This window comes from Phaeobacter inhibens DSM 16374 (assembly GCF_000473105.1).
Taxonomy (GTDB): domain Bacteria; phylum Pseudomonadota; class Alphaproteobacteria; order Rhodobacterales; family Rhodobacteraceae; genus Phaeobacter; species Phaeobacter inhibens.
Window position 1 is genome coordinate 1 of sequence record NZ_AXBB01000006.1, and the last position, 57671, is coordinate 57671.

The window sequence follows — 57671 nt, forward strand, 5'->3', positions numbered from 1 at the left end:
TCTTTGGTGGACTTGAGGCTGCCTGCCGCGTCTCGCCGTCGATCCGCGATGATCAGTTTGTGGATCGCATAGCGCTCTGGACGCGGGATCTGCACGAGAATTCCGGATCGATAGATCGCGGCTGCGTGAATCGGCTCAGCGATCAGGAAGTTGAGGTAGTTTAATCCTTGGGCGTTTACACCCAATGCGGGCAAATCACGGATGCTCTCATCTCCGAAGGCGGGCGTGAGAAACTCGACCAACTGGCCACTGCCACCCTGGGCCCATCGCCACGTTCGGCCTTGGTCAAGAGCCGGTAAGGGATCGAATTTGAGCGCCGAGAACGTCTCGACGAGACCCGGGTCAACCTGATCCTGCAATGCCACGCTTAGTTTTTCGAACTGGGCGATATCGATATCGCCGGTGTTGGCCATGCCCCCCAAGGGAAGACGGATACCAAGCTCACCTTCATACAGCCGGAAAGCGTTCGTCCCGACGATGGTGCCACCTAACCGGAAAGTCCCGGCTGCCGCCATCGCCGACAAGATGGACCCGGTCGCCCGGTCGGTTGGCGTCATACCTTCCGCCCGCAGAAGTCGAACGAGCCGCGACCGTTCCGCCTGCCGCTCCTTAGCCGTTGTACGGAGCTCCTCGATCCGGTCGATGCGCGCGCGCGTTTCGTCGCCGTCCTCGCCGATATTGGTCTTGTCACGCTTTCGTGCCGCTCCAAGTGCTCGTTTAAGCCACCTTCCGTTCGAAAGCGACCGGGCTTATCCAGCCCAGTGCTGAGTGACGGCGTCGTGGATTGTAGAACCCGTTGATGTATTCGAAGATTGCCATCTCAGCCTTCCGCCGTGTCTCCCAAGGATGCCGCCAGATCAGCTCCGCCTTGATCGTCTTAAAGAAGGTTTCGACGGCAGCATTGTCGTAACAATTACCCTTGCCGCTCATGGACACCTTAAAGCCGTGCTGGCGCAGGATCTTCTGATAATCATGAGAACAATATTGCGATCCGCGATCGGTGTGGTGGATGCAGTCCTTGGGCGGTTGCCGGAACGCGATGGCCATGTTCAACGCTCGGATTGCCAAGTCGCGTTTCATGCGGTTGCTAACGGCCCAACCGATTACCCGCCTGGAATGTAGGTCCAGGATAACAGCCAAATACAACCAGCCTTCGCGCGTCCAGACATAGCTGATGTCACCCGCCCATTTCTGGTTTTTGTTTATCAGCGTTGAAGTCACGATCCAGCAGGTTGGGTGCTATATTGAGCTTATGATCGCTGTCAGTGGTCACCTTGTGTTTGCGGGTCCGAACAACAGATATGCCGTTCTGACGCATCAATCTGCCCACACGGCGATGGCCAACATCCAAGCCGATCTCCTTCAGCTCTTCGGTCATACGCGGCCTGCCATAACTGCCTAAACTGAGACGCGACTGTTCTTTGATATGCGCCAGCGTGACCAGGTCAGATCGCTGTCTGCGGCTGGCTGGCCGACTGCGGAACGCACGCAAACCGCGCAGGCTGACATCCATAACCTGACACAGGCGCGCTGCCGGAAACGCATCCCGGTGTTCTTCGATGAACCTAAACCTCATGGCTTTTGGCTCGCGAAGAACTGCGTTGCTTTTTTTAGGATGTCCCGCTCCTCCTTGAGAATGCGGTTCTCACGCCTAAGCCGGTCATTCTCTTGAGCAAGGCTCAAATCTTCTTTCGACACCACGTCTGTATCTCTGTGCGCGGTGATCCATTTGTTCAGCGTCGACATACCGACGCCAAGATCATCCGCCACCTGCTTACGCGTTAGCCCGCTGGTTAACGCAATCCGCACCGCATCTTGGCGAAATTCGTCCGTCCGTTTTAGTCCCATAGTTCATCTCCTTTGGTGCAGTAAATGCTATCAAAGGAGCGGCATCAAACCGCGACAGGTCCAAACCCACAAGACGCTTGGCAACCGCATTGGCTAAATGAACACCTGGATTGGCAAGATCACCACAGAGCAGGTGAAACAGCGTGTGGCAAATGGACTTTTGCGGCTGATCAACCAGACAGGGAACAAAGTGCCCTAAGGGATCAAGCCAAACTTTCCCGTTACCCGGCAGGATCTGCCCGAGCTGACCGCAACCACACTTCACACGATCGATCGCCTGCTGAGCTCTTAGATCGGGCCAGCACTTAGCACCACCTCGGAACTGCTGTGGATCGGAGCCTTTGCCTGTTTTGGATTGGGTATCGTGAAGGAAGTTTGCGCTTGCGCAAGGTTTCTGGCGCAAGACCCGATAAAATAGCACTGGAACCGATACCGGTTGATTGACCGGTCAGACAAAAAGCGGCGACGCAAAACACACTCACACATGTGAACAACATTTACGGAGTATCCGCTGATGTGGATCAAAGACCGCCTCTCCGCCCGAAGGTACCGGTAACACCGTGCAGCGCCTCTATAACATAACCTTGGCCCTCTTCGTTTCTCTGTGCCTTATTTTGTACAGTTCGATTGGTATGGCGCATACGCAGGATACCGCAGGTTTCGCGATAGAAATCTGCGCCGATGGCGTTGCCAAGACCGTGGTATTGAACCCCGAAGGCAGCCCCGTTGAAACGCCCGAAGCCTGTTCAAAGTGTAACATGTGCTGTCAGGTTATCTTTGTCTTGGCCTCTTTGGGTCGCCTAGCGGGCGTGTTTGATCTGCCGGACGATATTTCGTTGGGCCGTTGGATCGTGCCGAACATTATCGTCACCAAACACAACACGTTCCCCGTGCCCCGCGGCCCCCCTGCTGCGCAAGACTCTCGGTTTATCCGGCCGAGCCTGAGCAAGGGTGACCACCCTGTTGGTCACAACATGCAAAGCGCGGGGCGATCTCTTTTCAAGGACGCCATCGCATGAAAACCCTCCTGTCCTATCTCAAATCTCTGGTTTTGCTCGCCGCGCTGCTTGGCTCTGGGCCTTCCGCCGCTGCGGACACTGTGCTGTCAAAGCTGTTGCCAAAGCTGTCCGCCGCAGAACTGGTCGAGGGAGCGGATTCCTTTGGCGCGCTGCATCCAGACATTCCGGCCATTGAGGTTTTGACAAATGGTCAGCACATTGGCTGGGCCTTTGTGACCTCGGACTACGTGTCCACCACAGGCTATTCTGGCAAACCCATTCATACGATGGTGGCCGTGGATGATGCCGCGCAGGTGATTGGCGTGGATTTGGTCAAGCACTACGAACCCATTGTTTTGATAGGTATTCCAGATGCCAAGGTAAGGGGGCTGGTGGCCAACTACCGCGGCCTTGACTTGGTGGCCGAGGCTGAAAAGGGCGGCACAGCGCACCAACTCGATATCATCTCCGGTGCAACGGTGACGATCATGGTGATCGACGATTCCATCGTGCGCGCCGGTCTGAAGGTCGCGCGCCAGTTAGGCCTTGGCGGGCTTATGGTTCAGGATGCAGGCGCTGGTTCGCAGTTTGAAATTAACCCCGAAGCGCAGGCCGCTTCCGATTGGATGACCCTAGAGGGCGATGGGACGCTGCGCCGTCTGTCGCTGGACGTGGGGCAGGTCAATGCCGCCTTCAAAGCCATGAAGGACACGCGCGCGGGTAAACGTGCGCTGACCGAGGGGCCAGAGACCACCTTTATAGACATGCAGGCGGCGCTTGTCTCGCACCCGGCGATTGGGCGCGCCATTCTGGGCGAGGCCGCAGCCGACAACCTGCAGGCCTGGCTGGAGGAAGGCGATCACGCGATCGCTATTTTTGGCCGTGGGCTGTATTCCTTCAAGGGGTCAGGCTATGTGCGGGGCGGCATTTTTGACCGGATCGTATTGATTCAAAACGATACATCGGTGCGTTTCCGCGACCGTATGCACAAGCGGATCAACGGCATCGTCGCCGAAAACGCCCCCGTCTTCGCCGAGGCAGATCTGTTCAAGATACCGGCAGACAGCGGCTTTGACCCCACGCTACCTTTTCGCATTCAGCTGTTGGTACAGCGCGAAGTGGGCGCAATCGAAAAAGTCTTCACCACCTTCGAAATGGGCTATCAGTTACCGTCCAGTTACATCCGCACCATTGTGCCCGCGCCTGCGGTGCCTGCCAGCGTTCCGACCATTTCCGAGCCATCCGAGCTGGATGCGCAGCAGGCCCTGTGGACACGGATCTGGAAGGGCAAGCAGGTTGAGATCGCGGTGCTGGGCGTCATGTTGTCGGTGCTGACGGGGGTGTTCTTTTTCCAGAACTTTGCCGTACGCAATGCACGCGCCTTTTACTGGTTCCGCATCGGGTTTTTGACGATCACGCTGACTTACCTAGGCTGGATATCCAACGCGCAGCTGTCTGTGGTCAACTTGATGGCGCTCTTCGGGTCGCTGGTCTCGGGCTTTAGCTGGCAGGCCTTCTTGCTGGACCCGCTGACCTTTATCTTGTGGTTCTCGGTGGCGGCTGCGCTGTTGTTCTGGGGGCGGGGCGCCTATTGCGGCTGGCTGTGCCCGTTCGGCGCCCTGCAAGAGTTGCTGAATCAAGTGGCCCGCAAGCTGCATATCCCGCAATGGACCCTGCCATGGGGCTTAAACGAGCGGCTGTGGCCTCTGAAGTATATGATCTTTCTGGGCCTTTTCGGGGTATCCCTCAGCAGTATTGAGCAGGCCGAGCGGCTGGCCGAGGTGGAACCCTTCAAAACCGCCATAGTCCTGAACTTTGTGCGTGCATGGCCCTTTGTAGCCTACGTCGCGGCGCTGCTGATCGCCGGGCTGTTTGTCGAACGGTTCTTCTGCCGATACCTGTGCCCACTGGGCGCGGCTCTGGCCATCCCGGCGCGCCTGCGCATGTTCGACTGGCTCAAGCGCTACAAAGAGTGCGGCAGCCCTTGCCAGACCTGCGCCCATCAATGCCCTGTTCAGGCGATCCACCCCACCGGCGAGATCAACCCGAACGAATGCATCAACTGCCTGCATTGTCAGGTGCTCTACCAATCCGAAACGGTCTGCCCCGTGGTCATCAAACAGAAGAAGCGGCGCAACCGAGTTGGCGCGGCCCCCGATTTGGGCCGGACCAACCTAGGCCACCCCAATGAAATCAAATCTGCGAACTGAAAGGAACCAGTCATGTCAGAAGGTAATAAACTACCGATCACCCGGCGCGGATTGCTCGGCGCCACTGCAGGCGGCGCCGCCCTTGCGAGCGCGCTTGGCCCACGGGCTATGCTGGGCGGGTCTGCCGTTGTTGGCGCCACGGTTGCCAGCACCACCAGTGCTCGCGCCGCAGCCGGGGCCGAGGTTGGTCCGGGCCAGCTGGACGAGTACTACGGCTTCTGGTCCTCAGGCCAGTGCGGAGAAATGCGTATCCTTGGCGTCCCCTCGATGCGTGAATTGATGCGTGTCCCGGTGTTCAACATCTGCTCCGCCACCGGCTGGGGCATCACCAACGAATCCAAGAAGATCCTGACCGAGGGGCTGACCCAAAAGACCAAGGATCATCTGGCTGCCAATGGTCTGGAATTTCCGCCTAACGGCGACCTGCACCACCCGCATATGTCCTTTACCAAGGGCACCTATGACGGTCGCTATCTGTTCATGAACGACAAGGCTAACACCCGCGTAGCCCGCGTGCGCTGTGACGTGATGAAATGCGACAAGATCATCGAAATCCCTAACGCCAAGGCGATCCACGGTCTGCGTCCGCAAAAATGGCCTCGCACCGATTATGTCTTTGCCAATGGTGAAGACGAAGTGCCGATGATCAACGACGGCCAAATTCTGGACGAGCCTGAGAAATACGTAAACTTCTACACCGCAATCAATGCCGACGAGATGACAATCGCGTGGCAGGTCATGGTGACAGGCAACCTTGACAACACCGATTGCGACTATGACGGCAAATATGCCTTCTCGACCTCGTATAACTCGGAAATGGGCATGACCCTGCCCGACATGACCGAGGCCGACATGGACCACGTGGTCGTGTTCAACATCAAAGAGATTGAGGCGGGCATCGCTGCCGGGGACTACACCGAACTGAATGGCGTCAAGGTTCTAGACGGACGCAAAGGGGCGAACAAGAAGTACACCGCCTATGTGCCAATCCCCAACAACCCTCACGGCTGTAACATGGCGCCCGACAAGATCCACTTGTGCATCGCCGGGAAACTGTCGCCCACGGTTTCGGTGATTGACGTGCGCAAGTTGGATGATGTCTTTGCCGGCACAATCGAGCCGCGCGCGGCCGTTGTCGCAGAACCGCAGCTAGGTCTTGGCCCGCTTCATACCGCCTTTGACGGCAAGGGCAACGGCTATACCACGCTGTTCCTCGACAGTCAGGTGGTCAAGTGGAACATCAAAGATGCGATCAAGCTGTATAATGGCGAGGATATCGACCCGATTATCGTCAAGAAGGACGTGCACTACCAGCCGGGCCACAACTCGACCGTGATGGGTGAAACCCTTGAGGCAAATGATAAATATTACCTGACGATGAACAAGTTCTCAAAGGATCGGTTCCTAAATGTGGGCCCCCTAAAACCCGAGAACGAACAACTGTTCGCCATAGATGGCGACGAGATGACCTTGATCCATGACGGCCCGACCTTTGCCGAACCGCATGACAGCATCATCGTTGATCCTGCTAAGGTGAATCCAAAGTCTGTTTGGGACCGCAACGACCCAATGTGGGCTGACACCCGCATGCAGGCCGAGGCCGACGGGATTGATCTGGACGACTGGCAAGACTCCGTCATTCGGGATGGCAACAAGGTGCGCGTCTATATGTCGAGCCAGGCGCCGAACTTTTCCCTCGAGAGCTTTACCGTCCAGCAGGGCGATGAGGTGACGGTGATCGTGACCAACCTTGATGACATCGACGATCTGACCCACGGCTTTACAATGGGCAACCACGGCGTCGCGATGGAGGTCGGCCCGCAGGCCACGTCTTCAGTGACCTTTGTGGCGGCAACGCCTGGCGTGTTCTGGTACTACTGCCAGTGGTTCTGCCACGCGCTGCACATGGAAATGCGCGGGCGTATGTTCGTTGAACCAAAAGCGAGCTAAGCCATGATACGTGCCTTGTCCTTTTTGGTGTCATTGGTGATTGCGCTGCCCCTTTGGGCGGGCGAAATTGCTGTGCTGCCGGGGCGGGGCACCCTTGCCACAGCAATCGCCGAGGCCAACCCCGGCGATGTGCTAACCCTTGCGCCCGGGCGCTATCTGGGCGTGGTTTATATTGACCGCCCTCTAACGCTGACCGGCACACATCGTGCGGTAATCGACGGGCAGAGACAGGGGACAGTTGTCACCATTGACGCTCCCGATGTGACCCTGCGCAACCTGACGATCATGGGATCAGGTCTGGACAGTCGAGCCATCGACGCCGGCATCAAGATACTCAAAAAAGCCGACCGTGCCCTAATCTCGCGCAACCGGGTCCTGGGCAATCTGCACGGGATCGACGTGCATGGTGGGCTGGATGCGCAGGTGCTGGACAATATCATCGAAGGCACCCGCGACCGGCGTATGAACGACCGGGGCAATGGTATCTACGTGTGGAATTCGCCCGGCACAATTGTCGAGGGCAACACCGTGCGATGGGGCCGGGATGGGATTTTCTCTAACACCTCGCGCAAAGGAGTTTACCGCAACAACCTGTTCCGCGATCTGCGGTTTGCAGTGCATTACATGTACACCAATGATTCTGAGGTGTCGGGCAACGTCTCAATCGGCAACCACCTTGGCTTTGCGATCATGTTTTCCAACAATGTGGTGCTGCGCGATAATCTTAGTCTGAGGGATCGCAGCCATGGCGTCATGCTGAACTTTGCCAACAACTCCGATGTGTCGGGTAATCTGGTGCGTGGCGGGGCCGATCGCTGCACCTTTATTTACAACGCCCACAAGAATTTGATTTACGGGAACCGGTTTGAGGGCTGCATGATCGGCGTCCATTTCACTGCCGGATCAGAGCGCAATGTGCTGACGGGTAACGCTTTTTTGGGTAACCGCACGCAGGTCAAATATGTTGGTACGCGCGATATCGAATGGAGCTTTGACGGCCGTGGCAATTACTGGTCCGATCACGCCAGCTTTGATCTGGACGGGGATGGGATCGCGGACAGCCCTTTTCGCCCCAACGATCTGATGGATCATATTCTGTGGTCGCAGCCCGCTGCCGCCCTGCTGACCGGATCGCCGGTTGTTCAACTGATCCGTTGGGGTCAATCAAGCTTTCCTGCGACATTACCCGGCGGCGTGGTAGACAGCGCCCCGCTGATGCGCGCGCCAACCATAGACATAACCTCTGAATATCTTGCGATGGAGGCCGAGGTTGCCGCCCGCCGGAAAGAAAGCGACTACGATGACTTCGACGTTAACGATCTCGCATCTCACTAAGACCTTTGGCGGGGTCGATGCCCTATCAGATGTGTCCTTGCATGTGGCCCGTGGCGAGCGGGTCGCTCTGCTGGGACACAACGGTGCGGGCAAATCCACCCTCATGAAGGTAATTTTGGGGCTGATCACAGCGGACAGCGGTCAGATTTCTGTCTGTGGCGCCGCGCCCGGTGACGCGGGAGCACGGTCACAGGTGGCCTATTTGCCCGAAAACGCCACCTTTCATTCGGCTTTGACCGGACTGGAGCAGATCACCTATTACATGCGCCTGCGCGGCGAGGCCCCATCCGGGGCCATGGCGCTGCTGGACAAAGTGGGCCTTGCTCACGCGGCCAAGCAACGGATCGGCACCTATTCCAAAGGGATGAGGCAGCGAGTCGGGTTGGCTCAGGCCCTGATCGGGCACCCCAACCTCTTGGTGCTGGATGAGCCGACCAGTGGATTAGACCCTGTGTCGCGCCGCGATTTCTACGAACTGTTGGATGGTCTCGCGGCCGAGGGGGCGGGGATCTTGCTGTCCAGCCACGCCCTGACCGAGGTTGAGGCGCGCACCGACCGGCTGTTGATCCTGTCGGGCGGACGCATGGTGGCCACAGGCTCTTTGCCTGAGTTGCGCCGGGATGCAGCTTTGCCCGTCACAATGCAGATCACGACCCTGAATGGCTATGCCGGGGACATTCTGACGGCACTACCCAATGCTATCCGCGTCGGGGACCACCTGCATCTGAGCTGCGCGCAAGCGGACAAACTGGTCACGTTGGCCCAAGTTGCAGCGCTCAAGGACAAGGTGGTCGATATCGAGGTCATGCCCCCAAGTCTCGAGGATATTTACAGCCATTTCAGCCGGAGGGACGGCCAATGATCACCCGTATTCTCGCAATCGCAGTATCAGAGGCGCATATCGCCCGGCGCAACCGCTGGGTTCTGATCTCGGTTGGCCTGATGGTGATTTTTTCGCTGGTTCTGTCAGCTGTCGGCGCCTCGCCCAGTGGCGGGCTGGGAGCAGACCGGCTGTCGGTGACTGTGGCCTCGCTGACCTCTTTGTCTGTTTATCTCGTGCCGCTCGTGGCCCTGCTGATGTCCTTTGACGCGGTGGCAGGCGAGATTGAGCGGGGCACATTGCCCCTGCTACTGACCTATCCGATTGCGCGCTGGGAAATCTTGGCGGGCAAGCTGATAGCCCATTGCGCCATCCTGATTGTTGCCCTGATTGCGGGCTACGGCACGGCGGCAGCTGTAGCCTTGGTGAATGACCCTAACGCAGCTTCTGGCCTCGGGGCCCTATGGCGGCTCACATGGACCTCAGCGTTGTTTGGCGCGACCTTTCTGGGGGTCGGCTATGGGCTGTCCGCACTGGCGCGCCGCGCCTCTGGGGCGGCGGGCATGGCGATTGGTCTGTGGCTGGGGCTAGTTGTGCTCTACGATCTGGCGCTGTTGGCCGCGGTTGTTGCCGATGACGGCGGGACCTTTACCACGCAGGTCTTCCCTGTGGCCTTGCTGGCCAATCCGGCTGATGCATTTCGTCTGTTCAATCTGGCCGCCTCTGAAGCCACCGCTGCAGCCTCTGGCATTGGCGGCGCGGCGGCTTCAATCTCGCTGGTGCAAGCGCTGGTGTCGGTGCTGATCTGGCCAGTCATTGCCTTTGGGCTTGCCATACAGGCCTTTCGAAAGGTCGTGCCGTGATCCGCCTATTGCCTGTTATGGCCTTGCTCGCACTGGTCGCCTGCAAAGAGGACCTCCTGCAAGACACCTCGGCCATGCCCCTGGCCGTCGAAGCGGTGGGCCATTTTTGCCAAATGAACCTGTTTGAACACGACGGCCCCAAGGCGCAGGCCCATTTGGACGGGTTACCCCAGATGCCGCTGTTTTTCAGTCAGGTTCGTGACGTGGTGGCCTATCAACGGCTACCCGAGCAAAGCCATGAAATTCTGGCGATTTGGGTCAATGACATGGGCGCCGAGGGGGCAAGTTGGTCCTCCCCCGGCACCACCAATTGGATCCCCGCCGAAACCGCGATCTACGTCGTGGACAGCCGTGTTGTCGGCGGCATGGGCGCGCCCGAGATCGTGCCATTCTCGCAGATGGCCAAGGCCGAGGCCTTTGTCGCTACGAATGGCGGGCAGGTGATGAGGCTGGACGAGATCCCCGATTCCGCTGTCCTCGCTCCGGTCGTTTTGGACGGCAACAACAATGATGCTGAGTTTCAACAACGCCTACGCGCCCTGTCGCGTATTTCAGGAGAGTAAGCCATGACAAATCGCCGCCATTTCCTCACGATCAGCGCTGCTGCTGCCGCATTCTCCAGTCTTGGCACCGCTGCGCAGCCTGTCCACGTGTGGCAAGGTATCGCCCTTGGCGCGCGCACGACGCTGCGCCTGTCGCATCCAGACGCCGAAGCGATCAGCGCGCGGGTCGCCACCGAGATTTCGCGGCTCGAGGATATCTTTAGCCTGTACCGGCCGGACAGCGCCTTGATGCAGTTGAACCGTACCGGCGCAGTGCAGGCGCCGCCCTTCGAACTGCTGGAATGCCTATCGTTGGCGGCAGCCGTGCACCGCGCCAGTGGCGGGGCGTTTGACCCCACGGTTCAGCCGCTTTGGGCGGCCTACGCCGAGGCCTCAGCGCTAGGCGATGCGCCAACGGCACAGGCACTGCAACATGCTCGGGCACGCATGGGTTGGCAGAGAGTCGAAATTGCCGAAGGTCGTATTGCGTTGGGACAGGGCATGGCGCTGACCCTAAACGGTATTGCGCAGGGTTATATCGCGGACCGCGTGGCACGCTTTCTTGGGTCGGAAGGTCTCAGCAACGTTCTGATCGACACAGGAGAATTCCGCGCGCTCGGCAGTCACCCGGATGGGCATGCCTGGCCTGTGAGGTTGACCTCTGGCGGGCAAGTGCCCTTGGCATCACGTGCTTTGGCCACCTCTGCCCCGCTCGGCACGACCTTTGACGAAAAGGCGTCGCGCGGGCATATCCTTGACCCGCGCAGCGGCACCCCGGCGCGTAATATCTGGCGCGAGGTCTCGATTTCTGCTGATTCTGCCGCGCTGGCCGATGCGCTGTCTACTGCGGCTTGCCTGTTGGACAGCCGTGCGGAGATTGACGCCTGCGTGGCCGGTTTCAAAGATGCAAAGGTCGAGGCTGCCCTAGCCGCGGGATAGGCGCTTAAGGTCATTAATGTCTGCGTGCGAGCACGGTTCGCGGTGCAGACATGCCTTTTGAGGTTTGTGGATGACGCAATATAGTTGGATTTTGAGCGTCGAGCATCGCTTGTGGCGCATGTGGATCGGAGGCGAACGAGCCATCGCGCGCAGCATTGGCAAGGCAGCTACTTGCATGGGATTGCCCCTTAAGAGCCGAACCTAGCCAAGACCTGTCCGAGGGACCCGGAAGATCCTCATCCGTCAGTCGGAAATCCGAAGGACGCTTTCACTTTCTGATGCATTGCCGACGCGGAACAACAGCAGAGGGGGCCGAAATATCCACACGTACTCTGGCTAAAAACTTGACCACAGAGAGACTGCGCATGTATCATGCGCATGAAATAGGTGGATCCATGCAGTCACAGTCCGCACCAAAAAAACCGACGAATCTGACCTTGGATCAGGGGCTTTTGTCCGAGGCGCGCGCTTTTGGGATCAATCTGTCCCAGGCGGCTGAAGCGGGTTTGCGGCAGGCCGTACAGCAAGCCAAGACCGAAGAGTGGAAGCGCGAAAACGCGGCTGCCCTGCAATCGTCAAACCGGTGGGTCGAGGAAAATGGCCTGCCTCTCGATCGCTATCGCCCCTTCTGATGGCCCGGTTCGACGTCTACACCAGCCCCGACAGCGCCGGGTACCTTTTGGATGTTCAGGCTGATCTTCTTGAGAGCCTGAACACGCGGATCGTTGTGCCGCTGATGCCGCTTGATGCTGCACCGGCCCCGGCAAAGCGGCTGAACCCGATATTTGACATTCGCTCAGGACGCTATGTGATGGTGACGCAATTCCTCTCAGCCGTTCCCGCGTCGCTGCTGAAAACGCCTGTTCTGAACCTCGCATCCTGTGACAGCGATATCATGCAGGCGCTTGACCTGGCGCTGACGGGGATCTGAGAGGCACCCTCTGTCCGACCACCAATTGTGGTGAAAATTGTCAGCTGACAATTTTAGAGCCCCCTCCCCTGCCCCCATCAACATTACAGATCAGTCTGGTAGCGTCTGGCGCAGCTCGGCTGCCAAATGATGAAAGGGTGCTGCGGATTGTTGCGCATAGGCAATGATCCACGCTCCCTGCAGTCGCATGTGCAGCGACAGCGCCGCCTGCTGAGCGTCGGCAACCCCGAAGCGTTTCGCCTGCCCGACCAGACCCGCCGTCCATGTATCGTAGATTTCTTCAGCGGTTTTGCGCAGCGCTGGTTCGGATGGCGCCGCCTGAAGGATGCTGACCACAGGACAGGCGGGAACGCTGTCATTATGCTCAGCAGCTGCGGCAAGCGCTTCGCAAGCCTTCACACCGCCCTCTTCAAAACTTGTGGCGACGTCGAAACACTGGCCGAGCATCCGCGCCACCCAGTCGCCCGCCCAACGCGTCGCCGCATCGGCCAGTTCGACTTTGCCGCCCGGAAAATGATAGTACAGCGACCCCTTGGGCAGTTCTGCCGCCACAAGGATCTCTTTTAGCCCAACCCCATCATAGCCTTTGCTGCGAAACAGCCGGGAAGCGATGCGGATCAGTTTATCGCGGTTCTCACTTGATGACATGGCGTCACCTCTATCGCACCTAGACCGGACGGTCTACGGCTGCTATAGACCAAGTGGTCTAGGCAATGGAATACGAGAAAATATGATGGAACAGGCCGCTGAGAAAGTCGCGATCCCCTGCGCAGGATCAACGATAATAGGCACCTTCTATCGTGCCAGTGGATCCCCCCGCGCTTCTTTGGTCCTGAACGGTGCCACCGGTGTTCCACAGCGATTTTATCGCCATTTCGCACAGTGGGCGGTGCAACAGGGTCTGAACGTGCTGACCTATGATTATCGTGACTTTGGCGAAAGTCTGAACCGACACCAGAAAGACAGCCCGCTGACAATGGCGGACTGGATGCTAGACGATCAAAGCGCGGCCTTGTCGGCCCTTATGAATTTGGCTCCTCATGGGCCTATCTGGGTTTTGGGACATTCGCTGGGCGGGCTTGGCGTAGCCTTCCATGACTACGATCCCCGCGTGACCCGGATTACCACCATCGGCAGCGGTTTTGCCTATCATTGGGACCATCCGTGGAGCTATCGCCCCTTGGTTTTGACCTTTTGGTTTCTGCTCGGTCCACTGGCAACGGCGCTGATGGGTTACCTGCCTGGAAAATCGCTGGGGTTTGGTTCCGATCTGCCTGCCGGGGTTTATTGGCAGTGGCGCCGCTGGTGCACCCGTCGTGATTTCTTTGCTAGTGATATCGGTAGCGCCCTGCCCCGACCAGATTACAAACGCCCCCTGCCCCAGCTTCGAATTTGCGTAGCCAAGGACGACGTGGTTGTGCCCGCAAGTGGAGTTCAGCGCTATGCGGAGCTTCTGCGCGATTGTGGCGGGTGTTTTGTCATGTTTGATCCCGCGGACTATGATCACAGGTTCCTTGGCCATATCGAGCTACTTGGGGCGGGCAACGAAGCAGTCTGGAGTGATTTGCTGGTACTTTCCGAGACCGCGATTAATGATATTGACGTAGTGAACGCGTGATCTTTCTGCTCTTTCTCTTGAAATTGTCAGCTGACAATTTTTCGATATGTGTAGTCTCAGCTCATCATAATCGGTCGATCTGTACGCTACTGAGACCTAGGGAGTGACGTGCATAAGTGAGGCGGTACTACATCACGCAACACTGGATCAGACCGGGACAGCTTCAAAATTGTCAGCTGACAATTTCTGTCGTTTTCTTATTGATGCGATGATTGTTTTGATTGAAAACTGCCCCACTTGCGCTTTTTGCGATAGACGGCGGAGATAGGCACCGGGGCTGCGGATCTCTCCAAGTCTCTCAAGCATACACAGGATCAGCGTAGAGGCTGTCTGACTGCCCATAATGTGCTGCGCTTCGTAAAAGACGGGTTGTTCAATCCCCATCATCGGGACCAGCTGGTTGGCTGTACGTGTGAGATCATGCCAAGACCTAATGCCATCGGGAAAGAACTGCCTGTATTCTTGACAGGACGACAGAACATCTTGCAGTGGCTCTTCCATGCTGTGCGCTGTTGCATCCTCAGTCTCTGTGGTTCCAGGTTGATACGATCCTTCAGAGTCAGAAATAGATTTATTTATATACTGTATGTGCCGCTCATTCTGGCTGTCGCTGCCGCTCATTCCTTCTGATTCAGCGCGTGTTTCCAGTTGGCTGTCTTGTGTCTGCACGGCAGGGAGGGTTGCGGCGATATCAGTCAGGTCATCGATCAGCGTACACAAATCTGCTTCATCTGCGCGGCGGCGCAGGGACAGGCGGGCGCGTTCCAGTGTTTCTTGAGACAGGGGGGGCAGCTGCTGATGGGATGCCAGGATTTTTTGCCGTAACAGGGCGAGCCGATCCCGTAGCAGGGCAATACGCTCGGCCTTCAGGGTAGCTTCTGCTGCGGTGGCCTGTACCTGCGCAGCGTGGACAGCGAGCGGGGAGAGGTCAAACCCGTAGGCCACCGCACGGTTCGTGCCGATGTTGCGGGCAAAGCGTTTGCGATTAGGGCTATCTTGACGGCAGACAATTCCAGTCTCAACCAGCTTGGCGAGATGACGCCGCAATGTGCTTTCGGGCATTCCGTTCAAACGCTCGCTGAGTTTCCGGTTCGATGGAAAGACCACTGCGCCACCGCGTTTTGCCGCAATCATCTGATCTGGCATAAACGTCATCAGAGCTTTCAGAACGCTGAGCGTTCGATGAGACACACCAAATTCGGGCGCTGCCTTGGTCAACGCCGAGAGGACGTCCCATTTGTCTACGGAGGGCAGGGCACAGGGCTCCGCCATCCCAAACGCAACTTGGGAAGCATGTTTCATAGATTTTTTCACGAAAAGGCAAAAATCATCCGCCCCTGTGCTGCGCACAGAGTTGACAACAATGATTCGAAGGGGGTATTCCAAGGATGCTAAGTTTGAAATGAGCCTTCTGGGATGTATGTCCTGGGGGGCTTTTTTCTTGCCGGGGTTCGTGCCTCCTTTCCTATCTCTTGCCTGTTGTTTGTTACTCTTCCGAGGTTTCTGTCGTGAAACGCTCGTGAAGTTCGTTCAGCAGGATCTCGGCATTTGCTTCAAACCATGCGTCAAACTCTGCGTTGTCTTTGGCCGCGATCGTCACCGAAACGCCTTTGCTACTGCGGCGCAGGTCAGCCAGAGGGCGGCCATTCGGCCCGTCAAGCACTCGGGCAGGTGGGGCAGGGGCCTTGGCGGATTTGGGTTTTGGTTTTGCGCTGCTGGACTGTTTTGCAAGGGCCAATGCCGCCTCAAACCGGGCATCGGACGGCGCGGCCGGAAAGTTGGGCGTGCGCATTCGGTCCAGCACACGGGCGCGCGCTCCCGGCTCCTGCATCGCCTTGGCCAGCGCCATCCAGCGTTCGCGGCCAATGCCAGGCGCAGAGCCGATCTGACGGAGGAAATCCAAGTCAAAGGCTGTGCCCACCTTCAACATGCGCGACACCATCGGCATATCAATTGACAGTGCTGCGGCGATTGTCTGCCGGTCATAGCCACTGTCCTGCAATTGCGCGGCAAATGATGCCTTTTCAATAAACGACAGATCCTGACGTGCCGTATTTTCCTGACCCTGCGCCATCACGAGGGCATGGTCATCCAGCTGGCGGATCATTGCCCTGACCGGCACCCCCAGCTCACGCAGCGCTTTCAGCCGTCGGCGACCATAGACGATCTCAAATCGTCCCTGAACCTTGGTATTGGGGCGCAGCAGAACGGGCACCTGCTGGCCATAGGTGCGCAGGCTTTCGACCAGTTGACGGTGCGCGGCATCATCCAGACCCAAACGGTCCTCAAGCCCCGCATCATCGATCAGCGCGGCGTCGATGTCCTGTACCGCGTTTTCCTGCAGCCGCGTCAGCGAGGATTGCAGGGCCCCGACCGCGCCCCGTGGCATCATTCGGGCCTTTGGCTCGGGCCGCGAGGCGGTGGTCGGAGTGGTGTCAGAGCTGAGAATTCCTTTGCGTGCCATTAGCGACCCCATGCATGTTGAATGAGCGTTTCGATCTCTTCATTGACTTGGTTGAGAGAGTCTATTGCACGATCGTAAGTATTTCGATGGAACTGCGTACGCTCTACTTCATAGACAGTTTGCTGAGTGAGGCCCGCGTCAGAAACTGCAGTAGATTTAAGCATATGCGCGGTCATGACTTCTTTGCCAAAGAGTTGCCTGAGGAAGGCAACCACCTGTTGTTGCGGCCCGTCGTTGGGCTCATACCGGTTGATCAGGAAGCGCAGGAAATCGAACTCCATTTGCGCGCCGGCGTTGCCAACCACGTCCAGAAGATCTGCGCTCATCTGCAGGAACTGCGACATTGAAGCGACATCAAGCATGTTGGGGACAACCGTGATCAGAACCCCGGTCGAGGCACAAAGCGCCGACATTGTCAGATAGCCAAGCTGGGGCGGGCAGTCGAAGAGGATTACGTCATAATCCGCCTCAACCTCCTGCAGCACCGCCGCCATGCGGGCAAAGAAGGGCGGCTGAACATTGTTGATCAGGGCTTGCGGTGTTTCATGTTCAAATTCCTGCAGCATCAACCCGGCTGGGGCCAGATCAATGCCGGTGAAATAGGTCTTCTGGATGATCTGTTGCAGCGGCACCGGATCATCATAGCGGATCGCATCGTAGATCGTGCCGGAGTCCAGGAAATCATACTCGGGTCGATAGCCAAACAGCGTTGTCAGCGAGGCTTGCGGGTCGATATCCACCGCAAGCACGCGATAGCCCTTGAGCGCGAGCCGCTGTGCGGTGTGGATCGAGCTAGTGGTCTTGCCAGATCCGCCTTTGAAGTTCAGGAAAGAGAGCACCTGAACCTTGTCGCCCTCGCGGCGACCGGGCAGATAGGTGCCAGGCGTTTTGGCCGTGCTTTCAAGTGTATGGCGGATTGCCACTAGGTTTTCGGCGGAATAGTGACGCCGCCCACCGGGGGTGGTATGAACATCGAGAATACGGCCGTCAAAATGCAGCTTGCGCAGAAAGCTTGCCGAAATTCCCAAGAGATCAGCAGCTTCACCTGCGCTGAACAGGCGCAGTTCCTTACGCGCATCGGGCGCAAAGCTCTTGAGCATGTGGCTCTCCAGCGCCGCCGCGAGCCGTTCGGCATTGTCGCGGATGCGGTGGTTTATTGTCGTGGACCCTGTCACTGCTGCCTCGTCCTATATGGTAACGCTCTTTTTCGCCAGAGCTGTATTTACCGTTATTTATGACGAGATAGCTCGACTTGGCAACAGATTCTTACCACAAGCAGGCAGAATGGCCCCAAAGGGTCGATTTTCAGCGGAAACACTGCACCAAGCAGTATCTGCGCCACAGGTGATAAGCTGTAAAGAGCCTGAATCAGGCCCTAATTTTGCAATTTGATCTGAACTTGCAGGGTATGCCTCAGGTGAGTGTTGTGTCGCCGGTCTACCCGTTGCAAATGTAGATCTGGTTCGAGATCAGTAGGGCAGGGGGGGCTTTCGGACGTCATTGCCCGGTCGTCCCTCGGGTATACCGCGCATTGTGCCAAGCGTAGACAGACGACACTCCTATATATGTTAATAAGTCTATACAGTGAACATCGGTTTGATCAATGAAGGCAGACCATCGACACGGCATTGATCGCATCACTCGGGGACGAAAGAGACAAGACCACCATCTCACCAATTGTCAGCCAGAAGGGTTAAGGCACATTCATCGCGCGTCTCGGTGCCTTGAAACATGCTAATAAGCCGAAATCAGGAGATCTTAGCGTCAAAGATCTCAAATTGATTTCACCATTTCGGTCGCGCTGGAAAACCCGAAGAGAAGATTGAGGGGGCCAAGCGATGTGATTGATTGTTCGATGAAACCTTCCCGCTCATAGAGCGCACGGGCGCGGGGGTTGCTGTCGATCACATCCAAGCGCACTCTTAGAAGCTGCATCGATCTGGCGCGCTTTTCGACCTCGTGCAGCAATATCTTGCCAATGCCTTGCCCGCGCGCGTCAGGCTCGACGAAAATACCGTCCATCAGCAATGTGCCCGGTGTGCAGTCACGCTCCAAAACTCCTATCAACAGTCCACGCAGCCCAGCGGAGACCCATCCATGAGTTGCAAGAAGATCTCCATAATCTCCTGCTACAAATGCGCTATCTGGCGTCTTGAAGCCCGCGACACCAAGAAAAGCACCGTCTTGCGAAACCGCGCTAATGGCGTGGGACGGATTCATGACACGCTCAAGAAAATCGATCGCTTTTGCCTGTGGCCCGAGCGGATAGCGTAATTTGCGAGAAAAAGCGCGCCAATATCCATGCGCTACAGACCTGCGATGCTCCGGTCGGAAACCGGGTTCAACCTGAAAGGATGGTGATGGCCGGATTGTATTCATCAGGGCGTCTCCTTATCTATCTGTCAGATGGCAACTTTCAGGGCGATTTCAATTGATACGGCAGTGGATCGTAGCGTGCGCCCTGGGGGTCACAGTCTTAGTAGCCCTGGTTGTTTGGCGCCTTAGCGATCATGATCTCGATTGGCGCCAAAGTGAGAGATTCAATTTCACTTCCGGGGGGGCGTCAATTTCGGGAACGCTTTGGCTTCCAGAGGGGGCCGCTTATGCAGCCGTCGTTTTAGTTCATGGCGATGGTCCACAAGACCGCGTTGCCGGTGGAGGCTACGCTCCACTCATCAACGTCTTTCTGGATCAAGGTATCGCCGTCGCGTCTTGGGATAAACCTGGTGTCGGCGCATCTGGTGGCAACTGGCTGCATCAATCTATGGCGGACCGTGCCTCTGAAACCAGCGCTGCTCTGAGTCTGTTAAATCAACGCTTTGACGATATGGCGTTGGGAGCAGTGGGGTTCTCTCAAGCCGGATGGGTTTTACCGCAGCTCACACGCCGGGACGCCGACTTTTTGGTTCTGGTCGGCCCTGCGGTATCTTGGCAAGATCAGGGAGACTATTACACGCACGTGCGGCTGGCCCAGGATGGCCTGGATCCCCAGATGATTCAGGATATTATCGTGGCTCAGACTATCGCCGACGACCATGTGTTTGGTTCGGAATCGCAGCTTGAGAACGCGCCGACCGGCATGTCGGTGGATCGATGGCATTTTATTCGTGAAAATCGAGATGCCGACGCACGATTGGATTTGGCACAGCTCGACCTTCCTTTGCTGGCCATATGGGGGGCGGACGACTTGAATGTTGATGCTGAAAATGACGCTGCACTCTATAGAAAGTCATTGGAAGCGGGAGGCGTTCACAACAAAATCATTCTCTGGCCGGCTGCAACGCACGGTCTGCTTAAGTCCGCCGCCTACAACTGGCAGCTAACCGAAGACTGGTCGTCATTTGCGATCGCGCGATTCCTCGCTGAGGGGCGGTTTGCCTTCGCGCCCGGTACTCTGGATGAGATCACTGGTTGGATCAAGGAGCGGAACCAAATTTAGTATTTAGGGATCCCGTTATGATGGTTGCGACCCTCCGCCCCAACCTTGTGCATTTAGCATCTGCTGGTTGGTCGAATACTAATGTTGGCACGACCATGTTGGTCAGGTCTTCTTTGACCGGTATTGCGAAGGGGTCAGCCCCAGTTCACGTTTGAATGCCGCGTAGAACGACGAGCGCGAATTGAACCCGACATCGTAGGCAATTGCCAAGATAGTCGCGTCGCTACTGCGCAGTCTGTTTTTTGCATCCTGGATACGCCAATGATTTATGTAGTCAAAAAACCGTTGGCCGATTTTTTCGTTGAGTGCCTGGGACGTATAATGTGTGGTGACGCCAATCCTGTCTGACAGATCCCAAAGGGAAAGATCGGGTTGCAGGTAAAGCTGCTCATCTCTCATCAGGGCCTCAATCTTCGTGGCAATCCGGTCAAGGCGGGCGTCACTCAGCCCGGACCTGCCATATTTTCGCAACGGAAGTTCCGTCACAGAACCAACCGATATCTTCTTATTGGGTGGCACAATTCCCGGTCGCTGACGCATCCCCCAAAGGGCGATACTCCACGTCAGTGTGTATCTGACAATAATTGCCGCTAGAAGTGAATCAAAAAGAGAAGCCCCGAGAAAGCTCAGGTTGAACTCCGACACCACAATCGCAATGACATTAAATGCCCAGAACGCAACGACAGAGATCGCTAACCATCGGGCCCAGCCCAACTCTCGGTTTTCGGTGCTGGCAAAGAGATCTTTCAAGCGCGTTTTATACCGGCTAAGCCGCTGCAAGATCATCACAGAGTAGATTGGCACCAAGACATAGAACAAGATCGTCGCGCTATAAAGGCCGAACATAGCAATGCTCTGCCATATCACCAGGTCTTTTGCCCCCGGTTGCAAACTTGCCTGTAAGGGCGCTGGTAAAAGCAAAATATACAGATAGAGCACACATGCGAACCCGATAGGCAGACTGTGCCATACCGAGCGTGGAACAGCGAACATTCCAGTCGGGTCACTCGTCAGACGCAGAACATAGAGCCAGAGCAGAAAAGGCTGGCTCATGGTCATCGGGATTTCTATCAGTTCAAACGCAAGGTTCATAAATCCTGGTTCGCCACCCGGCAGAAGATATGAGGCGGGTAAGGCCAGCAGCTCAACGGACTGGGCGACAAAAAACAGCGCCAATGGAAACCGGACGTGTCGATGCCGGTCGGGAAGTAACAACAGATGTGCGCAGAACGCTGATAGCACCAGTAGTCCGACGGCGGCAGCCAAGCGGAACGTTTCTTGATCAAAATTTAGCGCTGCGGGGTCCATGTGGTGACTAGATCCAGATATTAGCAGGGCCCGCACAGTGGATACCGATGCTGCCCTGCATGCCTCTTTGCTAGGTTCAGAAGATAAAACTATCTTCCGTCAACGGCTCAAGCGAAGTTGCAAAAATCGAGACTTCGACATCGGCATAGCTGATCTGTGTATGGTTGCCGAATGTGCGGATCTCCAAATCCTCATAAATCAACCCGGTCTGTGAGAAATCCAACTGGTCCTTTTCAGCATTGAAATCAAAAATGAGGTCTCGACCGGAATCTAGTTGAAATACGAATGTATCCGCACCTTTGCCCCCCCAAAGGTAATCTCGTCCGGCGCCGCCTTCCAATGTATCATGCCCCGCGCCGCCGCGCAGTATGTCAGTCCCGCCGTCTCCCGATAGTATATCATCGCCTTTTCCGCCGCGCAGATGGTCGCGCCCGGCGCCACCGCTCAGGCTATCGTCACCTCGATTACCTACGAGAAAGTCGCTGCCACGTCCGCCTTCCAGTGTATCGTTTCCTGCACGCCCTCTCAGATGATCATGCCCGCTGCCACCATCAATTTTGTCACTGCCATACCCGCCGCGCAAATGATCATTTCCTTGTAGCCCGATAAGCTGGCTATCGCCCTGCGCGGAGTTTGGCGCGTGCCGCAATATGTCAAAGTGATCGGTGGTTTGCGTGCTGATCCACAGTGTTGAGCCATCCTGAAAACTGAAACGCCCAGTATCAAGCTCCGCGACCCCTTGGTCAAAGGTCAGGCTCGCGTCTCCCAGTGCAAAAACTGTCTGGGGCCCACCGGGCGCATCGCTATCTTCGGTGAGTGTAATCTCGGCGGCAGTGCCGGCAATGGTAAAGCTATCGGCAGCCGGGTCGAAATTGACCCATGCATCATCATTGTACACGGCTGCAAATGCGTCGACCAATAGGTTAGTCGGTTCTGCGTTCGAATGGGACGCAGCGATGGAAAATATCGTGCCAGATTCAACATGAAGGAACGTTGCGGTATTTGTGCCTAACGTCCCGCCTTGGAAACCGATAAACTGCTGCCCGAAGATCTCTCCAGATGAAAGGCCAAGGCTTTCGCCTTCCACGCCAGGCGTTCCATCCGGTGCCCTGAAGTCCAGCATCTCCTCCATTTGCTCAGCGGACAACAGGCTGCGCGACACCAGTAAAGCGTCAAAGAAGCGGATCATGTCGGATGTGGTTGAGACGACACCACCAGCCGCGCCGAAATCCATCATTACGTCGGTCACATCCAGGATCTGCCCCGGGGAGAGTTCCGCATAGGAGTGCAACAGGTTCTCTGCGCGCCCGTCTGACCTCAACGCGCTGTCCTGCATACCCGCCGCTGAGAAAATGCGGTCTTCGAGAACCTGGCCGAAGCTGTCTCCGGTGACCTGTTCAATCAGCTTCTGCAATAGCAAAAAGTTGGTGTTTGAGTATTCATATGCTTCCCCCGGGGCAAAGGAAGCAGGCTCCCCCGTAGCGATCGCTAGAAGTTCGTCGACACCAACGGGACGGTCAGGATCCAGCAGAAGCAATTCAATGAATGCCGGGTTACCGGATTGGCCCGGCACGGTATCAAAGTCAGGGATTCCGGAGCGGTTGGACAGCAGCTCCCGCACCGTGACTTCGTTGATATTAGAAATGCCTTCTAAACCTGTCAGGTCCATTTGGCCTGCTAGCGGCGCATCAAAATCGATCCCCCCTTCAACAACCAACTGCTGCACAATGACCGAAGTCATCATCTTGGTCTGCGATCCGATTTCAAACTGATTGGAGGTACTGGCGGCTTGGTCTCCGCCCCGTTCAACCGTGCCGGAGGCATTGTGTACCGACAGTCCGCCGCGGGCAATTTCAATCAAGACAGCAGGTGCCGGGCTGTTCTCCGCGAAATCCAGCAATGCATGGATTGGTGCCTCTTTCAGTGCAGCTGGGTCGAAATGGGACATGTCAGTATCCTTGTGTTGATGCGAGAAAACCGAACCAATTGGTCCGCTTTACCCACCTGTCACAGGGAGTTTATGCTGGCGTCCGGATCGGTCGGGACGGACAAATTCATCTGTACCCATGTTACATCACCGTGAGAAACTCCCTGAGATAAGGAACCGATCTTTCCTAACTACGTGTATTGCCGGTTCCAGAGGTTTTCCCGCAGGTTGTTTTCCGCTCCGCAAGCCTTTGCATGGGAAAGGTTTTGAAACCAGACTCGCCATTTTGGGGGTTTATCAATGCGCCTAATATCATTGGATAAGAATTAGGACTGCCTGCTGCGGGCCGGGCCGCTGCCATTTCTTGGGCAATCATGCCATCCATGGAATGGCTCATCAGGATGAAGTCTGAAACATCCAGACCGTTGAGTAGGCCGAGCGCGGCCTCTGCCATTGCGGCGATGGTGCTGCAACCGGGCAGGCCGGTGGCGGCGCCAAACCCCGGAAGGTTGGGTGCGATCACATACTCGCTGCTGAAGGCGTCGATCTCGCTCTGCCACTGAGTGGCGCCGCCCAGATATCCATGCACCAGTACTGAACCGGGCCGGATCCAGCATGCAGATAGGGGAGAGTCGACATCAGCGTATCTACTCCAGCAGCCACAGCGCTACGTCGGGCGCCAGAATGAGAATGGAGATGAGCAGTATCATGGCGGCGAAGAAGGGCAGGCAGCCCATGATCACTCACCTGTTCGCGGCTTAGCCTGCGGTGGCCTATTCCGGTGCCACCGCGCGCCAATCAGTGTTGTTTCTTGGACTTCGTCCCCAATGCGTTGGAAAATGGGCAGAGGTTGTGTGTGTAGTGAATTGGAGGTGACTGTACCCGAAGGCGCTGGATGCTGTCGTAGGTCGGTTTTTGTCCGGCTACCTCAGCGGCTGCCTAGGCTTAACGCTTGCGCGGTGGCCAAGGTGTCTTGGGCAGGTTAGTCAGCGGTTCACCCAAAAGCGGCGAGGTCAACGCATAGACGCCGTTCACGGCAAAGGCCCAGATAATATTCCGGTCATATTCCACAAATACAGCAAAAACAGCATTGTCGAATGTCCAGTCTGGCACTTCATCCGAGGTGGGAAAGGCGGGTACGTAGTAGCCGGAGATCTCCGGTTTTGCGGGATCCTCGACGTCAAAGATCTGGATGCCCGCGTTGTAGAAGGCGTAGATCACAACTCCGTCGCGCCCGCCTCCGGGCTGGTCGATGCCGCCGGAGCGTTTCGGCCCGAAACTGCCACCGCGCTGGCAATAGTCGGTGAAATCGGCCTCTGGGGGCGGCGTTGGGCGCGGGAATGTGGCTGCAATAGCTGGGTTGGCCGGGTCAGAAACGTCGATTGAGAAGATGTCTTTGTAGGGCTCATAGCAATTCGAATTCATCGGGTAGCCGTTTGAGAACACATGCCCGGTGCGGGCGTACTGGCTGACATCAACATTGTCGAACTCAGTACCGGCAAAGCTGGGAGCGACTTGCAGGTCACCCTGCGGCGTCGGGTTGGCCGGGTCGCTGACATCGAAGGTCCAGAACCCGAGCCCGCCCATGCCGCCAAAGCCGACGGTACCGCCGTCCTCGATCGGGACAGGCAGGGCCAGCGGATTGCGCGAGCCCATCCAAGATGTGCGGTTGCCCGCGCGTGGGTTCTCCAGATAGGCCGCGAGGTCTTCAGGGGAGTCGATGTCCTGTCCGGGCACCGACAGCTGGCTGACGAATTCAGGGTTGGTAGGGTCGCTCATGTCCCAAATCTGGTAGCCGGGCGAATGAACGTAGTCGGGATATTCGGTCAGCGCAAAGCTGTCTTTGGGGGCTGCGGACAGCACCATGTAGCGACCGCCAGTCCAGGCCGGCGCATCCAGAGATCCGGACCCCTGTTGTTCACCGATTGGGGCGTCGGGGTTGACGCGGTCGGTGGTGCGTTCGGCGATCATGGTCCAGTCCTCCGGGGTCGGGCCGTTCATCTCAAAAACCCGGAAACCTTTCAGCGAGGTATAGTTGCGCACCAGAGCAACGCCCTCGGCGTCTTCGGATTTGCGGCCCATGACGCCAAAGCGGCCGATCTCATAGGACGCAACCGCAACATGCTTTTGCAGCCCCTCGTGCCAGGCAATGGTCAGGCCGCCGAAGTAATCGGTGACATTCTTACTGTCGAATTCCTCACTGGAACCTTTCGGCCCCCAGACGCCGCCATCGCTGTAGACCTCAACGGCATTGGCAGGGTCAGTGATGTCCAGCACGCGCATGTAATCGCGGTCATGTGTGTAGAGATAGCGCTTGCCATCCATGTCGACGGCATTGGCCCATGCATGCCAGGGCGAGGTCACTGCCGGGTAAAAGGCCAGTACATCGACGTTCTTAGCATAGAAGTTCTGGTCCCAACCTTCCAGCTGGCCGGGGAAGTTCGGTGCAAAGGACGACAGCGGTGAGGCTTTCGGCGCAACAAAGGCACCAGCTTCGCCGATCATGCCATAGTCGCGTCCTGGCTCAGGTGGGGCAGGTGGGTTGTGCGGCGTAGCCTCGAACCAGCGCTGCACGATTGGGTCGCGGATATCGATGACACCGGGCTCTCCGCCGCCACCTGCAGCATGGGCCATGGGTGTAAGCAGGCTCACAGCCAGCGTAAAAGATAAGGGCAGATGGTAAAACTCAGGCATAGAGATCCCCTGTTATTGGCGCTGACATACGGCTGCTCAGGTGTTGCTGCGGTTACGTCGGCCTGTTCTCGTTGCCCGAAAGCCTACGTCACGCCGGGTCTTGCTCAGTTAATATTCCGGGAAATTGGGTAGCAAAAAATCGAATACCTAGAGCTGAGGCGCCGCGTCCAAGCCGCAACTAGGGGCGGTCTATCAGGGGGATTTTCAAGCGTGAGCAAGGCGAGGTCAGTTCAGGAGTAGCAACGCGCTGCCGAACCCGACGAGCAGTGTCGCCATCACTCCGTGCGGCGTCGGTCGGAGCCGCTGGCGCAACAGTAGCGCGGCAAACAGGGCGCTGAACAGCACGTCGAGTGCTCCTATCAGGGCGACGCTGGTGACAGAGGTGTGTAGTAAGGCTGCGAGCTGCAGCGTCTGCCCGGCTGAAAGCAACAGCCCTGTGCCAAGAAACCCGGGGCCGCGGTCTATAAGCAGGTCGTGCAGCCTTGTACCCTTGTCTTTGCTGCCGCTTAATAAAGCCCAGCCGATATAGCACAGGCAACCTGCCATGGCGCCGACACATGTTGCCAGCAGCGGGTCGGGCAGCTGCAGCAGCCCCAATTTACGCAGGCTGTAGGAGAGCGCGTAGCTGGCCGCCGATAGCAACCCCAGCAACACCCCCGCCAGCGTTCCCAGCGGCGCCGCGCCGCCCGCGAAGGCAAACACCCCGGCCACCACCAGCACCCCGCCGATCAACTCGGCAGGGCCAGGCCAATCACCGATCATCAGGATGGCCAGCGGGATAGCAAAGAACGGGATCAGGCGGCGCAACATTGCGGCCCCGACCGGACCCAGGATTTCGGTGGAGCGGTACATAAATAGCCGCCCGAGCACGGTGGCAAAAACACCCGCCAGGGCGAACAGGGCGAGCGCTTGTTTATTGGGGGCGCCGGGCTGCAGGGCGGGTTCGGGGCCGGCCAGCAGCCACAGGGCCCCGGTTAGAAAGGCGGTCATCAGCACCGACAGGAACACCCCGCCGTCGCCCCGTCGCTGGCTGTGGCTGCGGGCGATGGTGACGCCGGCCATTCCGTAGCAGGCGGCAGATAACAAGGCGAACAGCTCTCCCACGGGGACCTCAGATGGTTGGTAATTACGGGCAGGGGCGAAAGAAACGGCCGCGCGGCTTCTGTCCGCGCGGCCTGGAGATAACAGAGCCTTTCAGATCCGGATTGAGCGATCGCTGCCCGCCGGGTACGTCCATTCAGAGTTTCAGCCCGCAGCCCTCGAACGCCTCGCGGATGGTGGCTTTTTCTGTCTCGGTCAGGTTCAGCATCGGATGGCGCACCGGGCCGCCGACCTGACCCAGCAGCTCCTGCCAGTATTTGCCGAAGGCCTGCGGTTTATCCGCCGGGCGGCTGCGGGCGATTGCCTCGCGCATGGGGTTCAGGCTGTCGCGCAGCTTGCGGGCCTCGGCGAATTTGCCTTGGAAAGCGAGCTGGGTGTAATCGTGCATCCGCCGGTCATTGCGGGTTTGCAGCTGATACGGCGGCGAGGAACAGAGGTAGAGCTTCCAGTCCAGCTCTTCGATATTGTCCAGCCATTCGTCCTCTGAGGCGGTGGAGACGTGGATCTTGTCTCCTACCATATGAGACAGACGCACATACATTTCGCGTGGGACTGAGTATTTGATAGCGACGATATTGGGCAGCTCGGCGATGCGGGCGCATTCTTCGGGCTGCATCAAGTAGCCGCTGTCAGGGTGGCTCCACATGGCGATGCCGATGTTCAGCTGATCGCAAAGCGCCTTGTAATACTGGTAGAGAACTTCGCCCTTGTCCTGCACGAAGCTTAGCACCGGGGCATGCACCACGACGTAATCCGCGCCGCAGTTTTCGGCATGTTTGGCCAGCTCTAGCACGGTGTTGAAGTTCTGGTCGGACACCGACATGATGGTGCCCGCCTTGCCGCCGCATTCGTCGACGGCTATTTCAAAGTTGCGCTTACGCTCTTCCAGGCTCATTGAGAAGAACTCGCCCTGTTTGCCAGCGATGAACAGGCCTTGAATGTCCAAGTCGTCGATCCAATGGCGGATGTTGGAACGTAGCCCGGTCTCGTTCAGAGTCAGATCTGTGTTGAACGGATTAAGGGCTGCAGCCCAGATACCCTGCATGTGCTCGCGGGCGTAATCCTTCGCTTCGTGTCTTGAGTAGTTCATGCGCCGATCCTTGTTCGCTGAATGGCCGGGAGCGCGCCGCGCGGGGCCGCCATAATGGTCAGCGCCCAGCATTTCGATCAGCCTGGCAGAAAACAAATCCAAAGAAGTGATCCTGATATAACCAAAATTGCCATCAGGCTGTCCTGAAAAGCGGATATTAGAGGGGCAAACGAACGGGGATTACTTAATGAAAATCGCTCTCATCGGATTTGGTGCCATGGCGCGATATGTCGTGGATCAGTTGTCCAGCAGCCGGATCGAAATCGCTGCTATCATCGTGCCCGAGTATCAGATCGCGCCGCTATGCGACGAGCTTGGTAGGCGGTTCAACTTCGTTACTGGAGCCGCAGAGGCAGGGAACGACATTGACCTGTTTGTTGATTGCGCGGGTCATGGTGCGCTGCTGCAGCATGGAGTCCAGATTCTTCGCGCGGGACATGACCTGCTGACGGTGTCAATTGGGGCGCTCGCTGATGCAGCACTGTTGGAGGAGCTTGACCGCGCCGCTGCGGTCGGCGGCGGTAGCATTCGCTTGGTTTCCGGCGCGATTGGCGCTTTGGATTCGCTGCGCGCGGGCCGGATCGGAACGCTGCAGGCGGTGCGCTATATCGGACGCAAACCGCCGCAGGGCTGGGCCGGCTCTCAGGCGGAGCAGGTCTTGGACCTTGGCGCGCTGACCGGTGCGGCGCAGGTACATTTCCGCGGCACCGCCCGCGAGGCCGCGCTGCAGTACCCGAAAAACGCCAATGTCGCCGCCGCGGTGGCTCTGGCGGGCATCGGCTTTGACAATACGCAGGTGGAGTTGCTGGCGGATCCTAGTGTCAGCCGTAATATTCACGAGATTGAGGCTGAGGGCGATTTTGGGTCATTCCGCTTCTCCATCGAGGGCAATCCGCTTCCGTCAAACCCGCGCACCTCTTCGCTTGCGGCGATGAGCGTGATAGCTAGCATCAATCAATATGCCGAGCGCATTAAATTCTGACACGCCAGGAAGATAACACATGGTCAGCCGCCACACCCGGATCGTTGAAAAGGTGCAAACCCGGCTGAAGTTCCGGCAGCTACGTCTGTTGGTGGCGGTAGGGCAGCACCAGAACATTCAGGGTGCGGCGCGCGAACTGAATGTCTCGCAGCCGGCGGCCACCAAGATGATCAAGGATCTAGAGCTGGATTTTGAGGTCCAGCTGTTTGACCGCACCAACCGTGGGGTCATCCCCACGGCCTATGGTGAGGCGCTGATCAGGCAGGGGCAACTGATCCTGGCGCAGGTGTCAAACGCCGCGCAGGAGCTGGATGACCTCAACGATGGCAGTAGCGGCCGGGTGGTGATCGGCTCGCTTCTTGCAGCCTCGTCAGGGCTTTTGCCGCAGGCGATCGATCAGCTGATGCAAGAGCGGCCGCATGTGGCGGTGAAGGTGGTTGAGGGCACTAATGACGCGCTTATGCCCGCACTGCGCCGCGGCGCGATTGACATGGTGGTCGGGCGACTGCCAACCCACCGTCACCGCGATGAGATTGCTCAGAGTAAACTGTTCGATGAAACCATCGTTGCGGTGACCGGCCCGGACCATCCGCTTGTGGGGCAGACAGGGCTGAGTTTCGAGGATCTGAAGCCCTTCGGCTGGATCCTTCCACCGCCGGAAACCAGCCTGCGGCGGCAGGTCGACATGTTTTTCGGCGGCCAGGGCATGTATGCACCGGCGTCGCATGTGGACTCGGTGTCCTTTCTGACGAACCGCAGTCTGCTGCAGCGGCGCTCCCTGATCTGCCTTATGCCGCGTCATGTGCCGGAGCAAGATATCGCCTGGGGCAGCCTGTCCAGGCTGGACTGGCAGGTGCCCTTTGGTGCCGGGCCAGTTGGGATTTCGCTGAACGCCAAGGCGCGGCTGTCACCGGCTGCTAAGGCGCTGATCGGTTATCTGGAGCAGGCCACAGCCGAACAGTCATAGCAGCGCGGTGGACAGCAGAGGCCAGTAGCTAAGCGCCACCAGAACCAAGGCTACCGCCAACAGGAATGGCCACAGCGCGGATAGGATTTCAGCCACCCGGATGCCGGTCATTGATGAGGTGATGAACAGTCCAACGCCGACCGGTGGCGTTAGCAGCCCCAGCACCAGATTCAGGCACAGCACCACGCCGAACTGGAACGGGTCTATGTCATAGGAGCCGGTGGCAATCGGCAGCAGGATCGGGGTGACCAGGATCACTGCCGCGATGCCGTCGATCAACATGCCCACAAACAGCAGCATCGCGTTAACAATCAACAGAAAGAGAAATGGATCGCTGGTGATGGCGGTGATGGATGCAGCCAGCTTCTGTGGCAGCGCCTCGTAAACAACCACCCAGCCGAACACATTGGCCGCTGCGATCATGAACACCACCATGCCGGAGTTGACGGCGGTGCGGCGGAATAAGTTGAAGAGCCGTGGCAGTGTCAGCCGTTGGCCAGAGAACCAGGCCATGGCAAACGCCACAAGCGAGGCGACGGCGGCGGATTCGGTAGGCGTCGCCACGCCGAACAGGATGCCGCCGATAATGGTCACGGGTATCAGGCTGGCGGGCAGGCAGCCCAGTAACGCCTGTGCTGCGTCTGACCGTGACATCCATTGCCCCTGCGGGAATCCTTGTGCGATTCCAATGAGAGTGACGACAATGACAAAGGCTCCAAATAGCAACAGTCCCGGGAGAATACCTGCGATGAACATGTCGCCGATCGGCAGTTGCGCCAGGACGCCGTAGATAACGAACATCATCGATGGCGGCACCACTGGCGCCAGAAGGCCGCCCGCAGCCGTCGTCGCGGCGGCAAAGCCGGGGCGGTAGCCTTCTTGCTTCATCGCGGGCACCATGGCGCGGCTCATCACTGCGATTTGACTGGCGGCAGAGCCGATGATTGCTGCCATGAACATGTTGGCAAGAAGATTGATATAGGCAAGGCCGCCGCGAAAACCGCCGACAAAAACCCGTGCGGCCTGCACGAGCCGTCGGGTCATGCCACCCTCGTTCATCAACTCCCCGGTCATCATGAACAGCGGGATCGCCAGCAGGCCGTAGTTTTCAAGACCAGAAAACAGCTGCTGGGCGAAACTGTCGAATAGCACCGCGTTCCCGCTGGCTTGCACATAGGCGATTGCAGTCAGGATAAGCACAAAGGCCACCGGCACCGCGCAGAACATGCAAAGAATGAAAACGGCGACTGTCGTCATGATTGTTCCTTGCGGTCGACCGCGGTGGTGAGGTTATTGAAGCTGTGCAAGATCAGGCCGAAAGCAAAGATCCACATAATGGACCAGACCCAGACTTTGCGTACCCCCAGCGTGCTGGTGGCCTCGGAATAGATGAAATTAAAGGTGGCGCCCTGGAAGGCTTCAACGTCAAAGCCAGCGCGCGCGAACTCCAATGGTAGGAACCAGCGCCAACAGAACCAAGTGGTCAATAGCGCCAGCGCAAAGATCACCGCATCGACGAGGCGCAATAGCATCCGCGCGATAGCTTGCGGTAGCGCGTCGGTGACAATGGTGACGGCGACCGCGTCCTTGTGGTGGACCGCAGCTGAGGCTGCCAATAGCGTCATCCAGATCATGGCATAGATCGCCAGTTCATCCACCCAGAACAGCGCAAGGCCGAGGTTGCGGGTCAGTACGTTTAGTAAGATCAGTGCGGTGACCGCGGCGGCGAGAGTGGCGGCGCAGGCCAATTCCGCCCGTGCCCATTGCCGGGAGAAAGTCTGAAGCATTGGGAAAAGCCATGAGTTGGGTCTTGAATATCAGGGCAGGGGCGGGGCTTGTCGAGGCCGCTCTTGCTATAGTGGCGGGGGAGTGCGCGGCTAGCGGGTTGCCTCGGCTGCGGCACGGATGGCGGGCAATGACGGCGCCTCTGCAGCCCATTTTCTATCCCATTCATCAATGACACCTGCGAAGAATTCCGGCCCGACCTTGGTCATGGTCAGGTCCAGTGCCTTCAGATTGTCCAACCACTCCGGCTCCTTGGCGGTGTAGGTGTCGATGGTGCTGTCCAAGTGCTTCGCCATCAGCTCCGCGATCATCTCGCGATCTTTTGCGTCGAGATCTTTCCATACGCGCGCCGAGACCAGCCCAACCACGGGGAACATCATATGATCGCTTTGCACGATGGTCTTGGCGTGCTCGTGGTACTTTAGCACCCAAATCAGCTCTGCATCCATGTCAATGGCGTCAACTTGGCCGTTGGCCAGTGCATCATAGACACTGGGCAGTGGCATCGGGGTCGGCGCCGCGTTCAGTCCCTCATAAAAGTCGAAGATGGGTGCAAATGGCGTGATCCGCAGTTTCAGGCCGCTGAGGTCCTCGGCGCTGTTCACTTCCTCGCGCGATACGATTTGGCGCAGGCCAGCCATGCCGAGTCCCAGCCCGACAACACCAGCCTTGGCCGGTAGCGGCTCCAGCATCTGCCGCGCGATATCAGAGCGCAATATGCGCCCGGCGTGGTCGATGTCGGCGGCAAGATAGGGCGCGTAGAAGGCGCCCAGATCCGGCACCCGGTTGGAGACTTCGGCCACGGTAAGAAACGCCATGTCGAGCGCGCCGGTCTGCAGTTGTTGCAGCATCTGCGCCTCGTTGCCCAGTTGGCGCGCCGGGAAGACCTGCACGCTGTGCGCTCCGTCTGAGGCTGTGTTGAGTTCGTCGGCAAAGGCCTCTGCCGCTTTGGTCCAGATGTGCGGCGGCGGCGTCAGGAGGCCCAGTCGGAACTCTGCCGCCTGTGCGCCCAGAGTGAAGCAGCAGGCCGCCGCTGCAGCTACTGCGGTTTTGAGTGACTTCAGATATACCATGTGTGATCTCCCCTTTGCGAGCTTGGGCCCAGCATGGGGAACGGTCTGATAGTTCAGCAACTTGTAACACGGTAATCTGGTATAAATTAATGATATACCTGACGGGGTGCCGAGCGGGCGCCCGACACCTCGTCAGGGGGTGTTCTCCGCGGTTAGACGGGCAGGGCGCGGCGGTTCTGTTTACGCATGTAAAGCGCAATGAAGGCCAGATTCACCACCAACAGCGCCAACGCCACAGGGTAGTTCGTCAGTTCCTGTAGAGATCCGCCGGTGAGGCTGTAGGCCTGCGACAAGGTGGTTTCAAAGCGGCTGCCCAGAAAGAAGGCGATGATGAACACGATCACTGAAAAGCCCAACGCCGAAAGAACCAGTCCCAGCAGCGTGCAGGCCAGCATGGTGTAGAGGCCGAACATGCCGCCCGCGCCTAGGTAAACGCCTGTAATGCACAGTAGCAGCGCTAGGGTAAAGATCACCAGCTCCGGCGCCCTGACCACCGCTGACCAAAGCCGCATGCCTGCCTGGCCGACCCAGAAGTTCATGAAATTGGCAGCGATCATCGCCCCAAACAATCCGTAGATCAGCTCTGCCTGTTGGTCGAACAACAGCGGCCCCGGCTGGATGCCATGTATCTTGAAGGCACCGATCAGTAGGGCTGCACCGACGCTGCCGGGGATGCCCAGTGTCAACAGTGGGATCAGGTTAGCCCCAACCACCGCAGAGTTGGCCGATTCCGCCGCCGCGATGCCTTGGATATTGCCTTTGCCGAAACTGCTCGGATCCTTGGCGCTCTCGCGGGTGGCGGCATACGCAATGAAGGCTGCTGCGGTGGACCCGATACCGGGTAGTGCTCCCAGAACCGTGCCAATCGAGGCCCCGCGCAGCATTGCAAACCGGCAAGACCAGTACTCGCGCCAGCTGATGCTGCGGTCGGCGGCGGGCTGGCCGGCCGGGATCTCAACTGCGGGACGCGACAGACCGCTACCTTGAGCTAAGCGGCGCAGCACCTCGGGCAGCACGAGAATGCCTAAGGCAATAGCTTCCAGTGGAATGCCATCATAAAGCTCAGTCTGGCCGAAGATCAGTCGTGGTGTGGCGTATTCTGGGTCCAACCCGACGGTTGCAAGCAGCAGACCCAGCAACAGTGCGACACCGCCCCGGGCGATGGTGCCTCCAACCAGGCACACGATCACTGTAAAGGCAAGCAACAGCAGGAATAGAATCTCCACGGGTCCCAATTTCAGCGCCACGATGGCCAGCGGCGCAGAGACGGTGATCAGGATAATATCGCTGGCGGTATCACCGGTGACCGAAGAATAAAGCGCCATCCGCATTGCCTTCAACGGCTTACCCTGCCGCGCCAGCGGAAAGCCGTCGAGCGCGGTGGCAGCGGCATCGGGTGTGCCTGGGGTATTGATCAGCACCGCTGGAACCGCGCCGCCTACCAACCCGCCTTTGCCGATGCCGACAAGGAAGGAAATCCCGACTAGGGGCTCCATGACAAAGGTAAACGGAATTGCAATGGCGATCGCCATCACTGGACCAATGCCGGGAACCGCCCCAACAAATTGGCCGAGTACCACCCCGGCCAGCACATACAGCAGAACCACCGGGGTAAATGTCCCCGCCAGCCCTGCTAGAATTACATCAAACGGTACCATCGCTCCCCCTCCTCAGGGCAAAAGACGTCCCAGCAGGACTTCGAAAACGGTCCAGATCAGCAAAGGTCCTGCAAAACCACCTATGGCCAACCACAGCGGTCGGCGCTCCCCCACCAGCCACAGCAGTCCAAGCGCCAGCGCCGGGGCGGCCAAGAGAAACCCGAAGTGTTTCATCGCCAGGACACCGGCTAGTGCGATCAGGTAAACCCCGGTAGTTTTTGCTGCCTGCCGCAGATCAAGCGTGTGTGCTTCCCCGCGCTGACACGCCAGCGTGCCGCCGAACAGACCGATCATTGCGGCATAGACGCTGGGCAGAACCTCGGGCGGGATTGAGCCGTCGGGGTAGACGGGTTCTGTCTGTGCCGGGATCACTCCCCAGATCATCGTCCCAGCGAAAATGACAAAAAAAACACCGGATATGCGTTGCAATGTCATGGTTTTCTCCTGTCGCAAAGCCCCGCGGCGCAAGTTGCAGCCACGGGGTTAGGGATGGGGCGTTACTGGGCAAACAGAGCGCCGATGGGGCCCAGCGAATCCTGCATCATCTGCCGGGTACCCTCGGGGCCGAGGTTAACCGCAGGAGCGCTGACCGCGTTCTGCACCACTGTTTGCACCGCCTCATCGGCCACGGCTTTGTCCATGGCATCAGCAAGCGCGGTTTTTGCGTCGGTGGGTAGACTGCCGGGGGCTGTAATGTAGAAATAGGGAGCGATGAAGAAATCATGGCCGGACTCGATCAACGTCGGCACATCGGGCGCAGAGCTGAGCCGCTTGTCCGACAGGCTGGCGATGGTCTTCATCTGACCCTCTTCAATGAACGGCAGATGGGCGCCAGTGCCGAAGGCGGCATCGACCTGGCCTCCCAGTAGCAGTTTATTCATCTCGGCGCCGCTTTCGGCTTTGACCATTCGGAAACTAACGCCTTCCTGCTGGCCGATCTTTTGCAGGATTGCCTTTGCGTCTGGCGCGTCCCAGGCGATCTTGGCAGAGCCTTCCCTGCGGGCAAATTCCACCAGTTCCCCAATCGACGAGAACATTGCGTCGCCGCCCGCGATCAGTGCGGTTTCTGCCACGGTGACGGTGCCGATGTAGTCAAAGCTGTCCAGTGTAAAGGGCACCGAGTCGGGACGCTGACTAAGCGCCATGAGCGGCGGGATGTTCACCGCCATGCCCAGTACCAGCCCGTCGGGTGCTTCGTTGACAAGAGCGCTGAGCATGGCGACACCGCCGCCGCCAGGACGGTTTTCCACAACCACATCCCAGCCTGTCTGGCGTTCGATGGTGGCCGCGAGCACCCGGCCCATGGTATCGGTTTCGCCTCCAGCCCCAAAGCCAATGCGCAACACAATGGGTTCTTCCGGCGTCCAGGCAGCTGCCGCTTGCGGCAGACTGAGGGCCGTTGCAGCTGCAAATGCAGCCGTCTTGAGCAGGTTATTGAGTTTCATGTGGTCCTCCCGTTGGTTTTTGAAATCTTTGGCTCTGCGTACTGGTGGTGGCCACGGGGCATCATCCTGCACCCGATGGGATGCAGAGTTTCAGGCGCAGGGCAGGAAGCGTCACGGGATGTGCCGCCAGGGCGGTCCCGTGACGTCAGTGGTTTAGGGGCAGATGCCGCACACGGAGCGCGGCGGCCGGTCAGGTCACGGTGTTGACGACGTTAAAGCGGTCTTCTTTCCACTCTTCGGTTCTCATCACCTCATGAAGATGGTTGGCGGCGTCCCAGACATCGGCAAAGCGCAGGTACAGCGGCGTGAAGCCGAAGCGCATCACGTTGGGTTGGCGAAAGTCGCCGATCACGCCACGTGCAATCAGCGCCTGCACAATGGCATAGCCGCCTTCGGCGTGGGTTAGTGAGACCTGACCGTTGCGTAGCGTGCCGTCTTTCGGGCTGTAAAAGCCGATACCAAAGTCATCAGCGAAGCTCTCAACCAGCTGGACGAACAGATCCGACAATGCCCGGCCTTTGGAATAGAGATCGGTGATTTCGACATCATCAAAGACCGCTAGTCCCGATTGCAGCGCGCGCATAGACAGGGTGTGCTGGGTGCCGCACAACAGCGCACGGGCGCCTTCACCCTGGCGGTAGCTCTGCTCGAATTTGAAGGGTGCGGCATGGCCATGCCAGCCGGAGAGCGGCTGGGTGAACTTGCCGTGGTGGCGCTTGGCTGCATAGGCATAGGCGGGTGAACCTGGCCCGCCGTTGAGGTATTTGTAGGTACAGCCGACCGCGAAATCGACATTCAGATCGTGCAGATCGACCGGGATCACTCCGGCAGAATGGCACATGTCCACCATCACCAATGCGCCGCGTTCATGCGCCAGCTTGGTCAACGCCTTTACGTCGCGGATCACGCCAGAGCGGTAATCCACGTGGTTCAGCATCACCACCGCTGTGTCGGCGTCGATCATATCCTCGATCCGGTCGCCGTCGCGGCCTTCTAATGCCAATGTGGCGCCGTCCAAAGTGGATCGGACGCCCTCGGCCATGTAGAGATTTGTTGGAAAGGAGGTGCCCTCTGCCACGATTTTGCGACGGCCAGGCTTCATCGAAAGCGCTGCGTGCAGAGTCTTGTAGATATTGAGGGAGGTGGTGTCACAGACCACAATCTCGCCCTCGCCGGCGCCCAGCAGCTGGGCAAGGCGGTCCCCCAGCGTGTCGGTCAGCATAAACCAGCCGGCGGTGTTGTGGCTGCGGATCAGCCCCTTAGCCCACTCTTCGCGCATGGTTCGGTCGATACTGTCGAACACAGCTTTCGGAGCCGGACCCAGAGAATTGCCATCCAGGTAGATGGTGCCTTCTTCAATGAAGAACTCGTCGCGCTTGTGCGCCAGCGGATCTTGGCTGTCCAGAGCCTCGGCGGCGCTGCGGGTGGGGGTGAGGGCCATTGGCTTTCCTTCTCGGGCTGGGTGTGCGACTGATAAAATCAAAGTGAACACCTAGAATCGTATATGATTTAATTTATCGTATACGATTATTTCTCTGGAGGTCAATCTATGGATTTGCCCACGTCGTCAAAATCGGAAATGGCCTATCAATTCCTGCTCAAACAATTGATTGAGGCGAAAATTCCGCCCAAGGCGCCACTGCGGATCCCGGCGTTGGGAAAGGACAGCGGCTTGGGTGTGACACCGATGCGCGAGGCATTGCGGCGACTGGAGAGTGAGCGATTCGTGGTGATGGAGAACAATCGCGGCTTCCGCGCTGCGGCTGTGACCCAAGCAGAGCTGATGGACCTCGAAGGCTGTCGGCTCGTGATCGAAACCGCCCTGCTGCGCGAGGCGATTGCGCATGGTGATGATGTCTGGGAGGCAGAGATCCTATCCAGCCACCATCTGTTGGCCAAAGCGGTCGAGCCGGCGGAGACCAGCAATCTTGATGACTTGCGGTTGTGGTCGGACCGGCACCGCGGTTTCCATAGGGCGTTGTTGGTGGCGTCGCGCTCGCAATGGCTGAATTTGTTCTACGACCAGATTTCCAACCATCTGGATCGGCATTTCTTCAGCATGTTCACAGGCGACAACCGCGGTAAGTTCCTTGGTAGCACCGAATTGATCGCTCACAGTCGGGCCGCCCTTGGCATTGCGCACCACACCAAGCTGATGGAGGCGGTATTGGCGCGCGACGAGGATCGGGCCGTGCGCCTGCTGGAAGAGCACGCGGGCTTCACCCGTCGCTTCTTTGACCGAGTGGAAGATCAGAGCGAGAGCAGCCCATAGGTAGGTGAGCAGATTGGCTATCAGGAAACAGCATATCTGCTTTCCCGGATATCAGTTGAACGCTTGTGCCAGGCCTGCGCCTAATCGGGTCGTTCAACTCCAGGAGGCGCAGGCACATGTATCCCGATCTCAACCTCTTTATCGATGGCCAGTGGCGGAAGGCGGAGCGCAGTATCGCGGTCGTGAACCCGGCCAGCGAAGAAGAATTGGGGCAACTGCCCTGCGCCGGTCGCGTGGATCTGGAGGAGGCGCTGGCGGCGGCGGAGCGAGGGCTGGCGGTCTGGAGTCGCACCGCGCCGCGTGAACGTGCCGATATCATACTGCGCGCCGCCGCGCTGATGCGCGAGCGGCAGGAAGAGATCGCACAGACCATCACAGCCGAGCACGGTAAGCCGCTTGCGCAGGCCCGGCTGGAGGTTATCCGTGGCGCTGAGTTCTTTGAATGGGATGCAGGTGAGGCGATGCGAGCCTATGGGCGTGTCATTCCGGCGGCGGCGGGCTCAAAACTGTCAGTCCATCATCATCCTATCGGAGTGGTTGCTGCGTTCTCACCGTGGAACTTCCCGATGAGCCAGCCTGCTCGCAAGGTTGCGGGGGCGCTGGCATCGGGCTGTTCGATTATTCTGAAGGCGGCCGAGGAAACGCCCGGCGGCGCGGTGCATATCGTGCGTGCGTTCCAGGATGCTGGCCTTCCGGCCGGTGTGCTGAACCTGGTGTTCGGGGTGCCTTCAGAGATCTCTGAATATCTGATCCCACAGCCAGCGGTAAAGCTCGTGGCTCTGACCGGGTCCACTGCCGTAGGGCGCCAGCTGACAAGTCTTGCTGCCAGGCACGACACCCGCGCGCTGATGGAGCTGGGCGGCCATGCGCCCGTCATTGTCTGCGAAGATGCGGATGTGGAAAAGGCTGCGGTCAGTGGCGCCATCCGCAAGATGCGCAATACCGGTCAGGTCTGCACCTCGCCGACCCGTTTTTTTGTTCATCAGAGCATTTTTGAGGAGTTCAAGGCCCGGTTCACCGAACGTGCGGCCGCAACCGTCGTTGGCAACGGCGTGGAGCCGGGCGTCGAGATGGGGCCAACCGCCAACGAGCGCCGCCTCCCGGTGCTGACGGCGCTGGTCGAGGATGCGGTTGCCAAGGGGGCGGAGCTTCTGACCGGCGGCGCGCGGCTAGGCGAGCGGGGCTATTTTTTCCAGCCTACAGTGCTGGCCGATGTTCCGCCTGAGGCACGGATCATGCAGGAGGAGCCTTTTGGGCCGATTGCAGTACTGAACCCGGTGGCAGATTTGGATGCAGCTATCGCCGCCGCAAATGCGGTGCCCTACGGGCTGGCGGGCTATGGCATGACAAATCGCGCCGATTACATCGACCGGATGATCGACGAAGTCGAGGTTGGCAACCTTTCGATCAACACGTTGGAGGCCTCTCTACCGGAAACCCCCTTTGGCGGGGTCAAGGCCAGCGGCCATGGCCGCGAAGGCGGCGCCGAGGGCTTGGACAGCTATCTGACTGTCAAGAACGTTTGGCATTCCCGCAGCATCGCCTGAACCGCCGCGCGCAAGGCAACAGTTACAGTCCAAAGGAGATCAAACATGTCCAATCATCCCACTCTGAAGCCCTTCAACTTTCAAAAATGGCTGGCGGAGAATGCGGACAAGCTGAAGCCGCCGGTCGGCAATCAGCTGCTGCACAAGGACGGCGACGGCATGATTGTTATGGTGGTCGGCGGCCCCAACACCCGCTGCGATTTCCATGATGATCCGGTGGAGGAGTGGTTCTTTCAGCAGAAGGGCGACATGATGATCAAAATCGCGGATGGCGGTAAGATCTATGATGTGCCGGTGCGAGAGGGTGAGGTATTCATGTTGCCGCCGCATGTGCGCCATGCGCCGCAACGCCCGCAGGAGGGCTCAATCGGCATCGTCGTCGAGGCGCCGCGCCAGCCCGGTATGAAAGAGGGCTTTGAGTGGTTTTGCTTCAACTGCGAGGCGTTGGTTCACCGTGAAGAGGTCACACTGGATGGTACAGACGGCATCGTCTCGGCATTGCCCAAGATTTACGAGGCATTCCACTCCAATATCGAGGCGCGCACTTGCAAAACTTGTGGTGAGATCCACCCAGGTAAGGGCAAGCCGCCGCAGGGATGGGTGCAACTTTGAACTGACCCCCAGTGCAGGGGCCGTCGGAAGTTCTAACTGCGCGGCGCTCACCACGGCGAGCGCGCAGTTGGCGGCTTTGGTTTCGATATGCCAAGGCAACAGGGGGGGAAGCTGGGAATATCCATGCAAGCTTATCTCCTCGGACCATCTTGCCAAGGCTACATCAAAGCCTTGGCTCAAAATGGACTAGGTCGGCGATCGCCTCGCCATCACGCGCCCAGATCGGTTCGGGTGCTCTCTCAAATAACTCATGTAAATCGTCGCGAACCTGAAGACGCGAGAACTCGGAGTGATCAGCCTCGAAAAACAGCTCGATGTCATGTGCATTGGCGGTGGGGAGCAGCGCAGGCTATCAACTGCGCCGCTGGTTAGCTGTGGTCAGTTGTTGTCAACCAGGTCCTTCAGTTCATCCGCAATCTGCGTATCGGCATCGGCTTTGTCTACCTGGTCAGCCAGATCCCCCTTAAGCGCACCCTCTGTGTCTGCATGGGTGGGATCACCATTTTCACCCGCACGATTTTTCAAAGGGATATGCTGTTCAGATCCATTCAGATCATACAGCTGCTCTTTCGGTTCGAACTTTGTCATGGGACTTGCTCCTGTTCAGCTTAGATCAGCCGACGATCGCCGACTTAGCTTCGTTTGATTGATATATAATAAGAACAGTCGACGCGGCAGAAGGTTCCTGCTGCCCGCCAATCCAAGCCGTTTTAGCATCTTATCTGACAGCTCCTGGTCAAATCCCTGATGTCAGGAACCAGTTCTCCTCTGCAGGTAGGGGCAGCTGACTGCGTAGATGGCAATCTTCAACCATATATGGTTTTCGAGCCTCGCCCCGACGACACTCTGCCTTAGGCGGGGAAAAACCCAGTCACTTTCGAAAAGGATGCTGCTGAAACGAGCGGCTGGGTCGCCATCGGAACGCGACAGATACATTCTGGGTTGCTCTTATGATTGTAACTTTTACATGTTGAGGGATGAAGCGTTAGGCTTCTGCTCGCTTTTAGAATTTAGTTAGATTTGCCGTCAGAACCGACAGCTGAAGAGTGCAAAATATCGGGTATCATGGGCGTAAAAATATCAAATATATAGGTAGCTTAGGCTTCATGACCGATACCGTAAAGCATCCCGATGGCGGAAACCAACTTCAGATTGGAGAGCATTTCTATGATCCGGTATCCAATGAACTCTTAGACCCGTCTGGAAACACGGTTCGGTTGCGGCCTCAGTCTGGCCAGGTCTTAGCCGTATTGGCCAGACACTCAGGTACAGTGATTACCAAGTCTGAACTGTTTGCTGCCGTCTGGCCGAATACGAGTGTGACGGATGACAGCCTTACACAATGCATCTCGGAAATTCGCAAATCGTTGGGGGATAGCGATCGCAAGTTGCTTCGCACCATTCCAAAACAAGGATACCTGTTGGATAGTCGATCCGTTGTTCTCTCCAGCACCACACAGAAAACTCTGCCTCACCATATCAGCGCCGACCTGATAGAATGGGAGGCGACACGCCAGCGTACTGTGATGATCATATGTCGACCTGCAGGAGGGCCAGACGAAACCTCGCTGTATGACGCGGTACAATCGGTGGTACGGCTGCACCGACCCACCGGGGCGAAAGCAATTGATGGAAACAGTGCAACTCTGACCTTTGCAACCCCAATCGAAGCACTTCGATGCAGCCGGGCCTTGAACAGGAGTGCAGGTGCGTTGGGAATTGGCGTTCTTCGCACTGCCTTCGATACTCTTGAAAGAAGCCGGATCGCAGCCTTGTCAAAATTGCTGCGAGTGTCGAACGATGGGCGGGAATACGCCACCGTAGAGGTAAGGGATCAGCTGCACTTCAGTTTGGAATGCGAATTCGAGGATCTCGGAGATCAGCATCAACTGGCTGAGGTCGATGGTATCCGCTTGTATCGTGTGCACCGATATGGATCGACATACTATCCTGCTGCGCGCACCAATCTGGACGATGTATTACCAACAGTGGCAGTCCTACCGTTTACTATACGTAATCGCAGCGCTCATGATCCTGTTCTGGCCAATGTCTTGGTTGATGACATCATATCGGCATTATCCCAATCAACTGACCTCAACGTAATTTCACGTCTCTCAACGTTCGGAATCCGGACAGAAAACATGACATTGGAGCTTTGCAAAAAGACGTTCAACGCAGAATTTCTGATGTCCGGGGTCTGCGACGAAGATGGCGCACGGGTGATCGTCACTCTTGAATTGACCGATGTTTCTTCCGGCAAGATTTTATGGTCAGAGCGGATCTTGAAGCCGTTAGAAAGCTGGATCAACAATCTCAGTGTTATTGATGAGATTGTGATGAGCGTTCGCAAAGCGATCAGCCTCAATGAAGTGCGAAAATCACGATTGCAGCCAATCACATCGTTGAAAAATTCAACGCTTTTGCTGGGTGCGGTTGCTCTCATGCATCGGCTATCCAAATCCGATTTCCAAGCGGCGCGGGTCATGTTGGATGAGTTGATGGATCGAACTCCCGATCACCCATTGGTTTTGTCCTGGGTGGCCCGGTGGTATGTTCTTCAGGTCCAACAAGGTTGGACAGAAACGCCAGAAAATGATGGTCAGAGTGCGCTACAGTACACATCGCGTGCGCTCGAAATTGATCCAGAATGTGCATTGGGTCTTATTAGCGAAGGTGCTGTTTTAGTTAATCTCTTTAGGGATTTGGAGCTTGCACAAGATCGCTATAATACAGCGCTGGAAGTGAACCCGAACGATGCAAACGGACGCCTGCTGCGGGGTACGCTTTATGCGTTTCAAGGACAGGGGGATCTGGCGGTCAGCGACACCGAACTTGCCATGCATCTTGCCCCGCTCGACCCGCATCGCTTCATGTTCCTGGCGCTTTCTGCTGGAGCGAGCCTCGCCGCTGATAATTTGCCCCGTACCGTTGAACTGGCGGAGGCTTCGCTTCGGCTGAACCGGTCACATGCCTCTACCTTGCGGATAAAAGCTGTCGCACAATTGCGCTTGGGACGTGAGAGCGACGCGCGTAAAACGACTAGAGAGCTGCTGAGAGTGCAGCCTAATCTGACTGTCGACGGATGGCTGAAACGGTCTCCCAGTTCCTCTTATCAAGTCGGTTTACGTTTTGCGGAAACGCTGAAGGATCTCGGAATTCCTGAAACCTAAGCGGAATCTCAAGTGGAACCGTTGTTTTGGCGGCATCATAGCACGATGATAAGAGGTGCAACTTTATTTTGTTTCATTTATTTTAAAACGCCCTAAGGTAGTAATCGCTGCGCCTTGGTGCATTGGGGATGCATCGTTCCCCAGTGTTGGTTTCTGGTAGGTTTTGGCGCCGCAAGGGGGTGTAAAGGTCGGTCAGTGTGAGAGCGGCATGGTAGGCGGCGCCAGTAGAATGGCGTCGTTAGAGCATAATTTTTCATACGAGCGTTGCCCCGAACAATTTAAGGCCGTGACATGCCATCTGATCTCTTCCTGATCGGGTGACTATCGCGAGTACCCTATGATTTATCAAAGGAAAGTTGAATTGCCCTTCAATGCCAAAGGTTCGCCCGAGAATAGTTTTAACAGCTTCAATAGCTTCAACAGCTTTAATAGCTTTGGAACTGCTGGGAGTACGGTCGCAGCTGAGGCTTTGCTAACGACGCGCGATGGTATTGTCGGTGCGCCCTTAGATCTGAATCCCCACATTACTACGGGTAGCCCCCACGATCCGCGCAATCTGGCGCGGTTATCAGCAGATGTCCGGGCCAGTCTATACTTGTCTGAATTAGGCTCGCGGGTGGCATTTTCGGATGCCACGGATGAGACGGCAATCGCCAGCCTTTGGCGGCGGGATACTCGGCCAGCGGGTCGTTCGCCTCAATCAGATAGCATCCTAGTTCAAATCACAGCCCCGACGATTGATCAGTTCAAGGAACAGATGGCCTATCTCACCGCCTATGCTGACCTGCGTGGCGATCGGGCGGCAGAGATCCTTTCGCAGACCAGCGCAATTACGCCTTTTTTGGCGTCGATTTCTTATATGGATCCTGCAAGAACCCCCTTCACGCTGGAATTGATGTCTGCAGCACTCGGGTTCACCAACTATTGTGGCATGCGTTTGAAATACAGTATTTCGGCCAAACGCCCGATAGAGTTTTCGCCGCAGGTTCAACCCATAATCCCAACGCCCACTCACGGTTCTTTGCCGAGTGGCCATGCCACGGAAGCCTTCGTTACGGCGCGCCTCCTATGGAAGCTGCTGCGGACCTCCAACTCGGAGCAATATCATCAAGACGGCGTCTGGGGCGAAATGTTCATGCGTTTGGCATCCCGGATTGCCACAAACCGGACTGTCGCAGGCGTTCACTTTCCAGTTGATAGTGCAGCCGGGGCTATGCTTGGGCTCACATTAGCGGACTATCTGCACGCGGTATGTGACCCGGAGGCGAATGAGCTGACAAGTGCCTGCTTCAATGGCCCCGCGTTCAATGCTGCGGAGGATTTTGATTGGCACGCGTTGTATGTTGCACGCGACGATCGCCAGACGAAAAAGGCGGGCAAGAAACGTAACCCCTGGGCCACCAGTGAGTGTCACCCGACGACACCGGATATGGCTTCTCCGGTTCTGACTTGGCTTTGGAAGAAGGCACAGGCCGAGTGGCAGGATTTCTCCATATAATTCCATTGCTTTGTCGAAATAGGAGTAAAAACCATGCCATTGCATTGGGAAACATTTCAGTCGCAGGATCTGCTGTCTGACATTGCTGACTATCGATTGTCGCGTCCGCTTGTGCACACTACATCAGCAGTGTCTCAACCTTGGTGGTCCGCCCTTGTTGAGTTGCAAGATATCAGTATCCGCGAGTTTGAAGAGCGCGCGCAAAGCCGGTTCCCGGATTACTTGGTCATCCCGGTTGATTATGATGCCGATGACCGTGATCGGGTCGAGGAAACGCAGTTCGTTTCCATTTTTGCCCGCCAACCGCTGTTAGATGCCTTCAACCGTCACGCTGCCGATTATTCAGTGATAGGGTTGACGTTGGGCGCAACTGTTGCGGCGGCTGATCTGCATGACGTTGATACAAATGATGATGACAGCAATCATCGTAAGATCATTGAGGTGCCCGAAGGAACGGTCATCACAGCTGTCATCGACGATGCGATTGCCTTCGCTCATAACCTGTTTCGAGATGGCCTTGTGTCGTCACGGGTGGAATTTGCAACTATCCTGTCGGCGTCTCCTGAACACCTCTCTCAGGGGAGGGCGTCGGGACGCAGCTATAGTAAAGCCCAAATCGACGCTCTTTTGCAGGAATATACGACCAACGGTTTGTTAGATGAGCCTGCATTTTATGCAGCGGTTGGTTTGGTAAATGCGCGAAGCAAAACACTCTCCGCGGTCGCCCTGCGTCGTTCGCATGGCACGCATGTAATGGCGCTCGCCGCTGGATATTCGATGAGCAACGCCCCGAGTAACCGGCCCATTATCTGCGCGTTGTTGCCCTCACGGGTTACTGAGGATTCTACCGGACAGAATACGCTGCCCAGCTTTAAGCTAGCACTCAAGCGCTTGTGCAATCAGGCGGCGCGGTTCCGACTGCCCGACAAAAGTAAACCGCCTGTCATATTCAATTTCAGCTATGGGAACTTTGCTGGGCCGCATGATGGCACCAGCAGTATTGACCGCGTGATTGACCGGTATTTCGGGCTGCAAGCAAAGAAGCCCGATCCAGATCAAACACGCCAGATTGTGTTACCAGCGGGCAATGGTAACCTTAGTCGCATTCATGCGGGCCTGAACCTTCAGAATGCGAAAAGCAAATCCGAGAGCCCATCGTGGAAACTGGATTTTGTTGCTCAGCCGGATGACCGGACATCAAGCCATCTCCAGATGTGGATGCCGTACCACTCAACCAATCCGCCACCCCGGTTTGTCGGGGCCCGTGTTACGGTTCCATCTGGCCCCACGAGCAAGACAGTTTATGTATCGGGCAATACCGGGCAGCGGCTGGTCGATGAGCAAGGCCAAGAGGTCGCACGCCTGACGTATCGGTTCGACGGGGGGCAAACACGTCGCGGGGTGATGACCTTCAGCATCAATCCTACTGCGCATCAATCCGCTATCGACCTAGCGCGAGCCGGTCGTTGGCAGCTCGATATTACATCCTGCGATATGGGTAGCACTGATGACGTTCAAATCTGGATAGAGCGTGACGAAACCTTGCCCGGTTTTCTGCCCGGTGGTCGGCAAGGGTATTTTAACAACGCTGACTATGTTTATTTCAACGCGCTTGGCGCGCCCCTTCCGGTGGATCCGGCGGGAACAACCAGCCCAATCCACCGCGCCGGCACGTTGAGCGGTTATGCCTGCGGGAAAACACCTATGGTGGTTGCCGCCTTCACCCAAAGTAACCGCTTGCTGTCAGACTACTCCGCCGCAGGGCCGATTACGCCTTCTCGTGGGAAGAAAAAAGCCAATCGACTAGGACCCGATGCGGCGGCACTTGCGGATGACAGTCCGGTCTTGACCGGCGTATTGAGCGCGGGATCCAGCAGTGGCAGCTTGACCCGCATGGGCGGCACCAGTGTCGCTGCACCCAGGGTTGCGCGTCTGGCGGTTCAGATGACTTCAGGAGGGGTGGAGACTGACCGCAATTGGCTGCGCTCTTTGGCCGAGGCCGAAGATCCTGACAACAAGGTCCCCATAACCCGTACAGGCGGTGGCCAGGTGGATATTTCAGTGGATTTTGGTTGGCCTGAAAGAGGTTGAGCGATATTGCCCCGGGAGGGGCAATGTTCACGAGCTTCAGGTCAGTTTGCGATCATAGTTTTTAGCTTGATCATCAGGGCCTTCGCGCTTTCCTTGTCAATACCCACAAGGGTCGAAAACTCGTCCGTTTCTGTCTGTGAAACCATATGATTCAGACAATTGGCCAAAGCCATACACTCTGTTGCCGTCAACGTGTTTGGAGATTTTTCAGGCATTGCGCTTTCCTCATTAAATCTGCCGCCCTCCGCAAAATCGGAGAGACGGCATGGATTTAGGGCTGAACTCAACTCAGGTTGTCGTAGTAGGTCTTGCCGGTCAATGGACGAAACGCGGTGCCGCAGTCGTTGGCATTATCATTCGTGATGATGACCGTGCCGGTGGGCGTGTGCCAGTACGCATAGCGATTGTTGGCCAAGGGCTTGGACTCCGTCGGAGCATTCATAATCCCCAAAAGAAATGTTGCGAATTCATCCGCATTGGCAATCGTCGGATCGGGGAATGCCAAGCCATCGATTACTTTTCCATGTACGAACTCGGCTGAGTGCTTGGTGTAAGCATGGCCATGGGCAATAGCCGCGGAATATTCGGTATTGTTAGTTGCTGTGCACGCAGCATGCGCAAGGGCAGGCAGTGTAACCAACAGCAGGAGAGTGGCAGCAAGTCTTTTAAGAAGTGTCATATCTAAATTCCTTATTCGCCAGATATTTGAGGGAGATCGCCATGCGGCGACGTGTTTCCCGGGGCCCAAAAAGGCCCCGCAACAAGTGATTATTGGCGGTGGACTGTGAATGTGCCGTCTGGCTGATAGTCCACGTTGCAGGTGGAATAGCCCTGAGTAAAATCGCAGAGTGCAGCCCCTGTTGCCGAAAACGAAATGGGTGATCCGACAGGATGATTGCCTGTCTTCACGTAGAATTTCGGTTTTGGCGCGCAGAATATGTGACTGACTGGCGCGGGGGTGACGTAGCTGGACAAGACGACCTGCGTGTTTTTCACCTTGATCCCATTGCCGCAGTGGAGCTTCAAACCACCAGTGGGAGTGTAGCTTGGTATCTGGATACCAAAGTTCCCTTCAGGGATGCCTGATGCGTAGACCGGCATGGATAAACCGAGCGATCCGACCGCCAACTGAGTGTCATTAGGCACCTGCTTGGTCTGGTCTCTTGGCGTCAGAGCAATCGGCCAATTGGCAACAACTGAAGCTTGCGCCGCGCTTTCAAACGGTTGTGGTTTCACAAGCATGGCGAATTTAGCTTGATTGCTAAATGCGGCGACATGAGGTTGTCGTTCAAATTGAAACTGAAGCGTGGACCCAGATGATTTGTAGGGGAGGACTGCACCCGCAGCTAAGCTGGCCGATGACGACTGAAGTACACTTCCTGAACTCTGGTAATCTGCAGGATGCTGAAACGCATAGAACTGCATTTTAGATTGAGACAGGTTCCTGATTACTATGGTCAGCGTATGCGGCATGAGTGCAGTCCATTCTAAGGCGCAGCCTAAACTGCTCCGAAGTTCCACCAAGGACGGAGAGAGGTTGACCTAGGTCCGGCTGGTGATATTCCAATCACCATTAGCTGCCAGCTCCACGTCGATGACAGTGTAGCCCCCGGTGAAATCACACAGCGCCGAGGTCTTTGACGCAGCGGTGAAATCCATCACGGTGCCAGGCGTGTAGGTACCTGTCGCAACGTAGTATTTCAGGATCGGCTCGCAATCGACGTGAGACTGTGGATTTGCCTGAACAAAGTTCGACAAGACGATCCCGCCGTTTGCAGATACTGCGGAGCCGACGTTGTAGAAGGGCGGTGAAGAGAAGCTGGGCGTATTGATCCGGAACGCGCCAGACTGTACGCCGGCCTCGTTTGTCGGTGTGGATAGGCCAAGTGCTGGGCTGACTGTGGCGGTTGTGGAGTCATTGGCGCTGCCGCCCCCAGCAGGCGCAAGATCGATCGGACGGCTGGCCGACGAATAGCCTGATGACTGGCCAACAGCCGGCGCCGAATGGGCCTCTTGAATGCCCGCATAATACTGAAGATCAACCTGAAAGGTAAGGATCGAGCCAGACGAACCGTAATTGGCAAGGTTCTCAGCAAAAAGGCTGTTGGAATAGACCGTCGCACCGCCGGTATAGGTCGCAGGTTCTTGGAAAAAGAAGAAGCCCTGGGTTGCTGGCTCCATGTTTTTTACGTTAATTGTCAAAAGGGTAGACATAGTGAATTCCTCGCTTTGATGATTGGCAGCAGGCCCTGTCTTTGTGAACCTTGCCCAGTCATCATCAGGTCGCTGAGGTCAGATGTCCTGAAACTGGTGCTGAAATTTTCTGAAATTTTCTGAAGGTCATCTCTCGGTTTTGAATGTGTAACGGCAGCCCCATGTCAACGATACGCAGTTGGACACGCGCATCACCGGGGTTACACCCCTCATATGTTATGCAGGCGGAACACTCGATTTTCCGGCGCAGTTGATCCCCTGAAGGCACTTGGTGCCCGCATCAGTTTGCAATGCCTGTTAATTCAGAGGAGGATCTGTCGTAGTATCTGTCAAATGCAGGGTGGCTCGGTTGCACAGATCATCTGATGGGCGTGGTGCCCCTCCCCCGGACAGACTTATCGCACAGCCTCTGTGATGGGGCTGCCATGCTCCCGGGTGTGCCATACGCCTTCGCCCTTGATGCCGGTGCTATCGATCAGCGGGTGTATTGGTTCTTTCCTTAGAACATGATCCCTGCGGCCGGGAAAACAAGTCAGCTAGCAGGCATGTCTCCGTCAGCCGTTGCAGAGACTGTCTATGGAACTGCAGCCATTTCGGGCGGTGTGCTGCCGGGGACAGCCGACTGCCCGGCAGCAAACCGCCCGGCAGGTTGTCCCAGCTTGACCGCGGCCCTTGGAGTGAATCCAGAACGGAAGACTTCCACCCAGACCTGCGAAGGCCTCAATGCGATTGGGCCAAGGGCCAGACTGTTTTCGATAGCATAGATCTCTACTAGGCTTCCAAGGGTATCCTCATTTGGGGATGCGGCGGCCCATTGAAGTACCGGGCCGAACCCTTGCGTTCGCAGCATCCAATGGCGCTGGATGGTCTCGGATCTGCGAATTTCTTCAAACGCCTCCGGCAGGCTGCAGTCGCAAAGGCCGAAGAGCGAAGTGTCAAATACGCGCCATTCGTGAAGCTCACGAAGGTAGTGAAAAAAGAGATGCCGCACGTGTGCCCCGACGTTTTTGTGAGTTTTTTCAAGGTGAACGCAAGAATTCCGGGATTGTTCCCGCCCGTGCTCGAATATCGCGGAATTCCCTCGCCCGGGGCTGGCAGGCGCGCACGGACACGTGCGCTGCAGGTGTCATCCTGCGGGTTCAATGCCGCCGACCATATGCCCCACGCGTATCTCGTGCATGGTGCATACCCCCCTCCGGCGCCAGAGGACATTACGCGGATGGTTACGAACGAAACAGTCCAGCGCCTAGGCGGCTGCGCTCCGCTAGCGCCGCAGCATCAAATGAGGCAGGTTGGCTCTGCCAAGGGTCCGCTTCTGGGAGGCTAGCTATCGAATTTTGCACCAGCAGAATCCTTGGTGCGGAAACGCTGCGTCCCTGCTAACGCAGAGACTTCAATCTTATTGTGACCAAACTCGACCGGATTGCGCGAACAGTTAAAGAAACTGAAATGGAACGCCTGCGCCCCCCAACACACTTCCCCAAAGGCAGAACGAGTCTCGGATGACGGGAGCTGGCATACCGCGCAAGGACAATCTCGGGTGTCACACTTAGTCCTGCACGGACAAGCGCCAGAAGCGATGTGATTTGCTGCGCTTCATGCCTGATATCGGGGTCAAGTCCACCCCGAGCAAACCATGCCCGTACGAGAGGTTCAGAGCCGCCCTTTATCATGATCAACGGCAATGACAAAAGGCCCTGCGGGGAGAGCTGCACGGGCCATTCTCCGTCATGGGAGAGCAGGGCAATCAAATGGTCATCAGCAAGCGGAAGTTGTTCCAGAGACGGGTCATCCAGCGCGATTGTTATGGCGACTTCGACCATACCGGTCTTCAGGGCTTCCACCATTGCAGCCTCGGGTATTTCGCGCACTGCGAGACGGATTTCGGGAAATCGGCTTTGATAGCGGCCCAGTAATCGCGGTAAGAGGCGGGTTGACGCGGAGGAACCAATAGAGCCGATACGCAAGGCCCCGGTCATTTTCCGCCTAAGCGCGGGCTCCGATGTAGTCGCTGACCTGCCCTGCGGTCACGAACAGGTTCAGCGGGCGTCCTTAGCTGTCACAAATAGCATGAAGTTATGTATTTATGCCGCCATTGGTTTGGCCGATCAGGCGTCCAAGCCCCCCCTTTTTGACACGCAAACTAGTCGCGGTGAGGCATGCCTCGAGGTACGTGGCGTTGATCATCACAGTCTTCTCTTCGCCATGTTCAGCAGCCAGACCCGTCATCATCTGGGCGAAGATGCCTTCATCGCTACACCGCTTCCAGCGGTTGTATAGTGTCCTGTGCGGGCAATAGGCCGAAGGGCATCGCGCCACCTCAACTCATTGCGTTTAACGAAGATGCTGCTGCTCAAGACGGGGCATCTGCCCATCCGGCAGCCAGAAGCGATCAAACATATTCACCGCTCGTTTTCGAACCGTGAATCACGCTGACAAGCGGAAATCAATGCACCTTGACCCTAGCGCCCGCCGGGCGGACAAGTCAGCAATTTGATATCTTCGTACACGCCTGAAACTTAAGATTGGGAAGTCGTCACTTTCTGGAATAAATATAACATAAACTTCATTATGCGTCGTTATACTTAATGTTGCGATAGTATATTATCGTATGTATGCTGAGCTCCTGTCACAGAGGTTCCGCAGCATGCACTATCTGATCAAGAAGCTCCTCCCCTCGGTCGCTGTCGCTTTGACCGTGACAGGTTTTTCGCTGCCGGTACCCGCCCGCGCGCAGACATACCCGATCGATTGCGCGATCCTCCTGTGTCTGTCTGGCGGCTGGCCGGCATCCGTCCCGTGCGCCATAGCTCGCGCCGAATTCATCAGGCGGATAACGCCCTGGCCGGTGGAACCGCCGCTGCAAATCTGGCGCTGTCCCATGGGCGCCTCCTATGAGAGCGATCGGCCATCAAACAACGCTGGGCGCATCTTTGAAGTTTTGTACCGGCCCGACAACCGTCGGCCGCTCCAATCCTCGCCAGTTTACGATCTCGTTCCAGCCGACTGGGCCCTCCAGCTCGTTCAAGATCGCGCGGACATCGATATCAGCGGACCTGATTTCAACTTCGTACGTTCAATCCGAGTCTTCGATGTCCGATATGCGCGACAGCACGAATCCGGACGTGACGGCGACTGCAACCGTAGCGCCACTGTGGTCCTCGGCACATATGGGACGCAAGGTGACTTCGCCTGGCAGAGATCTTCCATAGCCACCCTACCAGCGGACCATGTCGGTCTCGAACGATGGGGCCAGAATTGCCCGGGTATCTATCACCGTTCTGTCTTCGTCGATTGGCGTGACTATGAGGGCAATTACGGGTTTGAGCAGGTGAATTACTAGCGCTGAGCATAACAGCGGTGCCATCAGACTGCGGAAATTTGAGCATGCTGAGTTACTCAAGTAGCGGCCGTTCGCTGCTGTCGCTGGCAAGGACCGAAGAGCGGGACCTTGCGGCCCTTCGCTACGGCTGCGCGCATGGCTGCTTAGGGAAATCGAGAGTGCCAAAATCGGTCGATTTTGGTGAAATAATTCAGATGTTGATCGCAGGTCAGTCTGAGTTCGCCGACAAAAACAGGATCAGCGGTTTTGCGTACTCATCCTCGGTTAGGTAGATCAAATCCCCAACTTCCTCGAAGCAGATGCCCATAGAGGTTTCAGTTACGTCTACAGGATAGATGCTCTCACAGAGCTCCGCGCGCGCTTGTTCGCCGCAGGACAAACCGAGTGCGTGGATGGTGGCCATGTAGCTCTCTGCTAGCTTTGGATTGGTATCAGCGTCTTCGAACCAACCTCTGCAGGCGTAATAGTTGGATCGTGCGACTTCGAGAAATGCCGATTTGATTGCGGGTTTGGGTTCAATCACGGTGCCGATGAAGGTTGTTTGGCGGCATGCGTGTCCGGCGGCTTGATGTTGGAATGCCATCCAGGTCCTTGTGATAGGCAGCACCGGCACAAGGTTCGTGAACGCCAGCATCGCGACGATGCCGTGATCCACCCGGTCGGACAACTCTTCGAAGTAGTCCCACGTGAATACGGTTTTGAGAGTGCCATCCCGCATCAAGTTTGGCCGCCTCGCTGATTCATGCAGTTCGGCCAGAAGTTTCGGATAGTCCGCGTACTTATACGGACCACCGCGTTCTGGCTTCAATCGGCAGAGACCGTCTTCTCCTCTGAATGCAGCCAGCATTTTTTCTTCGATTAACATAAGGGTTGAATATCGCGGTTTTCCGGCGACGTCGAATGCAAAGGAGCGGACACTCGTTCACAGTGCAGCATCCGTCAAACTGGGCTCAGAGTCCGCATTCGCCGCGTGCGGCCCCAATGTCCGGTGTGCCACCGCGCCCTTTCCAACGATACCCGCTGGCGACTACCTGAGAAGCCTATCCGCTGTCGCTTCTCCCGATCCGCGTGAGCGCATCGAAGTCGATTTCTTGCTTCTGCTCGTCACTTATGTCCGGCCGGGTTTCCGATACCGGCCGGGGCCCTTGGACGTCCCACATCACCGCATGTGATCCTGTCCTCCAGCGATAAACCCAACCAACAATGCTGCACCCATCGGTCCCGATCAGATTTGCGATCGCGACGCCCTCACCTTTATCATCGTTCACTGTTTACGGACTTCCTGCACTATGGCGCTGATATTGCAGCGTGACGAACTGCGATGCTCGCCAGCACCGCATGCCGCGCTTGGGCGATGTTGGCTAACTGCTCTTTCTTGAGGAGCTCACTTCACATGGGGACGCACGAAGCGGCGCGTCCCAAAATTTCTTTGCTTTCAAATCTTGTGGTCGGGCTCCGTGGCGGCTTCGACAATCGACAGGACTTCATTTTTGTCAAAGCCAATGACCCTCGCCAGAACTGTAAACTCCACGACGTCGATACGACGCTCGCCGCTTTCGAGACGCGCCACAAATGACTGGTGGCGTTTGAGCTTCGCCGCCAATTGCTGCTTGCTGAGACCCGCATTCTGACGTGCTTCAACCAACGCACGGACGAGCGCCAACTGGCCATTTGTTCTGATTGTTTTCGCCACGCGTCACATACCTTTTGTGACGTCGCTAGCGGATGAAATCTGTTATCTAAAAAGTAGATATATGAGGGTGTTATCGGCGTCTGGTTTCCAAGGGCTGCAAGTCTGGTGCACGCCCAATGGTCCATCAATCCCCCACCAGCTCCAGAAACCGACCGTAATCCTGACTGACTTCGCGGGCTTCCTCAAAAGCACGCGCACGCTCCTGCTCGAGGCAGCGAAAGTAGTCCTGAATGTCCGCGATGTAGACCTCAAAGTCCCGTCGGATGATGTCGGCATAATCTCGGGCGGCCTGCGAATCGCTTGGAACGAAAGGTCGGATCGGGGCGAGACAGGACCCGGCCTGGCTTGCGACCGGAACGAGCATCAGGAAGGCCACAGCCTGCATCTTCACCCATCGGCTCAACCGCAGGTTTCTGAAACCCCTATTTTCCTTGATAGACGCCAATGGCCGTGCCTAGAGTTTGAGTAACCGAGATACAGCCGTATCTGCCGCATTATATCTTGCGGTTAATAATATACTATCGTAACTCTGGGCTTCAAGTGGGAATGCCTGGGCGTTGCGCGTTTGAAGAAAGCGTGAGCCGGGCAATGAACTGGGACATCGAAGCACCAAATGTGGTTACGGAAGCACGTTTCCGCGAACTCGTGGAAAGCGGCTATAGCGCTGAAATCCTGTGCCAGGAGTCGGCACACAAGAAGGGCCCCAGCTACTATGGGGTCTGGATCATGCGCGTCGTCTCTGACGAAGGCGTGGAGAAGCTGCTGGTCACGGCCCGTACCCGCACGACCTATAACGACATCAAAATCCGCGAGTTCAAGACCATCACGGGCGTGGTGTCTTTCCTCGTCGGGATCGGCTTCTCCCATGCCGATGTCCCGCTCGAAGACGGCCAGCGGACAACGCACAAGCTGGCTGCGACCGACAAAGGCGGCAGCAAGTAGCCTTCTTCTTTCCTGGTTCCTGACGGGTCCCGCAACTGCCCAGATGGTACTGGTCATGGAGAGCGATGGCTCTCTGACCCCGTCCCGCTCCCAAGAGAGCTTTGCGCGCAACTACAATGACGGCATCGGACAGGGGTCCGCTGCTGATGAGTTGGCGATCCTCGGTGAGACTGACCTTGGGCCAGACGAAATCCAGATGGCTGCCCTATCGCGGCCTGCTCCCCTACCCCGCGCCGATGTCCTCGCTTCCATCGAGGCCACCGCGCTTCGTTACGCCGGGCATCCCGGGCTGCGCCGCACAGAACTGTCGGTTCGCGATTGGCTGACCCTCTTTCGCGCCAATATCGAGGTCGAAAGCGCCTACCAGCAGGATGCGGTCTCGAGTGCAGGCGCCATTGGCCTTGGGCAACTTATGCCTGCCACTGCCCGTGATCTTGGCGTTGATCCGCGTGACCCGCTGCAGAACCTCGACGGGTCCGCCCGCTACCTCGCGATGATGTTGGACACGTTCGGCGATCCGCGTCTTGCGCTCGCAGCCTACAACGCCGGACCCGATGCGGTCCGCCAGTACGGCGGCATTCCCCCCTACCGCGAAACCCAAAACCACGTGACCCGTGTCATGGCCGTCGTGGCCCGATTGGAAGGATCAAATTCATGATGTCCCAACCTTTTTGGAAGTCATTCCTCAAAATACTTATCGGCAATGTCACGAGAGCGCGCAGCGCGGCAGTGCATTGGCGATCCCGTTTCTTCCAAACAAGTTGGATTTCAAACCTCTTTGTCGCCTCACTGGCGCTATTCCTGCTCATTGCCGAGCCCGCCCTTGCCCAAAGCATCGATCTCTCCCCGATCCAAAGCTTATTGCAGGGCATTGTCGATGCTCTGACCGGCCCGCTTGGTGTTGTCATCGCGACGCTTGCCGTTCTCGGGGTCTTTCTCAGTTGGTTCTTCAACATCATCGATCTGCGCCAGGCGCTCTGGGTCCTCGTGGGCATCGCTGGTGTTGCCGCCGCCCCCACCATCGTTGCCGCGGTTTTCGCCGGTGGCTGAGCGCTCGCCTCTCTTTCTCGGCCTCGTGCGCCCGCCGAAGCTTCTGGGCCTGCCCATCATGTATGCGATGGTCTGGCTCTTTGGCTCGGTGCTCTTGTTCGTCTGGGTCCAGCACATCGCGGTGCTGGGTGTGGCCACCCTGCTCTATCCGGTGCTTTGGAAGGCCGCAGATTGGGATCCTCGTTTCATCGACGTGATGATGACGGCCCTGCAGGAGACACCGCCCACGCGCAACAGGTCCATTCATGGCGGGGACAGCTATGCCCCGTGATGAACCTCGCACCGAGCCGCTCGACCTCCGCACGATGACGCCAGACTGGTATGAGCGCGAGACCCGCCTCGCGCATATGCTGCCCTATGTGAGCCTCGTTGACGACCAGACCGTGCGGACACGGGTGAACGAACTCTTCCGCTGCATCCGGCTCGAGGGGATCAACAGTTACACGACGGATGATGCCTATCTCGACAAGGTGACGGCGCTCTTTGCCCGCATCGTCGCGCAGCTCGGGCCGGAATTCAGCTATTACGTCCACAAGGTCTCCAAGGCCATCAAACCTGATCTCGACCCGATTCGTGAGGACAGCTTCGCAGGCGAGGTTGACCGGCGCTGGCGCGTGAAACTCGAGACCAGCGGGCTGCGCGACAAGACGCTGACGCTCACCGTCATTCACCGCCCACCCCCCAAAAGCGTCCTGCCCTTTCTGAACCGCAGCGCGCCGGCTCGTCTCAAGGAGGCGACGCAGAAGCGCCTGCGTCGCCTTGGCGAGGCCGTGAGCGTGTTCGTGTCAGGCCTGACCGAGTTGAACCCGCGCGTGCTGACTTCCGAAAGCGGTGAGTTGATCGGCTTCCTGGGTGCCCTCAACACCGGCCAGGAATTGCCGCTCTATCCTGCCAATAACTACGGCTTCCTGTCCTTCAACGTGGCCAACACCCGCGTGACGTTTCACGGCGATCACTTCGAGCTTTCCGAAGGCGTCGTGGGCCATCGCTTTGGGAAGAGTTTCACCATAGGGGAATATTCCGAGGCCACCTCCTGCACCATGTTCGACATGCTGAACCTGCCCGTCGACATGATCGTCACGCATTCCTTCACACCGATTAATTCGAACCTCATGGCCGGTCGCATCAAGCGGCAAAAGCGCCAGATGCAGGCTTCGCAGGACGCGGCCCTGTCGCTCATGGAAGCGCTCGACATTGCTGCCGATGATCTCGAGGCCAAGCGCCAAAGCTTCGGCGAGCACCATATGGTCGT

At 57.3% G+C, this 57671-nt stretch carries 53 protein-coding genes and 2 pseudogenes (1 of these 55 running past the window's edge); 26 read left to right on the plus strand and 29 right to left on the minus strand.

Features of this window, described 5'->3' with window-relative positions; all coding sequences use genetic code 11:
* A partial coding sequence (locus INHI_RS0102550; protein ID WP_367834104.1) for a GSU2403 family nucleotidyltransferase fold protein occupies positions 1-557 on the minus strand: 557 nt, incomplete at its 3' end.
* A 160-nt stretch (positions 558-717) separates the two neighbouring features.
* A pseudogene (locus INHI_RS20195) lies at positions 718-1848 on the minus strand (IS3 family transposase).
* Positions 1849-2408: 560 nt separating this feature from the next.
* Here INHI_RS20195 and INHI_RS0102570 point away from each other — a divergent pair.
* The 10 genes from INHI_RS0102570 (at position 2409) to INHI_RS0102615 (ending at position 12436) form a co-directional block, all read left to right on the plus strand.
* The gene (locus INHI_RS0102570) at positions 2409-2867 is read left to right on the plus strand and encodes a hypothetical protein (protein WP_027246601.1); all 459 of its coding nucleotides are present in this window, start codon (positions 2409-2411) and stop codon (positions 2865-2867) included.
* The gene (locus INHI_RS20200; RefSeq protein ID WP_036766810.1) at positions 2864-5056 is read left to right on the plus strand and encodes a NosR/NirI family protein; all 2193 of its coding nucleotides are present in this window, start codon (positions 2864-2866) and stop codon (positions 5054-5056) included. Before INHI_RS0102570 ends, INHI_RS20200 begins: the two co-directional genes overlap by 4 nt.
* Positions 5057-5068: 12 nt before the next feature.
* A complete protein-coding gene (gene nosZ / locus INHI_RS0102580) occupies positions 5069-7006 on the plus strand; it encodes a TAT-dependent nitrous-oxide reductase (RefSeq protein ID WP_027246602.1) in 1938 nt (645 codons plus the stop codon).
* 3 nt (positions 7007-7009) lie between these two features.
* Positions 7010-8341 carry a nitrous oxide reductase family maturation protein NosD gene (locus tag INHI_RS0102585; protein ID WP_027246603.1) on the plus strand — a complete coding sequence of 444 codons (1332 nt, stop codon included), beginning with the start codon at positions 7010-7012 and terminating at the stop codon, positions 8339-8341.
* Positions 8307-9203, plus strand: a complete 897-nt coding sequence (locus tag INHI_RS0102590) for an ABC transporter ATP-binding protein (RefSeq protein ID WP_027246604.1) — start codon at positions 8307-8309, stop codon at positions 9201-9203. Before INHI_RS0102585 ends, INHI_RS0102590 begins: the two co-directional genes overlap by 35 nt.
* Positions 9200-10024: an ABC transporter permease gene (locus INHI_RS0102595; protein WP_036766812.1), complete on the plus strand. Its 825-nt coding sequence runs from the start codon at positions 9200-9202 to the stop codon at positions 10022-10024. Before INHI_RS0102590 ends, INHI_RS0102595 begins: the two co-directional genes overlap by 4 nt.
* Complete coding sequence (locus INHI_RS0102600; protein ID WP_254656825.1) at positions 10024-10587, plus strand: nitrous oxide reductase accessory protein NosL; 564 nt, start codon at positions 10024-10026, stop codon at positions 10585-10587. The genes INHI_RS0102595 and INHI_RS0102600 overlap by 1 nt, the downstream gene beginning before the upstream one ends.
* A gap of 3 nt (positions 10588-10590) precedes the next feature.
* Positions 10591-11505 (plus strand): FAD:protein FMN transferase, encoded by a 915-nt coding sequence (locus INHI_RS0102605; RefSeq protein WP_027246607.1) that lies wholly within the window; start codon positions 10591-10593, stop codon positions 11503-11505.
* A gap of 395 nt (positions 11506-11900) precedes the next feature.
* Positions 11901-12137 (plus strand): type II toxin-antitoxin system CcdA family antitoxin, encoded by a 237-nt coding sequence (locus tag INHI_RS0102610; RefSeq protein WP_027246608.1) that lies wholly within the window; start codon positions 11901-11903, stop codon positions 12135-12137.
* On the plus strand, positions 12137-12436 hold the full coding sequence (locus tag INHI_RS0102615; RefSeq protein WP_027246609.1) for a CcdB family protein: 300 nt from the start codon (positions 12137-12139) through the stop codon (positions 12434-12436). The genes INHI_RS0102610 and INHI_RS0102615 overlap by 1 nt, the downstream gene beginning before the upstream one ends.
* 90 nt (positions 12437-12526) lie before the next feature.
* Here INHI_RS0102615 and INHI_RS0102620 read toward each other — a convergent pair whose 3' ends face one another.
* Positions 12527-13084: a TetR/AcrR family transcriptional regulator gene (locus tag INHI_RS0102620; protein ID WP_027246610.1), complete on the minus strand. Its 558-nt coding sequence runs from the start codon at positions 13082-13084 to the stop codon at positions 12527-12529.
* An 82-nt stretch (positions 13085-13166) separates the two neighbouring features.
* On the opposite strand from INHI_RS0102620, the gene INHI_RS20205 reads away from it, so the two are divergent.
* Positions 13167-14054 (plus strand): alpha/beta hydrolase family protein, encoded by an 888-nt coding sequence (locus INHI_RS20205; RefSeq protein WP_254656824.1) that lies wholly within the window; start codon positions 13167-13169, stop codon positions 14052-14054.
* 147 nt (positions 14055-14201) lie between these two features.
* Here the strand turns inward: INHI_RS20205 and repC are convergent, their stop codons facing one another.
* From repC to INHI_RS0102645, 4 genes are all read right to left on the minus strand, one after another.
* Positions 14202-15356: a plasmid replication protein RepC gene (repC, locus tag INHI_RS20210; RefSeq protein ID WP_051338927.1), complete on the minus strand. Its 1155-nt coding sequence runs from the start codon at positions 15354-15356 to the stop codon at positions 14202-14204.
* A 184-nt stretch (positions 15357-15540) separates the two neighbouring features.
* Complete coding sequence (repB, locus tag INHI_RS0102635) at positions 15541-16518, minus strand: plasmid partitioning protein RepB (protein ID WP_027246611.1); 978 nt, start codon at positions 16516-16518, stop codon at positions 15541-15543.
* Complete coding sequence (gene repA / locus INHI_RS0102640; RefSeq protein WP_027246612.1) at positions 16518-17693, minus strand: plasmid partitioning protein RepA; 1176 nt, start codon at positions 17691-17693, stop codon at positions 16518-16520. The genes repB and repA overlap by 1 nt, the downstream gene beginning before the upstream one ends.
* Positions 17694-18291: 598 nt before the next feature.
* Positions 18292-18897, minus strand: a complete 606-nt coding sequence (locus INHI_RS0102645) for a GNAT family N-acetyltransferase (protein WP_027246613.1) — start codon at positions 18895-18897, stop codon at positions 18292-18294.
* 52 nt (positions 18898-18949) lie between these two features.
* On the opposite strand from INHI_RS0102645, the gene INHI_RS0102650 reads away from it, so the two are divergent.
* On the plus strand, positions 18950-19957 hold the full coding sequence (locus tag INHI_RS0102650) for an alpha/beta hydrolase family protein (protein ID WP_051338928.1): 1008 nt from the start codon (positions 18950-18952) through the stop codon (positions 19955-19957).
* A 102-nt stretch (positions 19958-20059) separates the two neighbouring features.
* Here the strand turns inward: INHI_RS0102650 and INHI_RS0102655 are convergent, their stop codons facing one another.
* From INHI_RS0102655 to INHI_RS0102685, 6 genes are all read right to left on the minus strand, one after another.
* Positions 20060-21265 (minus strand): helix-turn-helix transcriptional regulator, encoded by a 1206-nt coding sequence (locus INHI_RS0102655; RefSeq protein WP_027246615.1) that lies wholly within the window; start codon positions 21263-21265, stop codon positions 20060-20062.
* A gap of 76 nt (positions 21266-21341) precedes the next feature.
* The gene (locus tag INHI_RS20670; RefSeq protein WP_051338929.1) at positions 21342-23213 is read right to left on the minus strand and encodes a serine hydrolase; all 1872 of its coding nucleotides are present in this window, start codon (positions 23211-23213) and stop codon (positions 21342-21344) included.
* Positions 23214-23379: 166 nt separating this feature from the next.
* The gene (locus INHI_RS20675; protein ID WP_027246616.1) at positions 23380-23781 is read right to left on the minus strand and encodes an alpha/beta fold hydrolase; all 402 of its coding nucleotides are present in this window, start codon (positions 23779-23781) and stop codon (positions 23380-23382) included.
* Positions 23782-24137: 356 nt separating this feature from the next.
* Positions 24138-25886 carry an LVIVD repeat-containing protein gene (locus INHI_RS20225; protein WP_051338930.1) on the minus strand — a complete coding sequence of 583 codons (1749 nt, stop codon included), beginning with the start codon at positions 25884-25886 and terminating at the stop codon, positions 24138-24140.
* 225 nt (positions 25887-26111) lie between these two features.
* Complete coding sequence (locus INHI_RS0102680; RefSeq protein ID WP_027246617.1) at positions 26112-26990, minus strand: EamA family transporter; 879 nt, start codon at positions 26988-26990, stop codon at positions 26112-26114.
* A 133-nt stretch (positions 26991-27123) separates the two neighbouring features.
* Complete coding sequence (locus tag INHI_RS0102685; RefSeq protein ID WP_027246618.1) at positions 27124-28077, minus strand: dihydrodipicolinate synthase family protein; 954 nt, start codon at positions 28075-28077, stop codon at positions 27124-27126.
* A gap of 187 nt (positions 28078-28264) precedes the next feature.
* Here INHI_RS0102685 and INHI_RS0102690 point away from each other — a divergent pair, with 187 nt between their 5' ends.
* Together INHI_RS0102690 and INHI_RS0102695 are read left to right on the plus strand one after the other, a co-directional pair.
* On the plus strand, positions 28265-29059 hold the full coding sequence (locus INHI_RS0102690) for an aspartate dehydrogenase (RefSeq protein WP_027246619.1): 795 nt from the start codon (positions 28265-28267) through the stop codon (positions 29057-29059).
* 19 nt (positions 29060-29078) lie between these two features.
* Complete coding sequence (locus tag INHI_RS0102695; protein ID WP_027246620.1) at positions 29079-30026, plus strand: LysR substrate-binding domain-containing protein; 948 nt, start codon at positions 29079-29081, stop codon at positions 30024-30026.
* Here the strand turns inward: INHI_RS0102695 and INHI_RS0102700 are convergent.
* The 7 genes from INHI_RS0102700 to kynU form a co-directional block, all read right to left on the minus strand.
* Positions 30021-31283 carry a TRAP transporter large permease gene (locus INHI_RS0102700; protein ID WP_051338932.1) on the minus strand — a complete coding sequence of 421 codons (1263 nt, stop codon included), beginning with the start codon at positions 31281-31283 and terminating at the stop codon, positions 30021-30023. The two genes, INHI_RS0102695 and INHI_RS0102700, sit on opposite strands and share 6 nt — an antisense overlap.
* Positions 31280-31813 (minus strand): TRAP transporter small permease, encoded by a 534-nt coding sequence (locus INHI_RS0102705; protein WP_027246622.1) that lies wholly within the window; start codon positions 31811-31813, stop codon positions 31280-31282. The genes INHI_RS0102700 and INHI_RS0102705 overlap by 4 nt, the downstream gene beginning before the upstream one ends.
* 90 nt (positions 31814-31903) lie before the next feature.
* Positions 31904-32884, minus strand: coding sequence for a TRAP transporter substrate-binding protein (locus INHI_RS0102710; protein ID WP_024099439.1), 981 nt, complete (start codon positions 32882-32884; stop codon positions 31904-31906).
* Positions 32885-33036: 152 nt separating this feature from the next.
* On the minus strand, positions 33037-34542 hold the full coding sequence (locus tag INHI_RS20230) for a tripartite tricarboxylate transporter permease (RefSeq protein ID WP_036766814.1): 1506 nt from the start codon (positions 34540-34542) through the stop codon (positions 33037-33039).
* Between the two features lie 12 nt (positions 34543-34554).
* The gene (locus tag INHI_RS0102720; protein ID WP_027246623.1) at positions 34555-34977 is read right to left on the minus strand and encodes a tripartite tricarboxylate transporter TctB family protein; all 423 of its coding nucleotides are present in this window, start codon (positions 34975-34977) and stop codon (positions 34555-34557) included.
* A gap of 62 nt (positions 34978-35039) precedes the next feature.
* Entirely contained in the window at positions 35040-35987 is a 948-nt protein-coding gene (locus INHI_RS0102725) for a tripartite tricarboxylate transporter substrate binding protein (RefSeq protein ID WP_027246624.1), read from the minus strand.
* 190 nt (positions 35988-36177) lie between these two features.
* Positions 36178-37428 carry a kynureninase gene (gene kynU / locus INHI_RS0102730; protein WP_027246625.1) on the minus strand — a complete coding sequence of 417 codons (1251 nt, stop codon included), beginning with the start codon at positions 37426-37428 and terminating at the stop codon, positions 36178-36180.
* Positions 37429-37536: 108 nt separating this feature from the next.
* Between kynU and INHI_RS20235 the strand changes: the two genes are divergently transcribed.
* From INHI_RS20235 to INHI_RS0102745, 3 genes are all read left to right on the plus strand, one after another.
* Positions 37537-38259, plus strand: coding sequence for a GntR family transcriptional regulator (locus INHI_RS20235; protein WP_036766815.1), 723 nt, complete (start codon positions 37537-37539; stop codon positions 38257-38259).
* 116 nt (positions 38260-38375) lie between these two features.
* Positions 38376-39806 (plus strand): NAD-dependent succinate-semialdehyde dehydrogenase, encoded by a 1431-nt coding sequence (locus INHI_RS0102740; protein ID WP_027246626.1) that lies wholly within the window; start codon positions 38376-38378, stop codon positions 39804-39806.
* A 45-nt stretch (positions 39807-39851) separates the two neighbouring features.
* Positions 39852-40418: a 3-hydroxyanthranilate 3,4-dioxygenase gene (locus INHI_RS0102745; protein WP_027246627.1), complete on the plus strand. Its 567-nt coding sequence runs from the start codon at positions 39852-39854 to the stop codon at positions 40416-40418.
* Positions 40419-40796: 378 nt separating this feature from the next.
* On the opposite strand, the gene INHI_RS0102750 is transcribed toward INHI_RS0102745, so the two are convergent.
* Entirely contained in the window at positions 40797-41006 is a 210-nt protein-coding gene (locus INHI_RS0102750; RefSeq protein ID WP_024099447.1) for a hypothetical protein, read from the minus strand.
* 518 nt (positions 41007-41524) lie between these two features.
* Here INHI_RS0102750 and INHI_RS20820 point away from each other — a divergent pair.
* From INHI_RS20820 to INHI_RS0102765, 3 genes are all read left to right on the plus strand, one after another.
* A complete protein-coding gene (locus INHI_RS20820; RefSeq protein WP_081698673.1) occupies positions 41525-43588 on the plus strand; it encodes a winged helix-turn-helix domain-containing tetratricopeptide repeat protein in 2064 nt (687 codons plus the stop codon).
* A gap of 337 nt (positions 43589-43925) precedes the next feature.
* Positions 43926-45086: a phosphatase PAP2 family protein gene (locus INHI_RS20680; protein WP_081698674.1), complete on the plus strand. Its 1161-nt coding sequence runs from the start codon at positions 43926-43928 to the stop codon at positions 45084-45086.
* Positions 45087-45119: 33 nt separating this feature from the next.
* On the plus strand, positions 45120-47177 hold the full coding sequence (locus INHI_RS0102765) for a S8/S53 family peptidase (RefSeq protein ID WP_027246628.1): 2058 nt from the start codon (positions 45120-45122) through the stop codon (positions 47175-47177).
* 283 nt (positions 47178-47460) lie between these two features.
* Here the strand turns inward: INHI_RS0102765 and INHI_RS20250 are convergent, their stop codons facing one another.
* The 5 genes and pseudogenes from INHI_RS20250 to INHI_RS20255 form a co-directional block, all read right to left on the minus strand.
* The gene (locus tag INHI_RS20250; protein WP_036766816.1) at positions 47461-47856 is read right to left on the minus strand and encodes a hypothetical protein; all 396 of its coding nucleotides are present in this window, start codon (positions 47854-47856) and stop codon (positions 47461-47463) included.
* Between the two features lie 89 nt (positions 47857-47945).
* Positions 47946-48650, minus strand: coding sequence for a hypothetical protein (locus INHI_RS21015; protein WP_155805543.1), 705 nt, complete (start codon positions 48648-48650; stop codon positions 47946-47948).
* A 69-nt stretch (positions 48651-48719) separates the two neighbouring features.
* Complete coding sequence (locus INHI_RS0102780) at positions 48720-49391, minus strand: hypothetical protein (RefSeq protein WP_027246629.1); 672 nt, start codon at positions 49389-49391, stop codon at positions 48720-48722.
* A gap of 1379 nt (positions 49392-50770) precedes the next feature.
* Entirely contained in the window at positions 50771-51370 is a 600-nt protein-coding gene (locus tag INHI_RS21400; RefSeq protein WP_081698675.1) for a LysR substrate-binding domain-containing protein, read from the minus strand.
* Between the two features lie 10 nt (positions 51371-51380).
* A pseudogene (locus tag INHI_RS20255) lies at positions 51381-51751 on the minus strand (transposase family protein); the annotation flags it as partial.
* Between the two features lie 287 nt (positions 51752-52038).
* Here INHI_RS20255 and INHI_RS20265 point away from each other — a divergent pair.
* Positions 52039-52734, plus strand: coding sequence for a hypothetical protein (locus INHI_RS20265; protein ID WP_027246632.1), 696 nt, complete (start codon positions 52039-52041; stop codon positions 52732-52734).
* A gap of 208 nt (positions 52735-52942) precedes the next feature.
* Here INHI_RS20265 and INHI_RS0102805 read toward each other — a convergent pair whose 3' ends face one another.
* The 3 genes from INHI_RS0102805 to INHI_RS0102820 all read right to left on the minus strand — a co-directional run bounded on the left by INHI_RS0102805 (position 52943) and on the right by INHI_RS0102820 (position 54812).
* Positions 52943-53599 (minus strand): hypothetical protein, encoded by a 657-nt coding sequence (locus INHI_RS0102805; protein ID WP_027246633.1) that lies wholly within the window; start codon positions 53597-53599, stop codon positions 52943-52945.
* Positions 53600-54169: 570 nt separating this feature from the next.
* A complete protein-coding gene (locus tag INHI_RS0102815) occupies positions 54170-54427 on the minus strand; it encodes a helix-turn-helix domain-containing protein (protein WP_027246635.1) in 258 nt (85 codons plus the stop codon).
* Positions 54428-54551: 124 nt separating this feature from the next.
* Positions 54552-54812 carry a hypothetical protein gene (locus INHI_RS0102820; protein ID WP_027246636.1) on the minus strand — a complete coding sequence of 87 codons (261 nt, stop codon included), beginning with the start codon at positions 54810-54812 and terminating at the stop codon, positions 54552-54554.
* 203 nt (positions 54813-55015) lie between these two features.
* Between INHI_RS0102820 and INHI_RS0102825 the strand changes: the two genes are divergently transcribed.
* From INHI_RS0102825 to INHI_RS0102845, 5 genes are all read left to right on the plus strand, one after another.
* Complete coding sequence (locus INHI_RS0102825) at positions 55016-55369, plus strand: hypothetical protein (protein ID WP_027246637.1); 354 nt, start codon at positions 55016-55018, stop codon at positions 55367-55369.
* Positions 55370-55412: 43 nt separating this feature from the next.
* Complete coding sequence (locus INHI_RS0102830; protein WP_027246638.1) at positions 55413-56027, plus strand: lytic transglycosylase domain-containing protein; 615 nt, start codon at positions 55413-55415, stop codon at positions 56025-56027.
* 107 nt (positions 56028-56134) lie between these two features.
* Positions 56135-56419 carry a TrbC/VirB2 family protein gene (locus INHI_RS0102835; protein ID WP_027246639.1) on the plus strand — a complete coding sequence of 95 codons (285 nt, stop codon included), beginning with the start codon at positions 56135-56137 and terminating at the stop codon, positions 56417-56419.
* Positions 56412-56690: a VirB3 family type IV secretion system protein gene (locus INHI_RS0102840; protein WP_027238604.1), complete on the plus strand. Its 279-nt coding sequence runs from the start codon at positions 56412-56414 to the stop codon at positions 56688-56690. The genes INHI_RS0102835 and INHI_RS0102840 overlap by 8 nt, the downstream gene beginning before the upstream one ends.
* A protein-coding gene (locus INHI_RS0102845; RefSeq protein ID WP_027246640.1) for a VirB4 family type IV secretion/conjugal transfer ATPase crosses the window boundary here: on the plus strand, positions 56680-57671 show its 5' end (the start). It continues 1384 nt past the right edge of the window; the window shows 992 of its 2376 coding nt (coding positions 1-992); the start codon lies at positions 56680-56682; its stop codon lies off the right edge, out of view. The genes INHI_RS0102840 and INHI_RS0102845 overlap by 11 nt, the downstream gene beginning before the upstream one ends.

Excerpts from the sequence above, each read along its gene's own strand:
- INHI_RS20200 (WP_036766810.1), top strand. The coding sequence starts at position 2,864 with ATGAAAACCCTCCTGTCCTATCTCAAATCTCTGGTTTTGCTCGCCGCG.
- nosZ (WP_027246602.1), top strand. The coding sequence starts at position 5,069 with ATGTCAGAAGGTAATAAACTACCGATCACCCGGCGCGGATTGCTCGGC.
- INHI_RS0102585 (WP_027246603.1), top strand. The coding sequence starts at position 7,010 with ATGATACGTGCCTTGTCCTTTTTGGTGTCATTGGTGATTGCGCTGCCC.
- INHI_RS0102590 (WP_027246604.1), top strand. The coding sequence starts at position 8,307 with ATGACTTCGACGTTAACGATCTCGCATCTCACTAAGACCTTTGGCGGG.
- INHI_RS0102595 (WP_036766812.1), top strand. The coding sequence starts at position 9,200 with ATGATCACCCGTATTCTCGCAATCGCAGTATCAGAGGCGCATATCGCC.
- INHI_RS0102605 (WP_027246607.1), top strand. The coding sequence starts at position 10,591 with ATGACAAATCGCCGCCATTTCCTCACGATCAGCGCTGCTGCTGCCGCA.
- INHI_RS0102610 (WP_027246608.1), top strand. The coding sequence starts at position 11,901 with ATGCAGTCACAGTCCGCACCAAAAAAACCGACGAATCTGACCTTGGAT.
- INHI_RS0102615 (WP_027246609.1), top strand. The coding sequence starts at position 12,137 with ATGGCCCGGTTCGACGTCTACACCAGCCCCGACAGCGCCGGGTACCTT.
- INHI_RS0102620 (WP_027246610.1), bottom strand. The coding sequence starts at position 13,084 with ATGTCATCAAGTGAGAACCGCGATAAACTGATCCGCATCGCTTCCCGG.
- INHI_RS20205 (WP_254656824.1), top strand. The coding sequence starts at position 13,167 with ATGATGGAACAGGCCGCTGAGAAAGTCGCGATCCCCTGCGCAGGATCA.
- repC (WP_051338927.1), bottom strand. The coding sequence starts at position 15,356 with ATGAAACATGCTTCCCAAGTTGCGTTTGGGATGGCGGAGCCCTGTGCC.
- repB (WP_027246611.1), bottom strand. The coding sequence starts at position 16,518 with ATGGCACGCAAAGGAATTCTCAGCTCTGACACCACTCCGACCACCGCC.
- INHI_RS0102645 (WP_027246613.1), bottom strand. The coding sequence starts at position 18,897 with ATGAATACAATCCGGCCATCACCATCCTTTCAGGTTGAACCCGGTTTC.
- INHI_RS0102655 (WP_027246615.1), bottom strand. The coding sequence starts at position 21,265 with ATGGACCCCGCAGCGCTAAATTTTGATCAAGAAACGTTCCGCTTGGCT.
- INHI_RS20670 (WP_051338929.1), bottom strand. The coding sequence starts at position 23,213 with ATGTCCCATTTCGACCCAGCTGCACTGAAAGAGGCACCAATCCATGCA.
- INHI_RS20225 (WP_051338930.1), bottom strand. The coding sequence starts at position 25,886 with ATGCCTGAGTTTTACCATCTGCCCTTATCTTTTACGCTGGCTGTGAGC.
- INHI_RS0102685 (WP_027246618.1), bottom strand. The coding sequence starts at position 28,077 with ATGAACTACTCAAGACACGAAGCGAAGGATTACGCCCGCGAGCACATG.
- INHI_RS0102690 (WP_027246619.1), top strand. The coding sequence starts at position 28,265 with ATGAAAATCGCTCTCATCGGATTTGGTGCCATGGCGCGATATGTCGTG.
- INHI_RS0102695 (WP_027246620.1), top strand. The coding sequence starts at position 29,079 with ATGGTCAGCCGCCACACCCGGATCGTTGAAAAGGTGCAAACCCGGCTG.
- INHI_RS0102700 (WP_051338932.1), bottom strand. The coding sequence starts at position 31,283 with ATGACGACAGTCGCCGTTTTCATTCTTTGCATGTTCTGCGCGGTGCCG.
- INHI_RS0102705 (WP_027246622.1), bottom strand. The coding sequence starts at position 31,813 with ATGCTTCAGACTTTCTCCCGGCAATGGGCACGGGCGGAATTGGCCTGC.
- INHI_RS0102710 (WP_024099439.1), bottom strand. The coding sequence starts at position 32,884 with ATGGTATATCTGAAGTCACTCAAAACCGCAGTAGCTGCAGCGGCGGCC.
- INHI_RS20230 (WP_036766814.1), bottom strand. The coding sequence starts at position 34,542 with ATGGTACCGTTTGATGTAATTCTAGCAGGGCTGGCGGGGACATTTACC.
- INHI_RS0102720 (WP_027246623.1), bottom strand. The coding sequence starts at position 34,977 with ATGACATTGCAACGCATATCCGGTGTTTTTTTTGTCATTTTCGCTGGG.
- INHI_RS0102725 (WP_027246624.1), bottom strand. The coding sequence starts at position 35,987 with ATGAAACTCAATAACCTGCTCAAGACGGCTGCATTTGCAGCTGCAACG.
- kynU (WP_027246625.1), bottom strand. The coding sequence starts at position 37,428 with ATGGCCCTCACCCCCACCCGCAGCGCCGCCGAGGCTCTGGACAGCCAA.
- INHI_RS20235 (WP_036766815.1), top strand. The coding sequence starts at position 37,537 with ATGGATTTGCCCACGTCGTCAAAATCGGAAATGGCCTATCAATTCCTG.
- INHI_RS0102740 (WP_027246626.1), top strand. The coding sequence starts at position 38,376 with ATGTATCCCGATCTCAACCTCTTTATCGATGGCCAGTGGCGGAAGGCG.
- INHI_RS0102745 (WP_027246627.1), top strand. The coding sequence starts at position 39,852 with ATGTCCAATCATCCCACTCTGAAGCCCTTCAACTTTCAAAAATGGCTG.
- INHI_RS0102750 (WP_024099447.1), bottom strand. The coding sequence starts at position 41,006 with ATGACAAAGTTCGAACCGAAAGAGCAGCTGTATGATCTGAATGGATCT.
- INHI_RS20820 (WP_081698673.1), top strand. The coding sequence starts at position 41,525 with ATGACCGATACCGTAAAGCATCCCGATGGCGGAAACCAACTTCAGATT.
- INHI_RS20680 (WP_081698674.1), top strand. The coding sequence starts at position 43,926 with ATGATTTATCAAAGGAAAGTTGAATTGCCCTTCAATGCCAAAGGTTCG.
- INHI_RS0102765 (WP_027246628.1), top strand. The coding sequence starts at position 45,120 with ATGCCATTGCATTGGGAAACATTTCAGTCGCAGGATCTGCTGTCTGAC.
- INHI_RS20250 (WP_036766816.1), bottom strand. The coding sequence starts at position 47,856 with ATGACACTTCTTAAAAGACTTGCTGCCACTCTCCTGCTGTTGGTTACA.
- INHI_RS21015 (WP_155805543.1), bottom strand. The coding sequence starts at position 48,650 with ATGCCGCATACGCTGACCATAGTAATCAGGAACCTGTCTCAATCTAAA.
- INHI_RS0102780 (WP_027246629.1), bottom strand. The coding sequence starts at position 49,391 with ATGTCTACCCTTTTGACAATTAACGTAAAAAACATGGAGCCAGCAACC.
- INHI_RS21400 (WP_081698675.1), bottom strand. The coding sequence starts at position 51,370 with ATGACCGGGGCCTTGCGTATCGGCTCTATTGGTTCCTCCGCGTCAACC.
- INHI_RS20265 (WP_027246632.1), top strand. The coding sequence starts at position 52,039 with ATGCACTATCTGATCAAGAAGCTCCTCCCCTCGGTCGCTGTCGCTTTG.
- INHI_RS0102805 (WP_027246633.1), bottom strand. The coding sequence starts at position 53,599 with ATGTTAATCGAAGAAAAAATGCTGGCTGCATTCAGAGGAGAAGACGGT.
- INHI_RS0102820 (WP_027246636.1), bottom strand. The coding sequence starts at position 54,812 with ATGCAGGCTGTGGCCTTCCTGATGCTCGTTCCGGTCGCAAGCCAGGCC.
- INHI_RS0102825 (WP_027246637.1), top strand. The coding sequence starts at position 55,016 with ATGAACTGGGACATCGAAGCACCAAATGTGGTTACGGAAGCACGTTTC.
- INHI_RS0102830 (WP_027246638.1), top strand. The coding sequence starts at position 55,413 with ATGGTACTGGTCATGGAGAGCGATGGCTCTCTGACCCCGTCCCGCTCC.